Genomic DNA, 57,671 nt, shown 5'->3' with positions numbered 1-57,671 from the left:
GGAAATATTTTCGGTATTAAACCGGATGCTTTCGAGCTTATTGTGACCCAATGTATGCCGCAGGCTTACGGGGGTATACGCGCCAAGGATATATGCAAGGAAACTCAGATGCGCGTGCTTGCGGAGGTAAACCGTATGCCGGAGCTGTTTTCGGCGGTGAATCGCGGACAGCTTGCAAGCGTTTTGGAGCAATCGGAGGAGCTTCAAGCTAATTTAGAGCCAATCGTACAAAGTGTCGTCTTGCTTCATAGACTTCAGAAGAAACATTCGGCCAGCGGCAGGAAGCATTGGCTCCGTAAACTACTGCCCAGGGTGGCGGCTGTGTCTTGATGAATCAAAAGAAATTTTCCGCAGCGGCCTATGCCAGTGCTCGAAAGGAAGCGAATCTTGGTAAGGAGCAGGAGCCTGCACGGGAACCGGCCTCGGAAGAAGCGCTCCAATTCGCAGCCAGCGTAGCGGATATAAGAACCGAGCTTGTAACCGGGCAAGGTAAAGGTGAGGAAGACAGGCAGCGATTCAGTGAAACATTGCATCGTGCGATACTTGGCTATGATCTGGAGCGTAAGCAGCTGCTCGCGGTCATCCAGGATTTGATCGCCAGAAAACGATTGACCGGACTGCCCCCGGCCGCTTACGGTACGACGACGCTAGCGGAAGCGATCTTTGCCGAGCTGATCGGGATGGGACCCCTCGAGAATGTGCTGAAAAATAAGGAAGGGCTCGAGGAAATCCAAGTCGTAGGCTGTGATGTGTTTGAGGTGAGGCAAGGTCAGCCGGTTCGATCCTCAGTAAAGTTCGCTTCGGTTAAGGAGCTGGAGCGAATTCAACAAAATTTAGTTTTGTTTAATAATGACACTTTAAATCCCCGCAAGCGTTGGGCCGAGGTGCGGCTGAGGGACGGGTCGCGCGTGACGATGACGGGCTTTGGCTTTACGGCTCAGCCGACGCTTACGATCCGTTTTTATACAATGCAGCATTTTCGCCTTGCCGCTTTGGCGGAGCCTGGTATCGATACGATCGATCAAGCGGGACTGCATGTTTTGCTTGCGCTGCTGCGGGCACAGTTCAATTTGGTTATTATCGGACCTACCAACTCGGGGAAGACGAATCTCATGAAGGCGCTGATCGGCGAGATCGATGATCATGAACGGATCGTCACGATTGAATCCCGGTTCGAGCTGATGTTAAAACGGGATTTTCCGAATAAAAACCTGATTGAATACGAAATCGACGAGGATGACGTCAAGCATGCCGGCGACCAAGCCTTTAAGCTGGCGCTGCGTCAGTCGCCGAAACGTATCGTTCACGCAGAAATAAGGGACGAGGATGCGAATTTGTACGTTCGGGCATGCACCAGAGGCCACGAAGGCAGTATGACCACCGTCCACGTCAACGAGCTGGAGGATGCTCCTGACGCGATAACCGATATGTGCATGTTGGATGGGAGGGGGATGGATTCGAAGCGGTTGACGAAGCGGATTACACAGTACGTAACGCAAATCGGTATTGAGATGGCCATTGTAAATTCCAAAAGGAGAGTGGTGCGAATCGGGGAGTACGCTTATGAAGCTGGAGAAGTGATTGTCAGGGATATCATTCGCTACGAGCAGGATACGGGCGTGTGGCTGCGATTCAACTCATTGTCGGCGGAGGCGGCCAAACGAATTCAAAAACGCGATAAGCAAGGATATTACAAGTTAAAAGAGCTGGGAGTCCTATCCGAATGAATGCGTTAGCCCTGATCAGCTTGCTCATGCTGTTGTTTCTTCTGTTTTTCATGATGCTCTTTGCCGGATTGCAAGCTTTGGTAAGTCGTCATACCGCACGTGCGCGGCTGCAATATGTGCAAGATCAAAGGCTGGACCGCAAGCTGTCCGGGTGGCTATCGCGGCTTCGTCCCATCCATGGACATCTTCACCACTTGATTGAAGCATCGCAAACCCGGCTCAGTTTAGGGCTGTTTGTCATGATCGTCGTGTTGCTGATGCTGCTCGGAATGACGGCGGGCGGTTTATTTTTCCGTAATGCCAAAGGGGCGCTCCTTCTCTCGTTTATGCTTGGTGCCATGCCATATATCGTGCTCAGGCTTAGGCTTATCGGATTGCGATTGCGTAACCGGCTGGAGTTTTTGCCGGCTGTAGAGGTGTTTTATCAATATTATCGGGTAAGCGGATCAACCAACGTGAAGACGGCACTGCAAGTATGCATGGAGGAAAATCGAATCCTGTACCCGATCAAGCCCGTATTCGACCAGCTGCACCGCAATTTGCTTACGGGACGGGAGCCTGAAGATTGCTTGCGTGTGTTTGTCATGTCGCTGGGGCATGTATGGGCGGAGTATTTTGCGGGAATGCTTCGTGTCGCCATATCGGAAGGGAATGACATTTCAGATAATATGAAGGAGCTCATAACGGATATGCGCCGGGCGCAGCGCTCCGACCAAGCCGAGCGGAACCGCCTGCTGGAAATTCGCGTGGCCAATTTCACCCCGATTTTGTTTCTGGCTCTGTTTCTGGCAATTAACGTGAAAATTAATCCGGACAATTCGTACTTGTACTACGTGCTGGACCCGGAAGGGCGCAATATGATTTTGGATGCGCTGCTGCTCATTTTCGCCTCGTTCTTGATGGGGATTTATTTGTCAATGAGAAGGATGTGATGCTTTGGCGATTTCGTACACGTGGTGGAACGTCATCATTCACGGCAGCTGGAGCTTGATCGGCATTACAGGGTATGTTGCCATCTACTGGCTGCTGCGAGGAGCCGCCGAGCGTCCGGTACGCTGGAAGCCTTGGAACCGTGCGAGCGCTAACGCTTTGGCCGGGCGATTGCTGGAAGTCGGCTCGAGGCTGCTGCTCGTTTCGAAGAGCGATGGGAAGCTTACGGCAAAGCAGCTGCTGCTGCACGGAGCGGGCATTCAGACGGAGGCCGTTGTTTACGAGACTGTTCGAAGGGGCCTGTTGATCTGTAGCATTGCAGTTGTCGGGCTTGGGGCTGCCGGGCTGCAGAACCCGTCACTGCTGCCTGTCGAAGCGATGTACGTTGCCTTATCCGGCGCGATATGCACAGTGCTGCTAGCTGCTGACGGGAAGCTGCTTGAGCAGTGGAAAGTTCAGCGAAGCCATCGGATCGTCAAGGAGATCTATATCGTAAGCAGTCAGCTGTTGTATTTCACCGGCTCGAAAATGAATCTGCACCTCAAGCTGATGCGATGCGTCGGTCCGACTCGCATGATTCGGCCTGCTATGCAGAGGCTGCTTGCGGAATGGTATCAGGAACCGGGACAAGCGATAGCCGATTTCGGACGCCGGCTCGGGACGGATGAAGCGAGAAGCTTCGCCGAGACACTGCAGGCGCTGCGCCTTCATGAGCATGACAGCTATTATTCGCTGCTCCGCGAACGAGTTCAGGACTATAAGGAAAAGCTGGAGCTAGCCAAGGAAGGGCGCAAGGAGACGGTATCGTACGTACTGTTCGTTATCGCAGGGCTGCCGATTTTGAATACGTTTCGCGTGTTTATGTACCCTTGGATTATGGAAGGCCAGAAGCTGTTTCAGAGCTTAAATTAAACAATTATTTGATGAGGAGATGTGATAGAAATGAGAAATATTTTGATTACCGTAATGATGATGATCGTTATGGCGCTGCTATTCACTTCAATTATTAATAACGGCGGAACCGGTATGCGGGCCAATATTCAGACACATGGAACGACGGCGAATACGAATATTACGAACTTGCAGCCATAGGGAAGGAGCTTGGCCCCGGATGAAATCGATCCTGATTACGACGATGCTCGTTATGGTGGTACTGGCGATTTACTCAGCAGTTGTCGCCGGACCGACAGGAACGAAGATGCTCATTACGAACGGTGGAGGACGAATTAACGATACGATTGAGCGCATGGACCCATGAAGCAGATTCTCGTATTTGTGCTATTCGCTGCGCTTCTTTGCTGGTTTATGTTCGCGCCGATGTATAAGCATGTCGTGCTGGTTCGTCAGGCGGTGCTGCAGCAGGAGGTCGATTATATGCTTGAGGTAGGGGCTAGCGGGAGGCGAGGTTTTATCGATGACACGGCTATCGGCGAGTCGCGCCTGCGGCTGGCTGAGCGAGGCTTGAATCCCGGTCTGGTTCAATACACCGTTACGACGACAAGCGGAGTGAATGGAATGAACTCGAGCTCCCCGGTGTTGAGGGGCACCGGGATCAAGCTGACGATCCGGTATCCTTATGAGAGATTGTTTTTCATTGACCGATTAATTGGAATTACGGTACCTTCCGAAACCGATACGATGAGCGCGACGGGCATGAAGATGAGCGAGTACGTGCCGTGACGAAGGTGAGTGGTGCCGGATGTACAAGCTGCTTCTATTTTTCCTGATGTCGGTCGTCCTGTTTATGATGTATGCGCTGCAGACGGATGAAGAACTAGCGATGTTTACTTTGTTTCAGGGCAAGCGTGGACTCAACCATGCGGTTCATGCTGCGGCGCAGCAAAGTGACGCTGCGAAGCTGGCCAGAGGAATCCACTCCATCGATGAGGCTGCGGCCAGAAGCGTAGCTCTTGAATATTTGCAGCAAAATTTGCAGTTGGACAGTAATATGACGCCTCTCCCGGGAACGTTCCTCCGTTCGCAAGTCGAATTGGTCGATTGGACCGTTATTAATGAAAATGAAACGTTTCCTTTTACGTATATGAATACGGCGTACGGGTATACCGTCACTTTGCAGCGGCCTGGGGTCGTGGCCATCGTCCGGCTTTCTTTCCCTCGCACCTATAATGTACTAGGTCCGATTACTTGGACGATTAAATCTTCCGCAGAGATGGTTTACTAATATCGAGCCCCCTTTGCAAAATTCTCATCGTCATTGTACTGTTAGGCTAAAGTACATCACGGGCTGCTGATGGCTCGTGTATGATGAGTGAGGGAGCCGCGTATGCATTCGTATTCCAGAGAAACTTTCGTTCGGCGCTGGGAGCGGCTGCAGCAAAAGCTGCAGAGCAAAGGAATCGGAGGCTTCCTTGCCACCCAGAATGTCGATATCTATTACTTAACCGGCTCTATGCAGACGGGATTTGTGTTTGTGCCGGCCGACGGAGAGCCTCTTTATTTCGTTCGACGCAGCGTTGTTCGGGCTAAGGAGGAGTCAGCCGCCGAGGTAATACCGCTAGGCTCGCTGCGCACCTTGGCCTCTCAGCTGGTCGATCGTTATCCCGGAGTATTTGCCGCGAGTTCCATATTGGTTGCGACGGAGTTTGACGTGTTGCCGGTTCAACAGTATTTACGGCTGCAGAGTGCGATGCCGAATGTTAGCTGGGTGGACGGTTCGCTGTTGATCCGCGAGATACGGATGATCAAATCGGCGGAGGAGATCGCTTGGATCCGGGAAGCCGCCCGGGTTATTGATGTGGCTTTGCAGGAGGCGCTGTCGTCGCTTCGCGAAGGCATGGAAGAAGTGGAGCTGATGGCGGTCATCGAGCAAACGATACGACGGCACGGCCACCTAGGGCTTATGCGGATGCGCGGCTATAACCAAGAGCTACTGACCGGGATGGTCGGAGCGGGAGCGGCGGCCGCAATGCCGACTTATTTTGACGGACCGGCCGGCGGCCAAGGGCTCAGCGCCGCTGCCCCGCAGAGCTCGGGACGTCGGGCCATTCGCCGTAACGAACCAATCTTAATTGACATCGGCTGCTGCATCGAGGGCTATGTCATTGACCAAACTCGAACCGCGGTGCTGGGCGACCTTGAAGAAGAATTGGCGCGAGCTTACGAGCTGTCGGAGGAAGTGCTTCGCCTTACGGAAAAGTCGCTCCGTCCCGGTTCGGTCTGCGAATCGTTGTATCTGGATGCGTTGCGGTTCGTGGAGGCTGCCGGGCTGAGCGGCCATTTCATGGGCTTCGGCGCCGATCAAGTGAAGTTTCTCGGACACGGCATCGGGCTCGAGATCGACGAGCTGCCCGTTCTGGCGAAAGGCTTCACGTACGAGCTCGAGCCCGGAATGGTTGTTGCCGTTGAGCCGAAGTTCACATTCCCCGGCCGCGGCGTCGTTGGTATTGAAAACAGCTATTTCATTACCGAACAAGGCTTCGAGACGCTGACTCGTTCCCGCGAAGGCCTTATTCGCCTGCCTTGATCACTTTGTCGATGAGGCCGTATGCCCGGGCCTCGTCGGCAGTCATATAGTTGTCCCGATCGGAATCTTTCTCCACTTTCTCATAAGGCTGCCCCGTCGTTTTTGCAATAATATCGTACAGCTGCTTCTGCGTTCGCAGTATCCAATCCGCCCGGATTTTTATATCCGACGCTTGACCTTGCGCGCCGCCCCACGGCTGATGAATCATAACCTCGGAGTTCGGCAGCGCGTAGCGCTTGCCCGGTGCCCCGGAGGTAAGAATGACCGCGCCCATCGAGGCCGCCATCCCAACGCAGATCGTAGATACGTCAGGCTTGATAAAGTTCATCGTATCAACAATGGCAAGTCCCGCTACGGTCGAACCGCCCGGCGAATTGATGTATAACGAGATGTCCTTATCCGGGTCGTCCGCCGCGAGGAATAGCAGCTGGGCTACGATCGCATTGGCCGAGTGATCGTTGACCTCGGTACCTAAGAAAATGATCCGATCCTTCAGCAGCCGGGAATAGATATCGTACGAACGCTCGCCGCGTCCGGACTGCTCTACAACCATAGGAATGTAACTCATCTGCTTAACCTCCTTGAATTCATCGTGTTATGCAGCCATACATCGGGATGTTTCTTTCCGCGCCAGGCCAGGTATTTGCAGTCTGCCGAACCCGGACGACACTTTCACGATGCGAACGCTATGCTCCCCGTTGAGCTCAGAACCGGGAAGCAGCGGCTGCGAGGTCCGTTCCCAAACATGCTCCGTTTCGCCGACGCTTCGCTCTTGCTCCGTGCGCTCCTGACGGTAACGCTCCAGTTCTACTACCTTTTGGTCATCTTGCTTTGTCTCGCTCATTCTCAAATCATCCTCCTTATTCTGGCGTCGGGTAAACCGCTACAACCATTTGATACGGTACCTTCGACTCGCCGCGATCTGCTGCTGCGGAGTCTGTGTACTTCTGAACCAGCGCTTGCACTGCGGCAACGTACTCCGCCAAAAACCGCTCGCGTTCTCGTTCATCGCCCAAAGGAACCATCAACTGTAGCGTTGCGCTGGGCACCGGCTGGGCTGCATCCGAGCGCTCCATAAGGAGCAAAGCATCCTGCCTGACGCGATCCGCCGTTTGGATCAGATGGGCCAACGCCCCTTGATCCTGCAGCTTGCGCGCGGTTTCCGGCTTCATGCCCAGTGACTCCGACAGAACGAACGTCTTGGCGATCGCCCGATACAGCACCTCCACCAAATTGCGCACCTGCCGTGTGCCGGCGCGGCGCACGAGTCCGACTTTTTCTAATGTTTTGAGATGGTAATTTACGCGCTGCGGCGTTTCCCCGATCATTCGCGCCACTTCCGCAGCGGAAGCCGGTTCCACGAGCCGCGACAAAATTTCGCCGCGAAGCGGATTCAGCATCGCCAGCGCTTGCTCCGGGGCTTCGATGCGATACGATTCTTCAATCTCCGGGATCACGAGAGCACCTGCTTTCTTACCGACGATACAATTGTATGTTACGTAAAAACATTTTATTACGTGTGGGTGCTGTTGTCAAATTGGTGAACCAACACAACGAGAGGAGAGCCGAATACAAGGGGGGATATTTATTGCCACGTTAAAGATAAAAAAAACCTATCCGCCCCCGTGGAGCAGGCGAACAGGCCTTCCATGTATTGTTATTGCCTCATATTGCCGTTTTGTGTGGACTCACTGGAGAGAGGGCAATAATTTTTTCTCAACGAAATCCATAGGCACATAAGTTTTGTTGTCAATGATCTGAGCCGGTTCAACTATTGGTATTGCGGCTCCATTGAATAATACTTCTGTTGAACCGATCGTAATCACTGCTTGTTGTTCCCCCTTGGTCAATTTCACCTGTGCCGTATTCTCCGCCCAGGTTACTCGATAACCCGCCGCTTCGGCAGCTTTCCGAATAGCGATCAAGTTGTTCCCAAGCTGTGATAGCTTAGTATCCAGAACAGGATCAGTCGGTGCCGTGCCAACATTCGAAGTTAACGGGAGAACGACATGCGACGGATATTCCGCCGTATGATAAACAACATTATGAGCTACTTGAAAATCCTCTTCATCATCTACGCCGAAAGCGTTACCTGTGTTTGGATTTCGATCGTATTTCGGGAAGTTGCTCCCGGTTATGGCCACACGGATCCGATGCCCTGCTTGGAACATGTGGCTCATATTTCCCATGTCGATATCGAGTCGGTAAACCTGACCTTTCTCCATAAACACTTCTTTGTTCTGTCCTTCGCGATATCTGGCGCGCTGTACGCGATCCATGATGAGTGTGGAGGTTCCATCCGGCGCTACATCCGTTATTTTAATTACAAAGTCAGTATCTTTAACGTCGGACGAAACGTACAATTCGGCTTTTACCGGTCCGGTCATCTCCATGTTGTCTTTTAACGGTTCCGTCGTGTACGTTAAGGCTCCCGATTCGTTGGAACGTTCATCCGAAGGTCCGGCGATAGAAGTGAAATTTTGACCGCCAATCGTCATCGTCGGTTTCGCCGGATCATACGAGAATTCATCCGTCCCCTCCGCAGTCAGCATCGTGTGCAGGGTCCCGTCATGTAAAGATTGAGCGCTGCCGCTGATGCCACCGTCCAGATAGAAAGCGGAATCTGTCGCAGCTGCCGGCCAGGTTTTTGATGTCGTCCATCCGTTCTTACCCATGACATAGTAACGGACAGGATCTTCCGCCATAATACCGGTATCGATCCCTTTCATCCAATAATCGAACCAGCGCTTCATTTCACTGCCGAAAATATCTACCTGATCGTCAGGGAATAATGGGCTGTCGCCGATCGTGCCATGCGTCCAAGGCCCCATCAGCAGCTTTTGGTTGCCTTTTGCTTGAGGTCCTCCATTATTTTGTACGCCTAAGAAGTTAGTAATCGGACCGTCCGCATAGATGTCATACCAGCCTCCAAAATAATAAGCAGGTACATTGATGTCGGCATATTGCTTTTCAATGTTGGCGAAATCCCATGCCCCATCGTCCAAGGGGTGCTCGATAATCTTATTGTAATAAGGGAGTAAATCCAGGTGGGGAAACTTTGCTAAAGGTAAAAAGGTTTGATATTTCGCGAATTCTTTCGATACTTTCACGACTTCATCATAAGTTTCCTTGGCGATTTCCCCATTATCCAGCATCTTTTTGGCATTACTGACGTTGACGGAAGCGATCCACACTTGAAATTCATAGCGAAACGCTCCGTTCTGAAACAGACTTTGTTCAAAATAATTGGAAGGGGCAACCCCTACATACATGGCGGTTAAGCCCGGCGGCTGGAGGGGGGCCAACAGCATCTGAGTGAAGCCCATCGCTGAATGTCCGAAGGTCCCTACTTTCCCGCTGCTCCAAGGCTGCTTTCCGGCCCACACGACCGTATCGTAGCCATCCTGCGCATCGTTTTCATATACCAAATACTCGCCTTCCGAGCCGTTTACGCCTCTTACATCCTGCACGACCACTACGTATCCGTCCCGTGCAAACTGTTGACCTTGTGCGCTGTACTGGCCTTTTCCCTGCTCCTGAAGGAAAGCTCCGCTCCCGTAAGGCGTTCTGCTTAACAGGACGGGGTACTTCCCTTCGTCATTCGGACGATATACCCTGGCGGAAAGGCGGATGCCGTCACTCATCGTAACGGAGACATCCTCAATGACGATTTCCGATTTCTGTTCGGCTTCGGCAGCATATGATGGAGCGGCACACAACAAAATCATAATTGACACAAACCAGCTGAGCATAAACCTATTCCATGGTTTCCTGTACATTCCAGCCACTCCCTCTCTCTGATCTTCTGCAATAAGACTGTCTAGTACATTAAGAACTATTGAGAAACTGCGGGCCGCTACCCTCCTTTTTCACCCCTCATCATTCCATAATGCGGAATTCGTTCCGCAATAGCGGTAAAATTCCACCTTATGGAATGGTTTTTCAAGAGATTTTCGAAATGATAGCAAAGGTAACACCAACCGTCAATCAAAAAGTTGTTTTTATCCCCGATGGCTAGATATCGAATGTTTAAAAGGGGATGGATATTAAAAAGTGCGATAACTTGTGTTATATAATCTAACATTAACCATGAGAAACTGCATACTTTCAGTTGACAGGGGGAGGGTGCGGTGCTAGAATGGGAAAAATTCAAGCGGAAATCGTTCCGCGATATGGAATGAAACATTACATTGAAGGTGTGGGGGTTGTAAATGCCTCACCAAAATGTGGAATTCGTTCCGTATCGTAGAATGGTTTGCCATAAAGGAGGTGTTGTTCTTGAAGCAGAAAGATAGCGATCTCGTCCAATCCGTGGAGAGGGCTCTGGATATATTAAGTTGCTTTACGGTTGAAAAGCAGGAGCAGTCCATCGCTGATTTAGCCAACGAAATCCATTTGCCGAAGAGCACGATTTCCCGGCTTCTCAACACGTTAAAAAGTAAAAATTATATCGAGCAGGATATGCACACGCAGAAATACCGGCTGGGCTTCAGGCTCTTTGATCTGGGCAATGTGTATTCCACAGGAATGGATTTGCGCCGGCTGGCTTATCCGCTGATGAAGTCGTTGAATCAAACTACTTCTGAGACGGTGAATCTGAATATCGTAGATCGCGGGGAACGGGTCTGTATCGAGAAGATCGAGAGCCCCCATCATATCCGGAACTTTATTAAGGTAGGCGAACGCAATTCCTTGTGCTTTGGGGCGGCGGGCAAGACGCTTCTTGCATTCTTGCCGAAAGTAGAAGCGGAATACCTGATAGGCCGGGAAAATTTCGATGTAGAGAAGAAAACGGAATTAATGAAGGAATTGGAGAAGATTCGTTTACACGGATACTGCATCAGCTCCGGTAATCGGATTGAAGGGGCGCTGGCGATTTCAGCTCCCATCTTCGACTCAACCGGGCAGTTGGTTGCCGGTGTGTCCTTATCGGGGCCGATAGAACGACTCAGCTCCAAGACGGACATTCTAACCCGGGAGCTTTGCGAAACGGCAAAGAAGATCTCCTTGAGATTGGGTTATAATCACCGGCGCTTCAAGGATTACTATACATAAGTATGCATTCAAGAGGTTCTAACAAGTGGAAGGAGCGGAGAGCAGTATGCATATTTGGGAGCAGGCTTTAAGTCCGGTCGACAGGCTGGTCATTGAAAAAGGCGGCTACGGACAGCGCCGGGGTTTCGGCAAGAAGCCGGCGTTAGTCATTATCGATATCCAATATAACTACGTCGGAGATAACGTTCCTATCGAGGAGCAGCTGGACCGCTGGCCAAGCGGAGGCGGAGAGAAGGCATATGCGGCTATCAAACAAGTCGGGAAGCTGAAACATGCTGCCGACGAAAACGGTATACCGGTCATTTTTACCCGCAATGTCCAAAAGAAATCGATCAAGTTCGATTCCTTCGCGACGAAGGCGAAACGGGACAATTCCAAGTATATTGACGGCCGGCCTGAAACACAGATCGTCAAGGAGCTGGAGCCGGGAGAGAATGACTTGGTCGTGGATAAGAGCTATGCGAGCATTTTCTTCGGAACTCCGTTCATCAGTTACCTGATCAAGATGGGTGTGGACACACTGATTTTTGTTGGAGGTTCGACAAGCGGCTGCGTTCGTGCCAGTGCGGTGGATGCCGTTACCCACAATTACAATGTCGGTGTGGTGGCGGATGCGGTATATGACCGTATTGAGCTGTCCCATCAGGCCGGTTTGCTTGACCTTTGGATGAAATATTGCGACGTTCCGGATACGGATGAAGTAATCGATTACTTCAATACTTTACAACGTTAGGGGTGGCGGTATGGTGCTGGATCTGTTGATAAAGAACGGTGACGTGGTTTTTCCGGGAAACGGGGTTAGGAAGGCGAATATCGGAATACGTGACGGAAAGATCGCGGGAATCTACAGTCCGGAGCAGCTGCCGGAGGCGGCAAAGGTTTTAGATGCGGAGGGACTGCATATATTACCCGGCGTTATCGACGCCCATCAGCACTTAGGGATATACAATTCGGTCGAGGATGATTTTCGGGGCACCAAGGAGCACGCGGTCGGCGGTATTACGACACTAGTCAACTATGACCGGGCTCCCGAAAGCTATCATTCGTTATTCCCGAAATGGAAAGAAGCCGGAGAGAGCAACAGCTATATCGACTTTGCCTACAGCCTGGGAATCTTGACCGAGCAGCATATTGAGGAGCTGGAGGAATATGTTGACAGGCTCGGCGTAACTTCCTTCAAGTTTTTCCGCAATTACGAGCGCCAGTTAAACGACAAATTCAAGATCGGCAACGGAATCCATCTTTCTTCGTACGACCTGATGCGTCTGCTGACTAAGTTCAGGGAAATATCTCCGAAGCTGCTGCTTGCGATTCATTGCGAGAACATGGATATAAACCGCGCTTTGACGAGCAAGCTGAAAAAGGAGGATGTGGAAGACAGCCTCCGCACATGGTCGAAGACCAGCCCGGGGTATGCCGAAGCGGAATCGCTGCTCAGCACGGTGTATTTAAATCATATCGCGGGCGGCAACGTGTTCTTGGTACATCTTAGCTCCGGGGCCAGCGTGGATGTGTTGGAAAATATCCAATGGCTGACAAGCAAAGGCGTCAAGGTGGAGACCTGTCCCCATTATTTAACGTTGACGGAAGAGGAACCGACATTGCATGCCAAGGTGGGGCCTCCCGTACACACGCAATGGGATCAGGACCGATTGTGGGAAGGGATTGCCGGCGGTTGGATCAACGCTATCGGAACGGATCATGTGCCGAATTCCAAGCATGTCAAGTACAAATCCGGGCCGGGCGTTTGGGATGCCCAATACGGATTTGCAGGCGCAGGCGCGCTTCTTCCGCTCATGCTCACCGAAGGTTACCTGAAGCGCGGCATTCCGCTTGAGCGGATTGCCGACATCACCTCCAGGCAGGTTGCCGATTCGTTTAACTTACCCGGCAAAGGGCGGATCGAGGTTCATGCGGATGCGGACTTGGCTATTGTCGATTTGCAGGAATGGAAGACGATCACTCCGGAGCTTCTGCATTCGGACAGCGATTATTCCGTTTATGAAGGCAAACGAGCCGCAGGCTGGCCTGTATACACACTCAGTCGAGGAGAAATCATTGTCGATCACGGGGTACCCGTGGCCTCCAACGGTCGCGGTAAATATATTCACCGTACTCTATAAATAAAGAGCCCGATAGGGGCAAAGGAGAGAAACCGTATGAAAGTTAAAAAGTTTACCGTGATCGCAACAGTAGTTACCCTTGCAGCAGCGCTAGCCGGCTGCGGCAGCAATCCCGGTTCGGGTGCTTCCCCTGCTGCGGGCGCTGATTCCACCGGAGCTAAAGTGGCGGAAGTAAAAATCGGCTCCATTCACCCTATTAGCGGGTCTTCCGCGGTGGAAGGGCAGCAAATGCAGGATGCCATACAAATGGCTGTAGACGAAGTGAATGCGGGCGGCGGCATTAAGTCTCTAGGCGGTGCCAAGGTAACTTTGGTTACAGGCGACAACGAGATGAAGGCGGAGAAAGGTGTTTCCGAAGTTCAACGGATGGTCCGCGAAGGCGTGGTCGGTATTCTGGGGACTTATTCCAGCGGCGTCACATTAACGGCTACGCAGGAAGCGGAGAAGCAAAAGGTGCCTTTCGTCGTCACAATCAGCTCAGTGGACAGCATTACGGAGCGCGGCTTCAAGTACACGTTCCGTCTGCAGCCTCCGGCATCTATGATGGCGCAAGATTTTATCTCCCAGTTTAAGGATCTGAACGCAAAGGCGGGAGGAAACTTAAAGACGGCGGTAATTTCCCACGAGGATTCCATCTTCGGATCCAGTATCGCCGATTATATTCAGAAGCACGCAAGCGAAGCCGGGCTGGAGATTTTGGCCAAAATGCCTCACCCCTCCTCTGCGGCCGACTTGACTGCCGATGTGAACAAGATGAAATCTTTGAATCCGGACGTGGTCATTCCCATCACTTATTTGGGGGACGGCAAGCTGCTGTTCCAATCGATGAAGAACGCCGGCTTCGCTCCTAAGGTCACGATCGGTGTAGCCAATGGCGCGATTAGCAATTCCAAGTTTATTACAGAGGATACCGGGTTGAACCAATATTTGCTAGACGTGAACTATTCCATTAATCCAAAGAGCGAGAAGGCAAAGACCGTTACCGCTGCCTATGCCGCCAAATACAACAAGGGCATGGGACCAAACGCCGCATACTCCTACGAAGCGACCAAGGTGCTGATCGACGCCATTGAACGCGCGGGCTCCACGGACAAGACGAAAATTCGCGATGCTTTGTCTACAACCGATTATAAAGATCATATCCTGCCGCAAGACAGTATCGTGTTCGATGAGAAAGGCCAGAACAAAAACGCCAGATCCGTTATGAACCAAATCGTCGACGGCAAGTCCGTAGTCGTATTCCCAGCCGAGTATAAGCAAGTGGAAGTAACGTTGAAGTAGCGGATGAAGCGGCGGGTGGAAGCGCACCTTCCGCCCGTTCTTTTAAAATGGGAGGCGAAATCATGGATATGAAGCTGATCCTTCAATCGGCCGTTGACGGGATACTCATGGGTGGGATTTACGGCCTTGTGGCCATCGGGCTTACCCTGATTTTCGGCGTCATGAAAATTATCAACTTTGCACAGGGCTCGCTCATGATGATCGGGATGTACGTCACCTTCTGGTCGTTTGAGAAGCTGGGGTTGAACCCGTATCTGTCGATTCCGCTAAGTGCAATCTGTTTATTCGTAATCGGCGTTGGCATACAGAAATTTATTTTGGAAAGAACGATAGGAGCTCCAGAGCATAACCAGCTGCTGGTCACGATGGGCATCATGATGGTTGTGGAAAATGCAGCTATGGCGCTGTGGAGCCCCGATCCGCGGACGATATCCATACCGTCGCTGCAGGAATCGCTGCATCTTGGCGAACTGTTGATCAATAAGCCGAGAGGTATTGCGTTCCTCGTTACTATCGTATTGACCGTCCTGTTATATTGGTTTCTCCACAAGACGATTTTGGGGAAAGCGATCCGTGCCACTTCCATAAGCCGAGACGGATCCTCCATCGTAGGTATTCAGGTGAAGCGGATCAACTACATCACCTTCGGCATCGGTGCGGCGCTTGCAGCCGTAGCGGGAACATTGATTACTCCATTCTTCTATACGTCGCCTGTGGCGGGCAGCAGCTTTGTCTTGAAGGCCTTTATCGTGGTCGTGCTGGGCGGTTTGGGCAACTTCGTAGGAGCGTTGATCGGCGGGCTGCTGATCGGAGTATCCGAAGCGCTCGGCGGCGTATTCCTGGAGGGAAGCTGGAAAGAGCTGGTCACCTTTGCTTTGTTTATACTAGTCCTGCTGTTTAGGCCGACTGGATTGTTTGGGAGGGGCGGCAAATGAAGAAACCGATTCTCGTATCGTTGGTATGGCTATTTTTTGCGGCGGCTCCGGCCTTGTTCGGCGATTATATGATGCATACCCTCATCTTGATCCTTTACTTCGCCTTCGTAAGCCAGGCCTGGAACATTATGAGCGGCTTTTCCGGCCAGTTTTCTTTCGGCCATGCGGCATTTTATGGCGTCGGCGCCTATACCTCTTCGATATTGTTAACCAAATTCGGCTTAAGTCCTTGGCTTGGCATGCTGGCCGGTGCGGTGCTGGCGATCCTGATCGGCTTGATGATCGGCTTTCTGAGCTTCCGGTATAACCTGAAAGGCTCGTATTTTGCACTCGCTACCCTGGCCTTTTCGGAAATACTCCGCATCATCGTACAGAACACGGAGTATCTGAACAAGACACTGGGCATCCTGATCCCGCTTGAGCCCAAGCCGTCGATGTTCCAATTCGAGTCCAGCTCCGGCTATTATTATGTGATTTTCGCATTCGTTACCTTGATTACCCTGTTTGTTTATAAGATGAGCCGTTCCCGGCTTGGGTTCAACCTGATCGCGATACGGGAAAATGAGAATGCCGCCCAATCCCTAGGGGTGAACACGTACCGCAACAAGATGCTCGCGATTGCATTAAGTGCCGGTTTAACCGCAATCGGTGGTACCTTTTACGCCCAATATCTTCTTTTTATCGAGCCGCCAACGGCTTTCGGAAACAGCACCTCCATCAATATATTGCTGCCGGCGATTATCGGAGGGGCAGGAACGGTGCTCGGTCCGATCGTGGGCTCCTTCCTGACGGTTCCGTTGAGTGAAATTACGAGCGCGTATTTAGGACATTTCCCTGGGGTGCACCTGATTGTTTACGGGATCATTGTCATTTTGGTTATGCTTTTCCTGCCGGAAGGCTTGGTGGGGTGGGTGGAAAACCGCATCCAGCGTCATAAGGCCAAGAAGCTGCGCGACGGAGTTACGGCTGCAGCCACAACCGAGATGGAGGTGCGTAACCATGTCATTCTTGAAAATAACCGGAGTTACGAAAAGGTTTAAAGGACTTGTAGCTGTTAACAATGTGAGCCTAGAAGTGCCGGAGAGCTCCATCATCGGGCTGGTAGGTCCCAACGGAGCGGGAAAAAGTACTTTCTTTAACTCCATCTGCGGCTATTATGATCCGGAGGAGGGGCACATCGAGTTTAACGGCAAGAGCATTAAGGGTTGGAAGCCGGAATTTGTTTGTAAAGCTGGCATCGCCCGCACCTTTCAGATCGTACAGCCGTTCGGTAACTTGACCCTTCTGGAGAATGTCATGGTCGGGGCCTTCAATCGTGTCTCTCATACCAAGGAGGCCAAGGAGATCGCACTCGAAAAGCTGGATTTTGTCGGGCTATCCCGGAAGCGGGAAATCCGCATGAAGGACCTGACTTTCGTCGAACAGAAGAAGGTGGAAACCGCACGAGCGCTTGCAACACAGCCGAAGCTTTTATTCCTGGACGAGGTCATGTCGGGGCTTAATCCCGTTGAAGTGGACGATATGATCGATCTCATCGAAAAGGTTCGAAAAAGCGGTGTAACGATTTGCTTTATCGAGCACTTGATGAAGGCGGTCATGAAGCTATCGGACAGGGTGGTTGTGCTCCATCACGGGGAGAAGATCGCGGAAGGCCTTCCGGGTGAAGTCATGGAGGACCCTACGGTTGTCGAAGCTTACTTGGGAGGTGCGTTGTAATGCTGGCTGTTTCCGGATTGCAAGCGGGCTATGGGAATTTGCAGGTGCTGCGCGGGGTGGAGTTCACCGTGAAGAAGGGGGAGTTTGTATCTTTGATCGGCTCCAACGGCGCCGGGAAAACAACACTGCTTCGCACCATATCTGCATTGATCAAACGGTCTGCAGGCGTCGTTGAGTTCGATGGGGAGCGGATCGAAGGCTTGGCCCAGGATGCCATCGTCAAACGCGGACTGATCCATGTACCCGAGGGGCGTAAGCTTTTCAGCGACATGAGTGTGCTGGAAAATCTCGAGCTGGGTGCTTATACCAAAGAGGCGCGGAAGAAGAAAAAGGAAAATTTGGAGCTCTGCTATGAACTGTTTCCCATATTAAAGGAAAGGGTTCATCAGATCGCCGGTACGATGAGTGGGGGACAGCAGCAGATGGTGGCTATCGCACGGGGCTTGATGTCCTGTCCGAAGCTGCTCATTCTGGATGAGCCGTCTATCGGGCTGTCCCCGTTGCTGACCAAACAGGTGTTTGAAATTATTGAACAGATCAAGGGAAAGGGTGTCACGGTGCTGTTGGTCGAGCAAAATGCCAAGCAGGCCGTGGCGCTGGCCGACCGGAGCTATGTACTGGAGAATGGTCGGATCGTGCTGGAAGGCACCCGGGAGGAGCTGCTGCATAACGATCAATTGAAAGCCGCCTATTTGGGGCATTGAGGTGGCAGGCGATGGAGGAATTGGGCACCAGGATACGGAAGCAGGCGGATTTTATCAGTGAATTAACCTTCGGGCAATTAAGATCGGAAAGTGTGCGCGCGGCAAAGCGCATTGTGCTGGATACGCTGGGTTGTATGGCGGCGGGAAGCTGCATGCAGAAGCCGAAGACAAATGGAGACGCACTTCCGGCGGGATCTCATACGATAGTCGGCTTGAATCGAAGCTATGGCAAGGAGTGGGCAGTGTTCGTCAATGGCTTCAATGTAGTGGCGACGGAGATGGACGAAGGCAACGGCTTCGCCAAGGGCCACCCGGCTGCGCACTTCATGCCTGCGCTGCTCGCGGAGAGCGAGACGGGAGTCTTCAGCGGGCAAACATTCTTGACGGCAGTAACGGCCGCTTACGAAGTTACTGTCCGTTGGGGAAGTGCCGTTACGCTGCGCAGCTCCATTCATCCTCACGGCAACTGGGGGATCGTTGGCGCCGCCGCTGCCGCGGCCAAGCTGAGAGGGGCCCCAGCCGATCGGATCAAGGAAGCGATGCTCTTGTCCTTATCCCTTCCGATTCCGTCGGCATGGGCATCCGCCTTCACCGGATCGAATGTCCGCCATGCCTATGTCGGGGTTAGTAATTTGTTAGGGATGATGGGGCTGGATATGGCCGGCTGGGGAGCCGAAAGCAACGAAGCGGTGCTGGCGTCGGTTTATCGGGATATCCTGGGAACCGGCCTGGCGGCTGAGTTTCTGGATCAAGAACTTGGCCGGCGGTATTATATCGAGCAGAACTATATGAAAATTTATGCCTGCTGCCGTTATGTTCACGGAGCGGTAGACGGTTTGTTGAAGCTGGTGCAGAAGGGCTTACATCCGGAACAGATCGATTCGGTTACCGTGGAGACGTACAAGGCGGCTTCTCTCTTGGCGGAACCGAACCCCGCCAATGAGCTGGCGGCTAAGTTCTCGATACCGTTCTCGCTTGCCATGCTTCTTTGCAGGGGGAGCGTTGGGCCGGAGCTTTACCGTCCGGGTGTAACGGAGGAGGAAGACCTGCTCCTGATGGCTTCCCGCATCGAAATACGGGAGGATGCGGCTTTAACCGCGCAGCTGCCTCACCGCCGTCCGACAAGAATCACAGTGGCTTTGAAGAATGGCGAAGTTCTTGTTGAAGAAGTCGGTTCCGCAACTGGGGAATTCGACAGTCCTTTAAGCGAAGGACAGCTGGAGGATAAATTTCATGCTCTTACGGAGACGGTATGGGGTGCGGAAAGACGCCGCAGCATCATCCAAACGGTTTGGGGGTTGGAGCGCTTGGATGACATGAGCAAACTGACGGGCTTGTTGCCTGGGGGGATACGGGGTGGTAATGCATGAAGGAGCTGGTGAAACGGTTGGTCGGCTTGCGCTGGGATGATTTGAAGCCGAATACCGTGTTGGGTCGGAACGGCAGCAGGAAGATATCCTGCAGTTCATCTGGAATTTGGAGAAACAACCGGATGTCCGAACCTTGATCGACCTCTGTTGTATAGAAGGTGAAGCGCAATAAGCTTTGGGGATTAGAAGGCGGCAAGATCGGAGCTAATTACTATGAATAACAAGTCTTATCCTTGGCACCTGCTGCTTGTCACCAGCTTGGGTGTACTGCTTGTCACTTTGAACTTAAGCACGTTGAATGTCGCTTTACCGGAGTTGTCTGCCTATTTCAATGCCGGTCCCATTGCATCGAACTGGATACTTCTATCGTACATGTTGTTCAACTCCATTCTTATTCTGGTGTTTGGCAAATGGGCGGATATATACGGCAGGCGAAGGCTGTATTTGATAGGACTCGCCGGATTTACCGCCGTCAGCTTCTTATGCGGCTTCGCGCCTAATGTCTGGGTGCTGATTGTACTTCGTATTTTACAGGCTGCAGGCGGTGCGATAATTATTACGAACACAACGCCAATGATCACCGATGCGTTCCCGGAGCGCAGTCTGGGTACGGCGCTGGGCATCAATGTGCTCGTTTCGTCGGCGGCCCAGCTGCTGGGGCCGGTCATCGGCGGATACTTCGTCTATATCCTCGATTGGCGTTGGGTATTCTGGTTCAACGTCCCGATCGGCATCATCGGCCTCGTCTGGGCCTCCATTGTGCTGCGGCCTGTTCCCGGCAAAGCCCGGGGCGAGAAGATGGATATGTACGGGAACCTGTTTATTTTTCTAAGTGTCGGAGGATTGATCTTCTCGTTCTCCCAGGGAAGCATCATCGGGTGGGGAAGCTTACCGGTTGTGGCCGGCTTGGTCATGTTCGTTGTATTCCTCGTCTGCTTCATTTGGTGGGAGCGCAGAGTCAGCTATCCGACTGTTGATTTCGGGATGTTCCGGGACAGAGCTTACGCTATGGCCAACTTAGCCACCTTCCTGAATGCTCTTGCCCGATCTTCCGTCGTTCTTCTCGTTGCCTTGTATTTTCAGGTGGTTCATAAAGAGAACACGTTCGTTGCCGGGCTTCATGTGCTTCCCGTTACGGCCGGCATGATTCTTGCATCGCCGATCGTAGGGGCACTTAGCAGCAGATACAGCACCTTGGCTTTATCCACCTCGGGGTTATTGATGGCCTCCATCGGGATGCTGCTGCTGTCCGTGCATACCGGAGTCGAAGCGTCGTATTGGTGGATCGCGGCTGGCCAGTTCCTGGTTGGATTCGGCTCCGGCATGTTTATGACACCCAATACCAAGTCCATCATGCTTACCGTTCCACCTGAAAAGAGAGGTGTGGCGAACGGGCTCCGCTCCATGCTTCAAAATATCGGGGTCGTCATCAGCACGGCCATGTCCTTAATGCTTGTGACCAGCGTACTGCCGGCCGATTTGAAGGATAGCATATATGCCGGCGCAAACGCAGAGGTATCCGGAGACGATATTCAGCTTATATCGGGCGGCTTCAGGCTGGCGTTTCTAACATTAATGGTACTGACATTCATCTCCATAGCGGTGTCCTATATGCGAAACAACAAGAGTACCGGGAAGGAAAAGAATGTGACTGCTTCCACAACTGTATAGGAAACTCAAACTATAATTCAGGAGGAATCTGAGATGAGGCTTGAATCGATTTGGGAAGACCTGCTGCTGGGAGATGATCAGAAGGTCATCGAAAAGGGCGGCTTCGGTAAGCCGAGGGGGCTCGGTTCGCGGCCGGCACTGCTTGTTATTGATCCGCAGCCCAATTATATGGGAACCCGGGAGCCGATTCTGAAGCAGTTGGATGAGTTTCCGACCGGCGTCGGGGAGAAGGCGTGGGAGGCGCTGGAAAAATCGCTGCCCGTACTGAACCTGTTCCGGGAAAGGGGATTGCCGGTCATCTTCTCCCGGCAAATCGCCAAGTACATGCAGTTCGACAGCTTTGCCAATAAATCCGGCCGGGACCGTTCCAATTATGTGGAGGGCCATCCTTATACGGAGCTGGTGGCTGAGGTGAATAGGCAGCCGACCGACATCGTCATCGATAAAGGATATGCCAGTGTGTTCGTCGGCACTCCGCTTGTGAATTACCTGAACAGGCTTCAGGTTGACACGCTCATCGTTTGCGGGGGAGTGACCTCGGGATGCGTACGGGCTGCGGTAGTCGATGCCGCTTCGTTAAATTACCGTGTGGGAGTATTGTACGAGTGTTTATTTGATCGGATTGAGCTTTCTCACCGCGTAAGTCTATTGGACATGTGGATGAAATACGCGGATATGCTGTCCGTGGATGATGCGCTGGAGTATATCAATACAACGAAGTAATCATGGAGGGATGATAACATGGATATGATCGTTCGAGGCGGAGAAGTTGTTATTCCATACGTTGGTGTGAAAAAGGTGGATATCGGCATTAAAGACGGCAAAATATGCGCCATCGGCGAACAGCTCGATGCCCCGGGTGCAAAGATTATCGATGCCAAAGGTTTGACCGTGTTCCCGGGAGCTATCGACGGACATAGTCATTACTCGTACGGAGGCGACGAAGCGCTTGCCCGGGATTACCGGATCACATCGAGATCTTCCGCGATCGGCGGAGTCACCACGGTCATTAACTTCATGCGCAGCGGCCGATCCTACTTGGAGCAGCTGCCACATGAAATTGCTATCGGTGAAAGAGAGAGTGTGATTGATTTCTGTTTCCATCTCGGGGTGATGACGGATCAGCACCTTGCCGAAATGAGGGATTACGTTGAACAGTTCAGCAGTACTTCATTCAAACTATACCTGGGGTACAAAGGGCTGGAGAAAACCCGTTACGGCACGGACCGCACGCTTGACGATCAGCTGCTGCTTGATATTTTCGACGCAATGAAAGCTGTTTCTCCGGATCTCATTCTGTGTATTCACTGCGAGAATGTGGAGATGGGCCGAAATTTCTATCAAAAATATGTGGACGACCCGAATCGCAATCAGCTTGTGTACTTCGACAAATTTAACCCGGATATTGTGGAGACGGAATCCGTTATCCGAGTCAGCTATCTCGCCAAACAGTACAACGCAAAAATCAGCATCGTACATTGCAGTGCAGGCACAAGTATCGAGGCTCTACGCGCGATGCCATGGTTTGATCGGGAACTGATTCATGTGGAGACATGTCCGCATTATTTGTTGGAGACGGTTGATAATGCCAAGGGGCTTGGGGCCGTGGTCAAACCTCCGCTGCGGTATAAGCATGATAATGACGCCCTCTGGCAGGCCATTAAGGATGATATCGTCACTTTCATTGGAACCGATCATGTGTCCCTTACTTGGGCTGAAAAATTCAAGAAAGGCCACGCAATCGATGACGTGACGCTTGGCTTCGGCGGAGCGGAGTTTATGTTTCCGCAAATGCTCAGCGAGGGGATCAAGCGCGGGTTGTCGCTGCAGAAAATCGCGGAGATTACATCGGCGAATACGGCGAAAACCTATGGTCTGTATCCTGCAAAAGGCGGGATTGAAGTCGGCAGCGATGCGGATTTGATCTTGGTCGATCTGGAGAAAGTACAGACGATTACGCCTGACACGATTCCAATCAACTCCGACTATACCATCTATGAAGGCCGTGAAGTGAAAGGGTGGCCGGTGATGACCATCCGCCGGGGTGAGGTGATTGCGGCGGGCGGCAAAGCGGTGGAGCCGGAGGGGACGGGCAAGTATGTGAGAAGAGCAGCGCAAGGTGCGCAGCTCGCCCCAGCGGTGCTTTCGAATTAACCTATCCTCTATTCAGTAATAGTAAGGCGGCCTATTCCCGAAGCTGAGGCGGGAGGGGCCGCCATTAACATTTTATACACCTTAACTCGGCGGGGAGGAAGAACTTTCGCGTAGTCGCCGAAACTTCGTTCTGACGGAGAACTATCCTCCGGTACTCGAATTCACTTTTCGTGGAGGGCATTCAGTTCCTGTGCGAATGCGTCCGATAGCGCCGTGTGTAAATGAGTTTCAAATGGAGGGAGTAACCGCGGCGGGCTAAGCTAACGCAGGATTACGAACATGCTACCTAGTACTTTTTGGAGTCCACAATCGTCTATATGTTACGGCAGCGAAAGGAGGGGGGATGCTTACTTAGGCCACCTGGCAGGATAAGATTGGAACAAGCGAAAAGAGATCCTTTATAAGGAGAGTGAAGATGACACTGATGTGGCGTTTGTGTTGGACCAATTCGAGTTCATCCAATCGGGGCAGATTCCAAGTCATCTCAAAGGGAGGATGGATCTCGGCCATGTCGGGGTGTTCGGTCATTCCATCGGCGGAGCGACGGCCTACATCTTATTTTTCATGATTGTTCATACATTATGTATAGAAAAATAAATCTTGATGAATCGGAATAAAACATTGATAATATTTACTGATATATAAGAAAAGGAGGTGGCATTGGAATGGACGATGACCCAGGGGAACCGAGCAATAGTAGCCTGTGGGTACTTGTTGTATCCCAAAAAGGCAGTAAGGCAAGTTTTCATCAATTGGAATAAATTTCATCAGAAACTGTCGGTGTTTAAACTTATTCTGATGGAGGATGATGAAAACGTTGCTAACTGAAATTTTGATCTTACTTGTACTCATTGTGCTGAATGCTTTTTTTGCCGCTTCGGAAATCGCCCTTATTTCATTAAACGATAATAAAATTAAAGCGATGGCTGAAGAAGGGCATAAGAAGGCAAAATTATTGCAAAATCTTCTGAGTGAACCGAGCCGTTTCCTAGCCACAATTCAAATTGGTATAACCTTGGCTGGATTCTTGGCAAGTGCGTTTGCGGCGGAAAGTTTCGCTGGCAGGATGGCCAGTTTCTTGCATTCCACTAACATTCCGTTGCCCCTTGAAACGTTAGAACTAGTTTCCGTCATACTTATAACGCTATTACTGTCTTATTTTACGCTTGTATTGGGCGAGCTTGTGCCAAAACGGCTTGCATTGCAAAAAGCTGAACCCATCGCAATGTTTGCAGTTATGCCTCTAACACTGTTGTCTAAAGTTACTTCTCCATTCGTTAGACTTTTAACGCTTTCTACGAACTCCCTTGTTCGTTTAGCAGGCGTTGATCCGAACGACAAGATGGATGAAGTTACAGAAGAAGAGATTAGAATGATGGTGGACGCAGGTAATGAGAAAGGCACTATTCAAGAAACAGAACGATTGATGATTAATAATATTTTTGAATTTGATAATAAAACCGTAAGCGATATAATGACTCATCGAAGCCATGTTGTAGGCGTTCCAGTGGATACGCCGTTTCATGAAGTTATAAAGCTGGTTAATCTTGAAAAATATACAAGACTTCCTGTTTTCGAGGGTAGCATAGATAATATTGTGGGAATTCTACATGTTAAAGACTTACTGGACTTTATTGAGCATAGCGGAGATTCGGAATTAGAGATTAGAAAAATTTCGCGTCCTCCTTATTTTGTCCCAACTTCTAAGAAGATCGATCTGTTGTTCAAGGAATTGCAGAAGAATAAAGTTCATATTGCTATCGCGATTGACGAATACGGAGGAACCGCCGGTATTTTAACAATTGAGGACTTGCTTGAGGAAATTGTCGGCAACATCTTTGATGAACATGACGAAGATGATAGGGAAATTGAACAAATCGACCCTAGCACTTATATTGTCAAAGGAATAGTAAATCTACGTTATCTTCGAGAGAAAATCAATATAAATTTCCCGCATGAAGATTACGACACTCTTGGTGGATTTTTGGTTGATCAACTCGGAAGAATTCCGGCGGACGGCGAAAAACCAATAGTCGAATATGAAGGTGCGATTTTCAGGATTGAAGAGGTTAAAGAACGAAGAATTAACAAAGTGAAGATTATTGAAAAAAACATGGAGGTTGAAGTCGAATCCTAGGTATTAGTAAGGTGCATATCGTTTTAAGTGCGAGGTGCACTGTAGTCTTGTCGAGGAATGTTGTTTATTATGATTATGCTAGAGGATACGAGAGCGCAGCGATGGAACCAACCCATCGCTTTTTGCAATATAGAGTGCGGTTGCGCGTGGTGTGACAAAACTTTACTTTTTCAGCCCTATGTATTATCCTACATCTAGGAATATCAGGAAAATATATATTAATTATCCTCCCTCCAAAAGCATCCAACTGAGCTATTTGATCGACCTCATCCTGATGGACAATCCATAGATCCACTCCCGCCGAGCTTGCTGCATGAAATCAGAATATTCCGGGTAACTGGGCCATCTAAGAAGAATAACGTGGTTACAATTACTTCATATAACATTCTGTAGGAGGATCGGTATGAGCTCGATTGTTGGCCTCGAAAGCATTCTATCATTGATTGATGTACAGCCTCCCTATTACGCGCTGCAAAACTTGTTTATCGACGATCACCATGCAGCCTATGCGTCAATTGAAGTCGAGCAGTCCTTGGGCAAAGAAGCAGGTCCCATCTCCTCTGGAGAAATCGGGCGGCATTTAGCCATACTCGGCTCATGTTCCGTTGCCAGTCTAAATCCTGTCAAATCCAAACATTATTACCTTGCATCGAAGGCTGTGTTGAGACGAAACCCTGCCGTCAGACAGGGCGGCACCGCCACCCGCCACAAGCTGTACGGTGTGGCTGCAGGCAAAATGATCAGCGGCAAATCGGCCGCTGCAAGCTGCTACATCCAGGATCATACCGGTCACATCCTCTACTACTTGGAAGTGATGTACCATGTCGTCAAAGAGGAAACGTTTAAGCGTGCGAATCGTAAATTTCAAATGCAAAACATTTTCCATGATGCCTCGCCAAACCCCTACAAGCACCTACTCCCTCTTCGTAACATCGAGAAGTCCATTCCACTTGTTAAAGCAGAATTAGGTATGATTGAACCGGCCTGGTGTTACGGTCACTTCGCAGAACTGCCCGTATTGCCGATCGCAAGGCTGATGAGCCAGCTGATACAAACCGCAGGGATACATGCCGCTCACTTGCACGGAGACGATGAGATTACATTTCAGGTTCTTTCCGGGAATGCCCAAGCCGACCAGCTGGCTTTTGCCGGCGATCATATTCAAGTCCAAAGTGAATTAACGTATGCTAGAGACGAAATCTACTGGTTCGATTGCAAAGCCGTCTCGAACGGTTCGAAAGTTGTCGGTCAGGTTTATGTGGAATTGAAAGTTATGCCGGCTGCCGCCCTCACATCTTCTGCTTACGAACAGGACAAGCTTCTTTTACATAGTTGAAGCCCGGTTCAGCTTGCGAGAAGTGGCTCTATTTCAGTAACATAGTGGCGTTCATTCATTAGCCGTGCGGCTCTGTGCACTGAAAAGGGTAGACATAGACGGGATTCTAAATCATAAAGATATCTAGTTTTGACTTTTATGGCATGTTACGCTGAGGAACGGGACGATCGTTATAAAAATATGTAGTTCATTCCAGTAATGGAGGGCTAACGTGAACGAGCAAATCATTCCAAAAGAACAATCAATCTTTTCACGAGTTGGATATATACATTATCCAACCAAGGATTTCGATAGATCCGTAGCTTGGTACACTGATATCCTTGGGTTTCGTCTAAGGACTATTCTTGACCAAGGAGTTAGCCGCAGTCCGGAGGAAAGAGAAGCAATATTTAACTTTGGCGATCCCGCAAGCCCACATAATGTTGCTTTCTTGCTTATTGAACGAGGAGTAGAGGTGGGCGATATTATTGGAAACCATGAAGCAAAATCCTTCTTGTTCAAAGATCCTGATGGCAACGTTCTTGAAGCGGCATGGTCGATTTGGGATTAAATCTAATCGAACGTTACCCTAGGGGGAGCGCAAGCTGAAAATGTGTAATGGATAAATAATCCAAGCCATTCGAACGAAAAGCCTGCAGACCGATTCTCCGGGACGGAAAAGGCCTGCGGGCTTATTTTTCATTTTCCCGTAACGGATGAAGTCTTGTGCAGTAAGTGGTACTATTAGGCGTAGGGTCCTCAATCACCAAGCGAACGGACCGCATGCAGGACATCTTGTGGAGGACGGACATGCTTAGAATCATTTGGTTTTACATCCCGATGGGCGCTTCGGCGATGCTTGCAGCGCTCACTCATGTCATCATCAACGGGGTATTGGCCCGTTCCGCGAATCCCGATGTAACTATCAGCAGCTACGCGGTGGCGCTCAGCTTATCCTTTCTGATCGATCTGCCCAACAATGCGATCCGGCAGGCGTCGAGCAAATTTTCTCGCGACCGGATTTCGTTTCGCTCCGTGAGCCGGCTGACGATTTACGTGATGTGCGTGCTTCTCGCCGTGAGTATAGGCATCGGATGGACACCTTTCGGCGGCTGGCTGTTTCAACGCGTGTTTGGTGTCAGTACGGTGCTTTTACAGCCGACTATTCAGGTTTATCAGGTGCTGGCTTTCATGTATGTCCTCACCGCGGCACGCAGTTTGTTCCAAGGGGTTATCATCAACCAGCTGCGAACGGGATGGATGACGATCGGGATGGCGGTCCGCGTCGCAGCCATGTTCGGCATGTCGTGGTGGTTCATTCAAGCGGGCTGGACGAACAGCGGCGCGCTCGGCGCTCTGATCTTCATGGTCGGCATTCTGATTGAATCGGCCGTGGCGTCAGCGGAAGGATACTCGTTGCAGAAGTCGCTGCCGGAACATCGGGAATCGCAAACCGTACGTCAAGTTGGTCAGCTAATGCCCTTCTATATGCCGCTCATCTATTCCAATCTTTTGCTTGCCGCGTTGAACCCGGCGGTCCAGGCAGCGCTCAACTACAGCGCAGATCCGACGCTGGCGGTCGCTTCCTTTGCCGTGGCGCTTCAGCTGTCCAATATGGTGGCATGGTTTTGCGCGTCCGTGCATCAGATTGTGATCCAATTCTATGAGCAGCAGCGTCGCAATGTACTGATTGTCGTTGCGGGACTGTCCGTATTGTCGCCGTTATTTTTGCTGACCGTATCGACGGAGGCCGGAGGAAGTTGGCTTCTGGAAGGGGTATTGAGCCTGAAGGGAGCGCTTCTTGACGCCGTCCGCATGCTGCTTCGTCTGCTGGCGGTTCAAAGCTGTCTGGCGCCGTGGATCGATTTCTTTGCGGGGAAAGCGATGCTGTCCGGCAAAACGAAGGCGATTGTGGCGGGCAAGTTTTCTTCCGCTATTGTAAATGTAGGCTTGCTGGCCGGTTTTGTGTTCTCGGTTCCCGGATTGAACGGACAAATGGCCGGGCTGGTTGCCGCGATTTCCGCACCTGTGGAGCTGCTGGTCGTAGCATTTTACTTGCGCCGTCTGATGGGCCGTGAGCCCGCTACGTTGTCAGGGCAATGAGGGGGGACTAAAAAGAAACGCAGCGGAGAACCGAAAAATCCCGTCTAAAGGTAATGTGTTTGAAGTGAACGGCTGCTCTTCTATGCCGGCAAATCCTAACCGTAAACCGTCCCCCTCCCGGCATCAGCCGGGAGGCGTTTGTTTTCACACCCTCTCCACTATTCCCGGATTGTTCAAGTTCGGCGCTCCCTTTGTTCCCTGTGGACGAGCTGCAGGATTTTGATGAGCAGCTTGAAACTCCCCGCCATGTCCTTCGTATTTCCGACGTTCAGCACATACGACGCCCCGGATACCGGATCGTACCATGCATGAGCACCCGTGACGCCGAGGTGTCCTTGCAGCCTTGGTAAATGTTTAAGCAAGAAGAAAAATTGTTCGAACCGCAGCTGCATCATACCGACCCCATAGACCATGCCCTGGCGGTAACGATGGGTAAACTGCGCCATCTTGGTCAGGGATCCGCTGCTAATCAACTGCCCGTTCTGCAGCTGGCGCAGAAACCGAAGCAAATCTGCCGTCGTCGTGGATAAACCGCCGCCTGAAAAATCGCAGCTAAGGCTTGGAAAAAGATGTATGTCCGTCCCATTAATGTACATCGGCGCCAACTGTTTGGGATCGAAAGCCTCGCTATGGAAGCAAAGGCACGTATCCGTCATTCCGGCAGGCTCGAATAGATGCTTCTGCAAGGCCAGACCGATCGGCATTCCGTAGATCGACTCCAACACGAGACCAAGTAGCACGTAGCCAGTGTCCGAATAATAAAACTGCTGACCCGGCGTGCCGACCCCCCGTTGCTTGGTCCGCGTATAATCGAGAAGATCCATCGGCATCCATATCGTATCCGAGCGCTTGATGACTTCATCGATAAACGATGCTCCATCAAACGTAGTGCTCTCAAAATAGTCGTTCACTCCGGATGTATGGCTCAAGAGGTGCTCTACGGTAACTTCTCTTTGATAATCCTGGCCTTCATACATAAACAGCCGGTCGAGAACACCTTGTTCCAATACGCGGTGAAGGGGAGTATTCAGGGCAATCGAACCTTGCTCGATGGCTTTAAATGTCAATACCGCCGTGATGAGTTTGCCGACACTGGCGCTATGGAACTTTTGAACCGGCGTCGTACTCGAAAAGGAGTAGTCGATGCTCATCGCCGGCAAGCTCATCGCAAACTGCAGCGTTTTCGATTTCTTGGCGGATTTCGTCAACAGTTTCTCAATCTTATCGGTCAACATAACAGACACCCCGCAATTGATGTTGTCGAAATCATATGTTACTATTAGTTATATAACGAATGGTAATATAATGAAGGTGAATCGTCAAGGAGGAACTTGCTTGGAATATGCCGTACTGGGCCTGTTGATGCTCCGGAACTTGACGCTGTATGAACTGAACAAGTCCTTTCAGCAAGGCATTTCGTTGTTCTACAGCGCCAGTTACGGAAGTCTCCAGTTTGCCGTGAAGAAGCTGCTGAGCAGCGGCTATATCGAGGTGGAGGAAAAACTCGAAAACGGCCGAAACAAAAAAATCTATTCGATTACAAACAGCGGACGGGAGCTATTCCTGGATTGGATGCGAAATGGAGAAATTCCGGCTACCAAGCTTGAAGCGGTTGCGCTTACGAAGCTCTTCTTTCTCGGTGTTATGGACCGCATCGAAGATAAGCGTTATATCCTGAACCGGATTCTGGAAACCATCCGACAGATGGAAGAAGAGCTGAAGCAATTGGACAAGCATTTAAGTCAGCTCGAGGTTCCGGAATCCGAGAATGGGATCTTTCATTATCAATTAAAGAGTCTCGACTATGGAATGAAGGCTCATCAGTTCGCCATAGCCTGGTTCGAAGAGGTGCTGAACTCGCTGGAAGCATCGTCTTAACTGATAGCGCCATACATTCATCACGAGGTTGCCGCGGGAATGAACGGCAGCCTCATTAAGTTATCGGGCAGATCTCTTTAATAAGAAATATTTTTTTTGTGGAATGGGAACTTAGGTTCTGGCATCATATCAGTTATAATAAAGTTGAAAGGAAGTTTTTATGAACGTAATTGAAGCCATAGTGTGGAATTTTGAAGAAGTTAGACTTAGAAGCATAATGATATGGGAAAGTATACCAAGTGAATATCTTGACTGGAAGCCGGATGCAGAGGCTATGAGCATGAAAGAGATGATTCGTCATGTACTGGATAGTGAATACTACTACCACCTTGCATTGTTGAAGGAAGGAAGTCTGGACACTTATGACTCTCCTTACGAGAAGCGTCCTTTTACAACGCTGAAAGAAGAGATTGAGTTCTCTCAAACCTATCGTAATGCCTTTATAGAAACCGTAAAATCTTATGGACACGAGGATTTATCCCAAATCAAGATCGATCGAAGCGACGTTGGGTATACGAGGACATTAGGTGATATGCTTATGAGAATTGCATACCATGAGGCTGTCCATACAGGCCAGCTATTAGATTATTTGAGAACAGCCGGATTAAATCGACCGAAGGTATGGGACTAGAAATAATACAGCCTTTTCTTAAGCTATCGAGGAACTATAGCACAGAAAACACAACATGGGACCGCCGCGGAATTGATCGGGTGGCCTCTTTGAGAGGAAGGAAACGGATGCAGGCAGAAGAGAACATCAAAGTGGACGAAAGACTGGAGGACATTACGGGTATAACTTGTATTTACGTACCAGTAAATGATGTTTACGAGTCTATGAAATGGTACGAAAAGAATTTAGGGTACCAGCCTGCCAACAACAAACGTGTCGAGCCAGGGATGGCGATGGCTATTTTGAATATACCCGATCGTAATGGAAACCTGCCTTCACCTGGCTTAAGACAAGTTGTACCCGCTCTGTTCCTTTACAAATCGGACGAAGAAGGCGGGCGACTACGCTTTTCACGGTCATTAGACAACGGCAAGCCCCATGCCTTGGCATGTTTTATTACTCCGCGGATTGAGGAGCTATTCGAACGTTTCAAGGAAAACGGAGTGAATATTTTAGGGAGAATGATGACTGACGGACCAAACATCACGTTCGCTGATCCTGACGGTAACATATGGGAGGTTTGGCAACCCATAATCCGAAAATTTGTTTATAGTTGACTTTTACCTAATAAATGTACGGCGTTATAAGGTATGCTTAGAAGACAATCCCGTGAACTTGGCTGCAGGCTGTTTTTCTAGGAGGTAAATGGATATGGCAACCATCGAGGACTTTACGAAACTCGACATTCGTGTGGGGACAATTGTTAAAGCTGAACTTTTTTCAAAAGCCAGAGTTCCCGCCATTAAGCTAGGAATCGATTTTGGTGAGTTAGGCATAAAAACCTCCAGCGCGCAGATAACCAGACGCTATGTGCCGGAGGACCTAATAGGAAGGCAAATAATTGGAATCGTCAATTTCCCGCCCAGACGTATCGCCGGGTTTGATTCAGAGGTGCTTGTCCTTGGCGGAACGCCGGAGGAGGGGGATGTCGTTCTTCTAAAGCCTGACGGCAAAGTGCCGGATGGTACGCAGGTCAGGTAACGATAACCGTTCATATTCGACGTCACACCAGCCATGGACTAGCGTTGAGCGCGAGCAGGGCAGAATGGACCGTCAAATGAGTGCTTCCCCCCATAGAATCATACCATACGCAATGCTATAATCCGTGTAATCATCTCCTTTTTCCCAATGAAGCGCATAACACCTATTAAACCGAGGCAGCTTCCGGATCTTGTTCGGAAATCGTTAAAGGGAAAATTGGAAACGCTTTTATTAAAGGGGGGCGACAATGATCAAAGGTGAGTGATACATAATGAGATTGCGGGGGAAAGTTCTTATTTGAAGGAGGAAAGTATGATGATGAGAAAAATCTTGAGCAGTTTGGTAATGGGAAGTCTTATGGTGACTTCATCTTATATGGCTGCAGGCAGTAACGTAGAGGCGGCAGTGATTACGTCAATCCCGAATACGAATAAGGTTGAAAAGAGATTCGATACCAGCTTTTTATCCGTTCCGGGCTATGCTTCTTTAGGGGTAAACGATAGAAGCCAATATGTGGGAACTCCTTATTATCGAACGGTTAGCAATGGAAGAGAGTTTTTACAGGCGATTCTGGATGCGAGCAAGGGAACTGTAAAAGTAATAGAAGTTACAGGTGATATTAACTTAGGATGGACTGAATTGGCTCTGGATTCAACGGAAAGGTCCAAGTACAGCTTTGTCTCCAATTATCCGAAACCATCGAACGGATTCACGAATCCGCTGTTGATCGCTTCCGGAGTATCGAAATTAAACATATCGAATGTAGATGGACTGACCATTTTCTCTACATCAGGCCAAACGATCCGCCATGCTGAAATCAAACTGCAGGCTTCAGCGAACGATATTGTGATAAGAAATCTCAAATTTGATGAAATGTGGCAGTGGGATGATTCCGGACAGCATAAAGAGGTTGGATGGTCATTTATTAAGGTAAATGGCGCGAACAATGTTTGGATCGACCATTGCAAGTTTACTATTGCTGCCGATGGAATGATTGACATGGAAAACGGCGCATCCAATGTAACATTTTCTTGGAATGAATTTGGATTAGAGGCGGATCAAAACCCGGATGTAACCAGTTCCGTATATCAGTCAATCCATTATATGGAGCAAAAGTATGCAGCAGGTACATTGAACCCGTCAACCAGCGTTTATTATAAAATGCGCAACGAAGGCGCCACGCCGAATGAGATTATGGCTTATGCGGCGTATCACTCGAAGGTTCATTTGGTAGGCTCCGGCGATAAGGATTATACGAACTATGTGAGTCCTGCCGGGGTCGAGGTCAAGGATGGAAATCAAAGGCTTCGCTTGACTATGGCGTACAATCGATATACGAATGTTGGACAACGTTTGCCGATGATTCGTCAAGGAACCGGGCATGTATTTAATAACTTTTTTGATAATTCGTCGCATCAGAGTGTATTGGATAGTGTATACGCGATCTCCAAGTATGGCGGAGATAAATTGGCGCGTGCAGTAAATGCAAGAAATGGCGCTTCGATTGCGGCAGACACAAATGTTTATAATGCTTTTAACGAACCTCTGATCGGTGCGGAACGTCAAGGTGACGATACAGGCAATATGAGCGCGCCATTTAATGAGTTGTTTAAAGATGCGATCAACCACAGCTTAATTGTCAATTCAAAAATTACGAACAGCAGCGGCTCTTACATCGGAAGCAGCTGGGACAATAATGGCGATAATTTGTTTACCAAGGGCTTCAAATGGTACGACAAATCGACAATTGGGAATTGGGCTTGGTCCTCCCATATCGTCGGGGTAGAAAATATGAGTAAAACGAATCCGCCAAGCACACCGTTTACCTTCACCTATGATTACAACGAGCAGCTGCCTTATGCCTATAAAACCGTTCCTCTAAACAGTGTTGTCCCCACTGTGGCACAATACGCCGGAATATCGAAAAAGGTTCGTTTCAGTGCTGCCGACTGGTTAAAAACAAACTATAATTGATGGCTATTGAGTTTCGAAGCAGAAAGCACAAAAGTTTGAACCGTTAGGCTCCGATACAAGTGAAGCATTGCATGACGAAGCATGCCCCACATCATCCCTTTGCGGATGGTGTCGGGGCATTTTTCTTAAATTAATCCTGTGCTCCTCTTCTTGATGTCGAGGTCCGGACCTTCAGCTCGGCGGGGAGAACGATCTTTCGCGTAGCCGCCGGCGCTTCGTTCTGAATCCGTTCGATCAAGAGCTGCATGCCGATATACCCCATGTCGTAGGCAGGCTGTTTCGCTACCGTCAAGAACGGGTTATAGTCCGGAATGATATCCGGGTCGTCGAAGCAGGTGACGGAAATATCTTCCGGTACTCGAATGCCGAGGGAACGTAAGGCGCGTAACGTATTCACTCCGATGAAATTATTGGCTGCGACTATAGCCGTGGGCCGCTCATTTTCCCGAAGCGATAAGAATTTGGAGATGATTTCGTCCAAGTTGTCCTGCTTGAAATGGGTTTCGATCATGTATCGCGGATTCGGCTGAATCCCCGACAAAATCAACGTGTCCCGGAAAGCCTGAGCCCGCTCGCGTGCATTCGACAAATAGGCGGGGCCATTAATCAAGCCAATGCGTTCGTGACCAAGCTCTATAAGGTGTTGAACCAGCTCGCGGGTTGTGTTCAAGTTATCCCCGGTAATCGAATCGGCGGGTACCGAATCGACCGTTCGGTCTACATAGACAAAGGGGATTCTTCGTTTCACTAGCCTCTTCATATTCGCGGCGGAATCGTCGCTGGACGGTACAATCAATGCGCCGTCTACACCGCTGGACATGAGCATGTTGATGTACATGGCCTCTTTGTCCTTATTCTCGTCCGTGTTCCCTAATATTACCTGGTATCCAAGCTGCAGCGCCTTATCTTCCGCTCCCCGTGCAATATTCGTGAAGAATGGGTTGGATATATCCGGAATGACAAGCGACACGAGCTTGGTCTCCTTTGAGGTAAGACTGCGTGCCTGCTTGTTCGGTACATATTCAAGTTCTCGGATGGCTTCTTCCACTTTCAACCTCGTCGATTCTTTGATGGAAGGCGAATTATTGATCACGCGGGACACTGTCATCGGCGAGACGTTGGCCTTCTTGGCTATATCGTAGATGGTTACCATCACCAAGCATCCTTTCAAGCTCTATTCATTCATAATGGTACAACGGCGATAGTATTTCAAGTCCGGAACCGTTGACCTTTAAGAATGAGCTGTGATACTATTTTGTTACCGATAACAAAATAATACCAAGGAAAGGGGTGTGATGTCCATGTCCATAACGATCAAATCCATGATCGACTTATCCCAGGAGGTTTATCACAACTGTCCGGTGCTGCCGGAATTTGATCCGCCCAAGATCGATTATTTGCGGGTAGGGCCAAGGGACGGTTGGACGGTGGAGCAAATCACCATGAACTTGCATACGGCAACGCATATGGATGCGCCGGCCCACATGGCTGATTTCCGAAAGACGTTGGACGAGTTTCCCGTAGAGCGCTTTCAAGGACGGTTGGTCTTGATTACGCTAACGGATAAAGCGCCTAATGAGCCGGTTACCGTAGACGATCTGCTGCCTTATGCGGAGCTGTTTACGGAAGAATCCGTCGTTTTTTTACATACAGGCTGGGGGGGAAAACGGGCCTGGACCAAGGAATTTATTTTCCAGTCTCCTTATTTATCCAACGAAGCGGCGCAGTTCCTGGCGGACCGTAATATCCGCGGCATCGGCATCGATCATTTCAGTATTGGCGGCACGGGCCCGGAGAACGAAGAAACACACAGGATTTTGCTTCGTGCCGGCATGTGGATTGCCGAGGGCCTCGATCTGGCGCATCCCGGGCTAGCGGAGGGCGATTGGCATGTCATGGCGCTTCCGGTAAAAATCCGGGAGAGCAGCGGCGCTCCGGCAAGAATTGTAGCCTTCCAATGGGACCATCCATAAGAATCGAGGGGAACTAATGAAATATCGTAAGCTCGGCAAAACCGGACTCGATGTGTCGGTACTAAGCTTCGGCGCCTCATCGCTCGGTTCCGTATTCCATCCGACCGATGACAAGGAAGGGATACGCACGGTCCATGAAGCCGTGAATCGGGGGATCAATTATATCGATGTGTCTCCTTATTACGGCTTATTGAAGGCCGAGACGGTACTCGGTCAGGCGCTGCTGGACATTCCTAGAGATAACTACATTCTTAGCACGAAAGCCGGCCGATATGGTGCCGATCAGTTTGATTTCTCTTATGACCGGATCATTCGAAGCGTGGAAGAAAGTATGGCCCGCCTGCATACGGATTATATCGATATTCTTTTCTTGCACGATATTGAGTTTGGAGACATGAACCAGATTTTTGAAGAAGCGATCCCGGCCCTGGAACAATTGAAGAAGCAAGGCAAGATCCGATTTACGGGAATATCCGGTCTGCCGCTTAGCATTTTCCAATCGGTGCTTTCCCAACAGCCGGTCGACGTGATTTTATCGTATTGCCATTATTCTCTGAATGATGATTCTCTGCTCGAGCTCCTTCCGCTGCTCCATGAAAAGGGCACCGGACTGGTCAATGCTTCCCCTCTGTCGATGGGGCTGTTATCCGGTAACGAGCTGCCAGCTTGGCATCCGGCAACGCCGCTCATTCGCCAAGCTTGCAAGGAAGCGTTCGATTACTGCTCCTCCATCGGGGTGTCACTGCCCAAGCTCGCCATCCAATTTGCAGTAGGCAACGAGAGCATCCCGACGACGCTGGTGAGCACCTCTAAGCCGGAAACCATATTGTCGAACATCGCTTATGCGCTCGAAGAGCCGGATATCGATGTCATTCGACAAGTTCGCCGTATACTTGAACCCATTCAGCGGTTATCTTGGCCCAGCGGAAAGCCGGAATACAACACGGGGGTGCGCGTAGAATGAGATGCATCGTTTGTGAAGAACCGAATCGGTTGGTGATGAAGGAGGTCGGCGTTCCCGTTCCAGGTCCGGGGGAGGCGCTCATTCGCATCGTGCGGGTCGGAATTTGCGGTACGGATCTGCACGCATACAAAGGAAATCAGCCTTATTTCGTCTATCCCCGGGTGCTTGGACATGAGCTGTCGGCCGTTGTCGCGGAGATCGCCGATAACGATCTTGGTATCTCCGTTGGGGACCTTGTCAGTGTCATTCCGTACATCCACTGCGGGTCGTGTATCGCATGCCGGAACGGCAAGACGAATTGCTGCACGAAAATGAGCGTGATTGGCGTTCATCAAGACGGGGGCATGCGTGAATATATGTCGGTTCCGATCGGGCATCTGATTCGCGCCGAAGGACTGACCCCCGACCAGGCTGCCATCGTCGAATGCTTGAGCATCGGGGCTCACTCGGTTCGGGTTGCCGGCATTCGTCCGGGAGACTTCGTGCTCGTAATTGGCGCGGGCCCCATCGGTCTCGGAACCATGAAGTTCGCCAAGCTGGCCGGCGCGAAGGTGATCGCTATGGATATGAACGAAGTGCGGCTGAAATTTTGCCAAACATGGGCGCCTGCCGACTATATCGTAAATGTGAAGAACGACCCGCTCAAGGAAGTGGAGGCTATCACCGGGGGGGACTTCCCTACGGCCGTTCTCGATGCAACCGGTAACGTCAAATCGATGGAGAACGCGCTCAATTATGTGTCCCATGGCGGCAGACTCGTATATGTAGGGCTGGTCAAATCCGATATCACGTTCCACGATCCGGATTTCCACAAGCGCGAGATGGCGATTATGGGCAGCCGGAATGCGCTTCGTGAAGATTTTGTCCAAGTGATCGAGAGTATTCGTCAAGGAGCAATAGACACAGGGGCATTCATAACTCACCGTGCGGATTTCAACGAAATGATCGGGCAGTACGACACCTGGCTTCGTCCTGAGACCGGCGTGATTAAAGCGGTTGTGAAGCTGTAGATCATTTAGTGAACTAAAGGTTGTAGGAGAGTGAGTACTGGTGAGTAATGACCATGTTATACAGTTTCATACCCCTGCCGTTTATTGGACGGAAGCGCTGCCTGTCGGCAACGGCAGACTCGGCGCGATGATCTTCGGCGGTGTTGAGCGAGAACGCATCGCCTTAAACGAAGATACGCTTTGGTCGGGATACCCGACGAATTGGAATAACCCGGGAGCAAGGGAAGCACTGCCGAAAGTAAGGCAGCTCATCGCAGAACAAAGATACAAAGAAGCGGATCAGCTCTGCAAAACCATGATGGGACCCTATACGCAATCGTACTTGCCGCTCGGCGATCTGCATATCGTCATGGAGCACGGACAAAGCCGTCGCGGTTATGAAAGAAAGCTTGAGCTTTCTACCGGCATCGCGACCGTTGCTTATGACGTTGGCGGTGTTCGGTACACCCGGGAAATATTCGCGTCGCATCCGGATCAAGCCATTGTCGTCCGTTTCACGGCAAGCCAAGAGGGGGTTCTCAGTTTCCGTGCCAAGCTGGATAGTCCGCTCCGATTCTCCTCGAAGCTCGAATCGGATCACTATACGATATCAGGCACAGCGCCGGAGCATGTCGCACCGAATTACTGCCATGTGGACAATCCTATACGTTACGGCAACCCGGAGACGTCCAAAAGCTTGAAATTCCACGGACGTCTTGCTGCGGTGCATGAAGGCGGAAGCATGAAGGTCGATGCGGATGGCGTGCAAATCGTCGGAGCAACGAGCGCGACACTGTATTTCTGCGCAGCGACATCGTTCGATTCCAGTGTTGGGGCGAGCAGCTCCAACCGCGTGCCGGCACATGTAACCGCTGAAGCGATTCAGACTATTCTCAAGAAGAAGTATGAGGAGATTCGGAAGCAACATATTGAGGATCATCGAAGCCTATATGACAGGGTTGAGCTTCGTTTGGGGGGAAGCAGGGCTCCGCAGGATTTGCCTACGGACCGGCGAATTGCCGAATACGGAAGCAGCGATCCGGGACTCGTCGAGCTCTTATTCCACTACGGACGTTACCTGATGATCGCCAGCTCGCGCCCGGGCTCGCAGCCTGCCAATCTGCAAGGAATCTGGAATGAGGAAACCCGGGCACCCTGGAGCAGCAATTACACGCTTAATATTAATGCAGAGATGAATTACTGGCCGGCGGAGACTTGCAACATGGCTGAGCTGCATGAGCCGCTGCTTGATTTTATCGGCAGGTTAGCCGTTAACGGCAAGAAGACCGCAGAAGTGAATTACGGAGCAAGTGGGTGGGTAGCGCACCACAATTCCGATTTATGGGCTCAGACGGCGCCTGTCGGCGATTTTGGTCACGGGGACCCGGTATGGGCGCTTTGGCCGCTCGGCGGCGCGTGGCTGTCCCAGCATTTATGGGAGCATTATGCCTTTAGCGGGAACGAAGCATTTTTGCGGGATACGGCATACCCGATCATGAAGGAAGCCGCACGATTTTGTTTGGATTGGCTCATTCCGAATCAAGACGGTTATTGGATAACGTCGCCTTCCACCTCTCCGGAGCATAAATTCAAAATCGGAGATCAACACTATGCGGTAAGCTCCGCAACGACGATGGATTTAGCATTGATCGGAGAATTGTTCGATATCTGCATCCAATCGGCGCAAACGCTTCAGACGGATGAATCATTTGCGGAAACCTTGCTTGAAACGAAGGAAAGGCTGCTTCCGCTGCAAATCGGCAAGAGCGGTCGACTGCAGGAGTGGTCCGAGGACTTCGAGGACGAAGATGTGCATCATCGCCACGTTTCCCATCTGGTAGGCGTCTATCCGGGGCGGCTTATTACGGAGCGTTCTGCTCCCGAGCTCTTCCAGGCAGCCAAGACATCGCTTGAGATCCGGGGAGACGGGGGGACAGGGTGGAGTCTGGGCTGGAAAATTGGTTTATGGGCCAGATTCAAGGACGGCAATCGTGCCGAGCGGCTGATCTCCAATTTGTTGACACTCGTGAAGGCGGACGAACCGCTGAACGCTCACAAAGGCGGCGTATATGCCAACTTGTTTGATGCGCATCCTCCCTTCCAGATCGACGGCAACTTTGCGGCGACGGCGGGCATTGCCGAGCTGCTGCTGCAATCTCATCAAGGATATCTGGAGCTTCTGCCGGCATTGCCGGATGCTTGGAAGGACGGTTATGTCAAAGGGCTGCGCGGAAGAGGCGGATACGAGGTTGATTTGGAGTGGACGAACGGTGTATTGTCAGCCGCGGTAATCACGGCTTCAATCACACGGACCTGCGAAGTATCTGCAAAGCATAAGATCAAGATCGCTCAAGGGGATCAAGAAGTGGAGTGGTCCAGTACGGAGAACGGGCGAATCCGATTCCGCGCTGAAAGCGGCAAAACGTACGTCATAGCGACGGTAAATGCTTAACTTAGGATGAGGTCAATCGGATTTTTCCGGTTGGCCTATTCTGAATTCGCTACAAGAAGTCAGTTCTCTTGGCTGGTTTGGTCAGTCCGATATAAGAAATAATGGCCAACAAGCTGGCTGTGAACAAAATGATTCCGAAGGGGACGGCAGAATGCTCTCCGGCGATTCCCACAAGCGGGGAGGTTACGGCGCCGAAAATAAAGGGAATGACACCCAGCAGTGCGGCGGCGCTGCCTGCTATGTGCCCTTGCGACTCCATGGCCAGCGGAAAAGCAGCTGCTCCCGAGACGCCGAACGATGAGATAAACAAGAGGAGCGGTATGACTAGAGCAAGTAAGGATCCATGAGATAGAACTACAATGAGGACCGCAGTGCTTGTGATGAAAGCCGATGTCAGACCGATCTGATGAATTCGACGTCCTGCCACTCGTCCAGCCAGTCGCTTCACTAACTGGGCTCCTAAAAATAAAGCAATCCCATTCATAGCAAACAGCAGAGAGAATACTCCAGGCGACACCCCGTAAATGTTCTGATAGATAAAGGATGTCCCGGAAATGTAGGCAAAGATGCCCGTGAACAAAAATCCTTGAGTAAGGGCATACCCCATAAACATTCGGTCCTGCAGCAAGGCTTTGAAGTTTCTCAAAATGACCATAAAGTTACCGGAAACACGCCGTTCTGCAGGCAAGGTTTCCTTGAGTCCCCACTTTGCTACGATGAATAAAAAAATACCCTGAAGCGCCAGCAGGAGAAACAACCCCTTCCAAGGGGCGAAAGAGATGACGACGCTCCCTGCAATCGGTGCAAGCAAGGGAGCGACATTGCCAATCATCGCAAGGAGAGAATAAAACTTCGTCAATTCAACCCCGCTGAACGAATCGCGGACGATGGCGTTCGAAACCGTCCCGGCTGCTACGGCAAATCCTTGGATAAACCGGAAAGCAATGAAGATCAACATATTCGGTGCAAAAGCACAGCCGATCGAGGCTAAGATATAGAGCGTCATAGCAATCATCAATGGCCTGCGTCTTCCGTAAACATCGCTTAATGACCCCATTACAATCTGTCCCAAGGCTAACCCTATCAGGCACGAAGTTAAGCTCGCCTGAATCGTGGAAGCGTCTGTATGAAAGAACCTCATCATTTCTGGAAAAGCCGGAAGATACATGTCAAAGCTTAGGGGCCATAATGTTGAGAAAGCCGCTAACATTAGGGCAAACCGAACCGGGATTTTTGTCGTATTGGTATTCATCTATTTAAACCTCCTATGCTGCAAATGGGCATAATAAAGATAGTATCATGCAAAACTCGGTTACGGAATGGAAAAAACCGCGAAGCTTTTGTCAAAATCGAATCCGTTAAATTCGAAATAATTCGACAAATTGCTTCATGATTGACAAAAAATTGAATATCATATATCCTAAGTCCTGTGCTTGAATACCTACACAACTAAAATAAGCAAATTCCTAATGATAATGGCAAACTCATCGAAAGATAAGGACGCAAAGCTACGGGTCTAAGGCGCAAGCTATGACAGCCGGGCTACCAAAAGGGGTTCAAAGACCCTTTTTCCAAGGGTCTTTTTTTGTGTCTATTTTTAACAGATGAGGAAGGAAACGAATGATTTTTAAACACGGAGGTTTACATGAATAACGTAGTCATTGGGCCTAAACGCACAAGCAAACATGGTGAAACAAGGCGTTTCGGCATATCGCAGAAGTTTTTCCTGCTCTTTCTCACTTTGGGTTTAGTTCCAAGCGCACTGGTCGGTACAGTGACCTATCAGTCTTCAGCCAAAGCGTTAAAGGACGAGTTGACGGTACAATCCCACAAAGAGGTCGCCACCGCAAACAGTATTGTTGATAGGGTAGTCATCCCTGTCGAGAAAGATGTCGAAATATTGTCGAAGACCTTCGAGGCCAGTACATATGTCAAAATGACCAAGGATCCCGCAACCAACTTATCTACCAACGACCAAATAACCAAGATCTTGAAGACTTTCAAGGCGTCCCATGGGGATGACACGGAGGTTATCGGGTTCGCTAGAGTGGATGGGGCCTTCGCTATGGAGCCTCCGAGCCCGTTAGCCAATGACTTCGATGCCAGGACTAGAGTGTGGTATAAAGCGGCAATGGAAAATAAGGGTAAAGTCATTATTTCGGACCCTTACGTATCGGCAGCCAGCAAGAATACGGTTGTATCGATCGCCCGCACTACAGAGAATGGCGACGCAATGGCTGTTGTGAATTTATCGTTGAAGAAGTATTTAACCGATACGGTAAATACACAGAAGATTGGAACCGAGGGGTATGTCTTTATCGTTGACAAAACCAATAAGGTTCTTACTCATCCGGGCATAGCTGCAGGCACAGATCTCTCGGACTCTGTATTCAAGGATTCCTTTTCCCAACCGTCCGGAAGCATACATGTCAAGCTTGATGCCGGTCCTGCAAATGTACGGTGGACAACCAACCAGGAGACGGGTTGGAAGATCTATGGGGTTCTGTATGATGCGGAGCTGGATAAGCTAACGAGAACCGTTTTTTGGACTACGATAGGAATGGTTATTGTAACGGCTATTGTAGCATTCTTGTTAATGTATTGGATAAATAGAGTGTTCATTAGCCCGATTATGAAGGTGACAAAGTCAGCAGGCGTTCTGGCATCCGGAGATTTGACCGTTAGCGATGTGAACGTGAAGAACGAAGATGAAATCGGTGATTTGGCGAAAGCCTTTAATAATCTTGCCAACCATTTACGTGTGATCGTTGGCAGCCTCGCTTCCGGCGTTAAAGAGATGAATACTGTTTCCGAGACGTTAAATCAGTCCTCGGCAGACGTTCAAATGTCGGCGACCAAGATTTCAGAGGTGAGCCATCGTGTTTCTTCCGGAGCACGCACACAAACCGAAGCGACCGGCGAAATTGCCAGGGCGCTCCAAGAAAATACGATCTCGATTAGCACCGTAGCGGCAAGCGCTTCTGAAATCGGAATGATTTCCGAGCAAACCAACAAAAAAGCCTTATCCGGGACCGAGACCGTAGCCCAAACCGTGGGACAGATGTCGGCCATTGATTCCGCCGTTTTGAAATCGTCCGAAGTCGTGGACGTGCTGTCCAGGAAGTCCGCTGAGATCAACAAGTTCGCAATTTTAATTGCAGAAATCGCACAGCAAACCAATCTCCTGGCTCTGAACGCCAGTATCGAAGCTGCCAGGGCAGGAGAACATGGGGCTGGGTTTTCAGTAGTAGCGAATGAGGTTAAGAAGCTGGCTGTACAATCCTCCGAATCGGCCAAAGAAATCAGTCGTGTTATCGGTGAAGTGAATGCGGATATTACGGGAGTAGTCGGTTCCTTGCAGAAAGCGAAAGAGGAGGCGGCTTTGGGAGTGAGCTTAAGCTCCGGAGTCGAGAGTCTGTTTAACTCCATTCAACAGGACATGGCCCTTATGAATGATGAGATACAAAATTTGAGTGCAGTTTCACAACAAATGGCGGCATCCGCAGAGGAGATCAGCGCTTCGGTTGAAGAACTGTCAAGCATCTCTAAAGATTCAGCCGTTGACTCTAATGTAGTATTGGAAACTACAGAACGACAGAAAGATGTGATCGCTGCTTTAAGCACTGTCGTAGACTCCGTTGCCAAAACGGCAAAAACTTTGGAAGACACGGTTAAACAATTCAAGATCGATGAAGCTGAATAACCCGCATCGGTAGTTGGGCCAACGCCTTTCTATAAATTAGACATCTCGGTAGGAGGTTCATGGAGTATGAACAAAAAATTTCTCGTTTCTTCCGTAGCTGTGCTTGCTGTAGCATCGGTTACAACCATTTCAGCATTTGCAGCGGAGAAAGACGCAACAGCAGCTAAACCCGCTAAGGCGGTTGAGCAGAGCCAAGACAAGGGAGCAAACAAAAAGGATAACACCCTTTTTCAATACTCCACGATCAACGCGCTGATGCAAGGTCAGTTTGACGGAGAACTCTCCCTTGGAGAGGTTGCCAAACACGGAGATACCGGTCTTGGAACATTCAACGGCGTAAACGGTGAGCTGACCCAGATTGACGGCAAATTTTACCGCTTCGACAACGACGGACATTTTGAAGAAGTAGGAAAGGACGAGCTGACTCCTTTCGTTTCTTCTGTAAAGTTCCAGTCTGAAAAGACGATCGAAGTAGGCACCATCAATGATATCACGGAGCTTACAGCAATCCTTGCAAATAACATTGATAAGAAGAACAACTTCTATGCCTTCAAAGTTCACGGAACCTTCAATTACCTGAAAGCTCGTTCCGAACCGAAACAGGAGAAGCCTTTCAAGACGCTTCCGGAAGTATTAGCGAATCAATCGATTTGGGAATATGAGAATGTAACCGGTACGTTGGTTGTATTCTATACGCCTAACTATGCTGCAATGTTCAACGTTCCTGGCTACCACTACCACTTTGTGAGCGATGACCGTGCAATTGGCGGACATATCCTCAACCTGAAGATGCAAAGCGGTACGGCGGAGATCGATTCCATCGGAAATCTTGAAGTCCAGCTGCCTCAAACTCCGGAATTCAATTCCACCGACTTGACGCAAGTTGACCCGCAAGATGTTCACGATGTAGAAACTGATCCGCAATAATAACAACATTTTAAAGAAGAGGCTGTCCTAGTCGAAGGTGACTAGGGCAGCCTCTTTGCAATTGCCAAGGTTTATTTTCTCGTAGAATTGGTCGATCCTACTCGGCAAAGCGGAGTCCACCGCCTCAAAACTTCTGCATGTCCTCTTTCAATTGTTTGACTTCTTCTCTATAATCCGATACCCATTTTTGATATTCAGGGAGCTTTCTCGCAAACTGCAACAGAGTGAGAAGTCCGTCCCTGCCATTTTGCATGCCTTCTTTATACTTAGTTGCGTGATGTACGCAAAATTTTGCGTATATGCGGCTAATTTATGCGCGAAACGAAAGCTTTTGAAAGGATATGATGGATTCAGAAACGAAACATGCAGAGGAGAGGGAGCAAATGTTAAAAGGACTGTTAAGAGCAATTGTTTTTGTACTAACGGTAGTCATCGTTTTTCTTTCAATCAGTATTTCGGGCTTGGCCCATTCACAAAATCAATTTTGGAACTCATTACGCAAGGACCCGGTTCCTTCATTGGACGGACTACAAAAACCTGCACATCATTCCAATAAACCAACCATTGCGGTGTTGCTGGGAAATGAAATTACAGAAGGATTGGATTTTACCATTCCGTATCAGATTTTCTCCATGACCGGGGCTTATAATGTATACGCTGTCGCAGAGGATACCAATGTCCGGTCATTATCCGGCGGCGTTGATGTCATCCCTCACTATTCGTTTAAGGAATTGGATGATTTGCTCGGCGGACATCCGGAATTGATCGTCATTCCTTATATGAGTATGAAAGATACGCAAACATTTCAACCTATCCGGGATTGGATCCTGAAGCATAAAGATACCAGCATACTCAGCATTTGCGCCGGTTCGGATGCCTTGGCTTCTACGGGGTTATTGGACGGCAAAACGGGTGCGACGCATTGGCAAACGATGTCGCTGCTGACCCGGAAGTACCCGCAAGTGAATTGGGTGGAAGATCAACGGTATGTCATCAATGATGGCGGGAAAATGGTTTCGTCCGCAGGCATCTCTTCAGGAATCGATGCTTCGCTGTACGTCATCTCGCAAAAGCTTGGTGAACCAACGGCACGGAAGATTGCGGATGAGCTGAAGTATCCTTCGTATCATTTTGTCCAAAACCCCAAGGTAGATCCGTTTAAAATGGACATGAAATATACGACGTATGTGTTGAACAATGCCTTTCAGTGGAATGAAAAGAAGATCGGTGTTTACCTGTATAACGGTGTAGAGGAAATGGCTATTGCGTCTGTCTTCGATATTTATTCCGATACGGGCACCACACGGGCTTTCGCCATATCCCAACACAAGCAGCCTGTCATCTCGAAAAATGGTCTGATCCTGCTATCCCGATATTCGATGGAGAATCCTCCCTCTGTTGATAAAATGATTGTTCCAGGAAAACAGGCGGAAGCACTCGCAGCTGAAGATATGAGAAAGTGGAAAGAAAACGGGGGCGGGGCACCTGTTCAGTTTATTCACAGCGGCTCTATGGAACGATTCCTGTTTGAAATCCAGCTGGAGGACTTAGCCAAGGAAGAGGATATACTTACGGCCAAGCATGCAGTAAAACGACTTGAATTTAGGGCTGCCGACTTCCAGCTGGAGGGAAAGCCATTCCCGGTTGAAACCTATGTATGCCTCATCATAACCGTAGCCATCTCTCTAGGAACAGCTCTGTTGATTGATCGAAGATTCATGGTCAGAAGGAAGACAACCAGGACGAGCGGATGACACCCGTCGGATCGTGTCAAAGTAGTAATCGTAAAATGAAATCATACCTTGGATATGTAGTGGGGGGCTGCGGCCCTCCTCTTTCTTTTAATGTTCAACAAATGGACAGGAAAGCAAGTTAACCTGTGGTATATAATTGAGAAGAGCCGACCGCGTTGAAGCAGTGATGCTGAGCGGGAGGAGGGGAACCAATTTAGACAACGAGGAGAACGAAATGTTATGCCAGATCGTACGATACTTGTTAAACTATGGGTTGTTTCCCTGCTTTGGGGAGGTAACTATGTAGCGAGCGCGTATATGCTGCGCGATTTCTCTCCGATTTTTCTTTCTTTTGCGCGCTTGGTTGTCATGTCGCTCTTCCTTATTTCGGTAGCGATCATTAATGGATCGATCCGGAAGCCGACGATACGCGAGTGGGGATTACTATTGATGGCCGGCATTACCGGCACGCTGATCAACCAGCTGTTTTATTTTACCGGCCTGCAGGGATCGACGGCGGGGAATGCCGCGCTGATCATTGCGCTGTCCCCAATCGCCACGACGCTGCTGTCGCGTCTTTTCCTTAAGGAGATCATCACCGGGCAGAAGCTGGCCGGGGCCATCGTTGCGCTCATCGGCGTCGTATGCATTGTCGTGTTCGGCGGCAAGCAGCTGGGCATTTCCCATTGCGACGTCTATTTGCTCGCAGCAATGCTGGGTATGTCGGTCAGCCTGCTGTTCATCCGCAAACTGACGGCGGCGATGACGTCGTACGAGGTGACGATCTACTCCACAGTGATTGGCACCATCCTCATGTCGCCGGCCGTCGCGGTAGAAGCGCTGAACGGCAACCTGCACGCAAGCCATCAAGTGCTCACATGGTTGCTGCTCGTCTGCGTCGCCGTTATCGGCCAAGGACTGGCGGGATTCTGGTGGAATCAAGGCATCGCGGCAGCCGGGGCGTCCATGAGTGCCATGTTCATGAACATCCCGCCGTTCATCGCGATCATCGTCGGCCATTTCGTGCTGGGTGACCCGATCCTGCTTGCACAGCTAGGCGGCGGCGCGCTGATTCTGTTTGGCGTTGCGATCACAAACATGAGGCGGCGGCCACGCGGGCCTGAGGCAGGCTTGGGCGTCAAGGGCGCTTAATAACAGAGTCGCCGGAATTGATCGGAATCACAGCGGCAGAGAAACAGTCCTTGGCTACCAAGGGCTGTTTCGTTTTTGAAGCATAAGTTTGCCACAGAGGAAAATATCGAAAGAAGTCGAATATAGGTACATAGATAGGTAGAAGCGACCCATCGGAGGGGTACCCATGTTCATCCAGACCCAAATTGACATTCCTCAAGTTCGCAAATCCCTGGTATCCAGGCCGAGCCTAATCGGCAAGTTGAGCGAGGGCTTGGGGTCCAAGCTGACGCTTGTTTCCGCTCAAGCCGGTTACGGCAAAACGACGGCGCTCGCCACATGGGCGAAACAGTGCGGCGCTCCGGTGGCGTGGGTCTCCTTGGATAAGCTGGACAGCGATTGGTCTCCGTTCTGGGACTGCGTATTGTCTTCCATTCGAGGGAGAGTTCCAGGTTTCGGCGTAAAGCTGGGATTTCTGCTGGATATGGAGTCCCCGGCGTCATTCGAGCCGGGGATATCGGCGCTTCTGAACGAGCTGAATCAACTGGAGCACCTCCTTGTCCTCGTTCTGGATGATTACCATGTCATCGATGTTCCCGCCAATATCTCCAAATTATGGGGAGACGGAGATTGGAACAAAGCTTTGCGCCGAGCCGAGCAAGCGGAGCAACGCTTCGAAGCTCTCAAAGATGTCATTCCGGAGCAGGAATGGAAGCAGTTAATGGGCAATCTGTATTATTTCTGCGGCATCATCTGCTATTTGCAGCGGAATTTGACCCGAGCGTCCCATAATTTCGAGCTGCTCGATCATGATTTGCCGGAAGGAAGCAGCTTTCAGAACTTTGGCAGCAATCGGTACCAGGACTATGATCATTTCACGGATCTTCTTTCTCTAAACCATGATCTTCAGCATGAACGGTTTGTTCAAGACGACCTATACTTTGACGGTGACGCGAGCCGGCAAGTACGAGCTGAGCGGGCTTGCGCTGTCAAGCGGCAGCATGAGCCCTGCATTTAGCCCGAGCCGAGATGGCTATCAAGCTCTGGTAGACGGCAACGTGGACCAAATCACGGTTACACCGACGGTACCCGACAGCAGTGCCAAGGTGACCGTAAACGATATGGAGGTATCAAACGGATCGCCGTCGAGCCCGATCGCATTGAAGCCAGGCAGCAACTCCATCAACGTGCTGGTGAAGGCGCCGGATCGTACAGAGAAGCGGTACGTTGTGAATCTGGTCCGTGATATCAAACCCGATTTGAGCGGACTTACGCTGTCGAACGGCACATTGACTCCGCCATTTGGCACGGTAGGGATCCGACCGTCTTTGAGTAATATTATTATAGGAACCTCTTCCAGTTGGAGCGGCGCTCCGGTTACTGTGACCATAACGGACTATACGGCAAGCGTAGACAACAGAGTGACCAGCATCACGGTTACGCCGACGGCTGCATATAGGTGATCCGGCCCGGTCCCATGAAGCTTTACATCAACGGCATGCTGCAGGACCAAGTCAACGTGGTCAACGGCAGTATCATGGTACCGGTACGAAATCAAGCTTTTGATCTCGGCGGCTATGAGGGCTTCGCAGGTAAAATCATGAATTTGCCGGAGAAACCGTACTTGGATGAGAGTGGAACTGTACGAGTGCCGTTCCTGATCTTGTTCGAGACATTAGGCGCGAAAGTATACTATGACGCCGAAACGAATACGTACTCCGTCTTGACGAATAGCTCGGGCAGCAGTTCAAGCGGTGCAGCGGCAGGCCAGACGAAGCTTTACATGAACGGCGTCATGAGAGAATGGCCTGCGATGGTCAACGGCAACGCCATGGTGTCGCTGCGCATGATTTCCGAGGGACTTGGCGCGGAGGCGTTGCATGCAAAAGTGGAGTTTAACGCAGATACGAACACGATTAGGGTTACCAAATAAAATAATGGAAAGCAAGCCCGCCGGTCACTAGCCGGCGGGCTTTGCTCTGTGTAAAACGCACGGTGCACGAAACATGTATTTCGTAAAATAGTGAAAGAAATCGGAGATCTCTCTGCTTCAACGCCTTCGCAGCAGCAATTATACTGAATAACATATCCCACTATACCAAAGCGAAGGTGATGCTTATGACAACGCCGACAAGTACTGCTAAGCATTCTGCTGCACCGCTGCAGCCGCAGGCGGTCTCGGGCAGCGGCCCGAAGCGGAAAACCGCGCTAAGCCGCGCGCTATCCCGGTACAATGCGCCGTTTGCCGGACTGCTTTTTATTTCACCATGGCTGGTCGGCTTCCTTCTGCTGCAGCTGTGGCCAATTTTGCAATCGCTTTATTTATCGTTCACCGAGTACAATCTGCTCGATCCGGCGCGCTGGACCGGCTGGAAAAACTTCCGTCAAATCAGCCAGGACCGGCTGTTTTACAACTCGCTGAAGGTGACCTTCACTTATGTGCTTACGTCAGTGCCGCTGAAGCTGGCGGCCGCTCTGTTCATTGCGATGCTGCTGAACCGCGCCGTACGCGGAATAGCCGTCTACCGCACCATTATCTATTTGCCGTCGCTGATCGGCGGAAGTCTTGCCGTCGCCGTGCTGTGGCGCAACATATTCGGGCTGGACGGGTTCGTCAATCAGATTACGCCTTTGTTCGGCATTGCCCCGAAGAATTGGATCGGAGTGCCGGAGACGGCGCTTGGCACGCTAGTGATTTTGACGGTATGGCAGTTCGGATCGGCCATGATCATTTTCCTGGCGGGACTGAAGCAAATTCCCGGCGAATTGTACGAGGCTACAGCCGTCGACGGGGCTTCCAAGGTGCGGCAGTTTTTCGCGATCACGCTGCCGATGCTGTCGCCGGTTATTTTGTTTAACCTCATCATGGGTGTCATCAGCTCGTTCCAAATGTTTACGTCCGCCTTCATCATTACAAACGGCGGCCCAATGAATTCCACGGATGTCTATGCGCTGTTTCTGTACAAGAAAGCATTCGGTACGTTCGAGATGGGCTACGCTTCGGCGCTCGCCTGGATTTTGCTGGCACTTGTCGCTGCCGTCACGTCGTTGAACTTTGTCTTGTCCAAGTACTGGGTGTTTTACGAATCGGAAGGGGGGGCGGCGAAATGAGAACGCAGCGCTTCAACACTTCGCCCATCGTCACGCATGCCATACTGATCGTGTTCAGCCTGCTCATGTTTTACCCGGTGCTGTGGTGGATATTCGCCACGTTCAAATCGACGCCGGAGCTGGCGCTGCCGACGCTATGGCCGAGAGAGTGGCTGTGGCGCAACTATCCGGACGGCTGGAACGCCTTGCCGAAGTATACGTTTACGTACTTTTATTTGAACAGCCTGAAGCTGAATATCGCCACGACCGTGCTTCACGTCATCTCGGCCAGCCTGGTGGCGTTCGGATTCGCCCGCCTCACTTTTCCGTTCAAAAACATGCTGTTCTCGCTGATGCTGCTGACACTAATGCTGCCGTCGCAAGTGACGCTGATCCCGCAGTATTCGATGTTTCACTCGTTCAACTGGATCAACACGTACTTGCCGCTCGTTGTTCCGGCGGCGATGGGCGGAGCGTTCTTCATTTTCCTGCTCGTTCAGTTTATCCGCGGGATTCCGCGAGAGCTGGACGAATCGGCGAAGATCGACGGCTGCTCGTGGTTCGGCATTTACTGGCGGATCGTGCTGCCTCTCACCAGACCGGCACTTGTTACGGTGATGATTTTCTCTTTCATTTGGGGCTGGGAGGATTATTTCGGACCACTGATCTACTTGAATTCCGTTGACAAATATACGGTGCCGATGGCTCTGCGCATGTTTATCGATACGCAGTCGGCAGTAGCCTGGGGACAGCTGCTTGCGATGTCTCTTGTGTCGGTGTTACCGCCGGTCGCCATCTTCTTTTTTGCTCAGAAACATTTTGTCGAAGGTATTGCGACGACGGGGCTCAAAGGATAAACTGAAGGAAAAATTGCGGGCAGGCGATTCAGACGATGAGCAGATGGTACAACCCGTTTCACCGGTTTCGCATCGATAACGTGCTCTTTCTCGTGTTTGCCGGCTTCCTTACGCTGCTCATCACGCTCATTATGTGGATCAGCTACACGTTGTCCGCGCGGACGCAGACCAGCAGTACATTCCATTACCAGCAGGGAATGCTGAACAGGCTTGGCAACGAATTGAATGTACAGCTGAGATCCGTCGAACAGACTTCGCTCGCGCTATCGCTTAACACACCGTTTCTCCATTACTTGACGATGTCGGGAGATTATTACGACCGCAACCGGGCAAGGCTCGAGGTGAGCCAAAACTACTTGCAGCCGCTCGTGAACAGCTCGATGCTGCTGCAATCGGTTCAGGTGTACATGAATAATCCGACGGTTACGGACCTCAATTCGGATGTGCAGTTTTTGCCGCGAAGCATGCTGGAAGATGAGCCCTGGTATCCTTCCGCCGAGAAGAGCGATTCGCTATGGGTTGGCGAGCATAACGTCGGTTCGCCGCAAGGCACGGTGCCGGTCGTCAGCTTTGTCCGCCACCTCGCAAGGGACGGCGGTCCGCAGCTTGGCACACTTGTGCTCAATGTTAAGTTGAAAGCGCTTCAAGATACGCTGAACGAAGATCTGCAAGGAGCCGGCAGACTGCTGCTCGATTCCGGCGGCAGATTGCTGCTGCGCACCGAGAGCGCTCCTCATATGGTCGCAGTCTCCGGTCTTTTGGCCGATATCGTGAAAGATTCCGGCTATCGGCGTGTACGTTTGAGCGGGGCGGATTCATCCGGCGAAAGCGATATGCTGATGGTCTGGACTCGCGATTATCGCGAGGGCTGGCTGCTCGTCGAGCTGACTCCATACCGTGACATTATGCGCAGCAGCGTCAGGCTGGCCGGCACGCTCGCTATTGTCGGCGCATTGGCTCTCGGCGTCGCGGCAATTGTCACTCTATATGTGTCCCGGCTCTTCACGGCGCCGGTGCGGGAGCTGCTGGCGCTGATGAAAGCCTACTCGCTCAACCGAACGATTCGGCATGCCCAAACCAACTACGGCAACGAATTCGGAAGTCTATTCGCCGGTTACCGGCGGCTGATCGAACGGGTCGAAGAGCTGTACGCGTCGCTCGAACGCCAGTATAAGGCGCAGCGGGAGGCCGAAATCCGCGCCTTGCAAGCGATGATCAATCCGCATTTCCTGTATAACACGCTCGACCAGGTTAACTGGATGGCGATCGAAGCCGGGCAGGAGCGGATCAGCGAAGTGCTGGAGCTGATGGGCCAAATGTTTCGCATCGGTCTCTCCAATGGCAGCAGCTTCATCACGCTGCGGGATGAGCTGCAGCACACGGAATGCTATCTCCGCATTCAGCAGCTGAAATGGGGGGAAGGCCTAAGCTATGTTATTGAAGGCGGCGATCAGTTCCCGGAATGCTATATCCCGAAGCTGACGATCCAGCCGTTCGTCGAAAATGCTATACGGCACGGCCTGCATGGCCGAAGCGCCGGCCTCATCACGGTTAGAGTGGAGACGGAACAAAGCGGTCTGCTCATCCGGGTAACGGACGACGGCATAGGACTGGCCCCTGACTGGGACGCCAAGAGGTACCGCAAGACGGGAGGCTACGGGATCCGAAACGTGAAAGAGAGGATCGAAGCGTATTTCGGCGCGCCCTACGGCATTGGATTGACCACGCTGCCGGACCAAGCAGGCACCGAGGTGCGTATCCGCATTCCGCTGCTTGCGGACATGCCCGAATCCGAAACCGGCGTGGAGGAAAGGAGTGAGCCCGATGTGGAAAATCGCAGTCGTCGATGACGAACCGCAGGTTCTGAAGGGGATGCGCAGCATCATCCCGTGGCGGGAGCTGAACGCCGAGCTCGCGGGTGAAGCGGCGGACGGGGAGGCGGGGCTGTCTCTCATTCTGAAGGAGCGGCCCGACATCGTGATCACCGATATTTATATGCCGGTCAAGAACGGCCTCGATATGATCGAAGAGCTGCGCAAACATGAATATGATGGGAAAATTATTATATTCAGCGGGTACGCCGATTTCGAATATGCCCGCAAGGCGATGCGCCTAAGCGTAGACGATTATCTCAGCAAGCCGGTCACCGTTCAGACGCTGAAGGACGTGCTCGGCAAGGCGATCGGCAAGCTGGAGCTGGAGCGCAAAAAGGAGCTGCAAGTAGACGAACATATGCGCAAGCTAAGGCTGTATGAACCGATCGCCATGCAAGAGACGATCAAAGCGATCGTCACCGGCGCTACAGCATTCGATGCTGTGACGTGGCCGGACGTGGCTGCGGCTATCGGCAGCGGGCAATACCGCGTTGCGGCGGTCGAAATCGTGCGGAGCGAACGGCTGAACGGGTTGAAATCTGCGGATTGGCATCTGTTCCGGTTCGCTGTCGCCAACATCGCCGGCGAGCTGGGCACTGAGCTGCGGCTCGGTGTGCATACGGTGGAATTGTACGGCGGACAAACGGTTATGCTTCTCCGGTTTCCGGGGAATACGGCTAAAGACGACTGCCGCCGTCTGGCGCTGCAGTTCGCCCGGGGGCTAATCCGCGCTGCAGAGCAATACTTGCGCATCCGGATACAGATCGGGCTCGGCGACATGAAGGAAGATATGAAACAGATCTGCGATTCGACGGAAGAGGCGTTTCAGGCGCTTCACGCCAAGCCGTGCATGCCGGATCAAGAGGTCCCGGTCTTCATGTACAAGCGCAAAGAGGATAACGAAGACCGCATCATGGCTGAGCTTCGGTTGGTGCGCCATTACCACGAAATCGCGCAAGCGCTTGCCGGCATGCAGCAGGAGCTGGCAGCCGAGGCGGTGGAGCGGCTGGCCGCTCTGCTGGCTGCTCAGCCGGAGCTCACTGCCGCCATGCTGCAGCGGATAGCAAGTGAAGTATGGACGATATGTAAATATACGCTATACGGCACCGGTCACGGCTTGGACGAAGCGTTCCCGGCCGACGCCGTCGAGCAGGAGCTGGCGGCGATCGTGCTGCCGCTGCAATTCCGCGATTGGGCGCTGGCGAAAATTGCCGCCGTCTGCACCCGCTTCGGCCGGGGCGACAATCTGCGGCACAAGCAGGCGGTCGATTATATGGTACGGTTTGTACACGAGCATTACGCCGAGGATTTGCGTCTAGCCGATCTGGCGGAGAAAGTATTTATATCGCGCAACTACTTGAGCAATATTTTCCGAGATGCGACGGGCGAGACCTTCAACGATTACGTGACGAAAGTGCGTATGGAAAAAGCAAAAAGTCTTCTCGCCGAAGGCAGGCTGATGGTATACGAGGTCTCGGAAAAGGTCGGCTACAAGAACGTTCCGTATTTCACGACCTTGTTTAAAAAGCATACCGGCCGCAGCCCGAGCGACTTCGTAAAAATTTGAAACAAATTGTGCATTCGTCTTCTAGGCGCTCCAAACCGAAACGGGTACGATGTAGGTGTCAACGACACAATCGAAAGGGGATTGGATGCATATGAACAACAGGAAAATGATCTCTACATTGCTTGCGGGGCTGCTGCTGACGGGAGGGCTGGCCGCATGCGGCGTCAAGGAAGAGGAGCAAGCGGCTTCTGCGCCGGCGCCCGCTGCCAAGGACGCTCCGGCAGGAGCGGGTCAAACGCCGGTCAAGCTGCGCATCCTGTGGTGGGGCTCGCAGGCCCGTCACGATGTTACCCTGAAAGCGCTCGATCTGTACACGAAGAAGCATCCGAACGTCACGTTCGAGCCGGAATATCAAGGCTTCGAAGGGTATCTCGACAAGCTGTCTACGCAGGCGGCCGCCAAGAACGCTCCCGACGTGTTCCAAATGGATGCGGCCTGGTTCAACGACTGGGCGAGCTCGAACCGGCTGGCGGATCTGTCTTCCGTGAACGTCAAGGACGTCGATAAAGCGCTGCTCGACACCGGTACGTATAAAGACAAGGTGTATGCCGTTCCGCTGGGCAACAACGCGCTAGGTATTGTTTATAATAAAGTGGTGTTCGACAAGCTCGGCGTGCAGCCGCCGAAAACGTGGGACGAACTGTTTCAGCTGGCGAAAGATATCAAGCCGAAGCTGGCCAAGGACCAATATTTGATTAAGGACTTGACTCGCTTCTCCAATATGTATACGTCCTATCAGCTTAGCAAGGGCAAAGGCTATCCGCTCACGAAGGACGGAAAATTCAATTTCGACAAGGACACCTGGATTGATTTCATGACCAAGATGCAGGAGCTTCGCAAAGGCGGCTTCGTGGCGCCGGCGGATGTTACGATGTCGGACAAAAACTGGGATGCCAAGATGGATTTGCTCGGTCAAGAGAAAGTGTTGATTAAAGAGGCGCATGCGGCGGAGTTCGGCGGCTTCGATTCGCTGAAGCCGGGCAGCTTTGCACTGGCTGCGCTGCCGAAAGGCGCGGAAGCGGGCGGCTGGCTGAAGGCGTCGATGTACTGGAGCGTCAATCCGGACAGCAAGGCGAAGGAAGAAGCAATGAAATTCGTCGACTGGTTCATTAACGACAAGGAGGCGGCCGACATCCTCGGCACGTCGCGCGGCGTACCGGTATCGAAGTCGATCGTCGAGTACATGCAGCCTAAGTTCAATGCCATCGACAAAGCCGGCATCAGCCTGATCGAACAGGTCGCGGCTGGCGGCGGCAAAGCGTTCGACCCGGGGCCAGGGCTCAAAGGCGGTTGGGCGAAGTTCGCGTTAGACAAGGAATACGACAATATTACGCAGCAAGTCATGTTCGACAAGATGACACCGCAGCAGGGCTGGGAAGAAGTAGTGAAGCTGAGCAAGGATTTGTAATCGAGCGGCGAGCGAACAAACAAATGATGCAGAGAGGAATCATGACCCATGGAAACGATGAACCGGCTTACGCCGCTGCTCAAGAGCTTTGTCGAGAAAGGACCGGCAGGCTGCGCCTGCAAGGTCGTCCGCCGCGGCGAAACGCTGTACGAGGGCTGCTTCGGCTCGGCGGATCTGGAGCTGAACCAACCGATCGCAGCGGATACGATTTACCGTATTTATTCCTTGACGAAAGTCGTTACATGCACGGCCGCTTTAATGCTGTATGAGCGCGGACACTTTTTGCTGAACGATCCGCTCGAGGAATATCTCCCTGAATTTAAGGATCCGCGTGTCTACAAGCGCAATGCGAACGGCGAATGGACCGTGTCTGCCGCATCGTCCTCGATCCGCATCAAGCACCTGTTTTCCATGACTTCCGGATTGACGTATGGCCTCATGCCCGGCATCAAGATTCAGGAAGACTTCCTGGAGACGGCGCGTGAAACCGGTAAATTAATGGACGATGTGGCCCGCAGGGCTGCAGGCGGAGAGAAAATCGGCATGCGAGAATTTTCCAAAGCTCTTGCCTCGATTCCGCTGGCTTTCGAGCCAGGCGCACATAGGCAGTACGGACTCAGCCACGATATTTTAGGGGTACTGATCGAGGTCATCACAGGCAAAACACTCGGGCGGTTTTTACATGATGAAATTTTTGATCCGCTCGGCATGAAGGACACGTTCTTCCGCATTCCGGATGACAAAAAGGACCGGCTGTGCAGCTTGTATAACCGCTCCGATGACGGATCGCTGACG

The 57,671-nt window shown here is 51.1% G+C and carries 54 protein-coding genes and 1 riboswitch (2 of these 55 cut by a window edge); of the genes, 47 read left to right on the top strand and 7 right to left on the bottom strand.

Features of this window, described 5'->3' with window-relative positions; all coding sequences use genetic code 11:
* The 9 genes from ACFFK0_RS07460 to ACFFK0_RS07420 all read left to right on the top strand — a co-directional run.
* A protein-coding gene (locus ACFFK0_RS07460; RefSeq protein WP_377469435.1) for a CpaE/TadZ family protein crosses the window boundary here: on the top strand, positions 1-330 show its final stretch. 903 nt of this gene lie to the left of the window's left edge; 330 of the gene's 1,233 nt are visible here — the last part of the coding sequence; the start codon falls outside the window, past its left edge; its stop codon occupies positions 328-330.
* Positions 330-1,727 (top strand): ATPase, T2SS/T4P/T4SS family, encoded by a 1,398-nt coding sequence (locus ACFFK0_RS07455; RefSeq protein WP_377469481.1) that lies wholly within the window; start codon positions 330-332, stop codon positions 1,725-1,727. Before ACFFK0_RS07460 ends, ACFFK0_RS07455 begins: the two co-directional genes overlap by 1 nt.
* Positions 1,724-2,659: a type II secretion system F family protein gene (locus tag ACFFK0_RS07450; protein ID WP_377469433.1), complete on the top strand. Its 936-nt coding sequence runs from the start codon at positions 1,724-1,726 to the stop codon at positions 2,657-2,659. The genes ACFFK0_RS07455 and ACFFK0_RS07450 overlap by 4 nt, the downstream gene beginning before the upstream one ends.
* A gap of 4 nt (positions 2,660-2,663) precedes the next feature.
* Positions 2,664-3,569: a hypothetical protein gene (locus ACFFK0_RS07445; protein WP_377469431.1), complete on the top strand. Its 906-nt coding sequence runs from the start codon at positions 2,664-2,666 to the stop codon at positions 3,567-3,569.
* A gap of 30 nt (positions 3,570-3,599) precedes the next feature.
* The gene (locus tag ACFFK0_RS07440; RefSeq protein ID WP_377469430.1) at positions 3,600-3,749 is read left to right on the top strand and encodes a hypothetical protein; all 150 of its coding nucleotides are present in this window, start codon (positions 3,600-3,602) and stop codon (positions 3,747-3,749) included.
* 19 nt (positions 3,750-3,768) lie between these two features.
* Entirely contained in the window at positions 3,769-3,915 is a 147-nt protein-coding gene (locus ACFFK0_RS07435) for a hypothetical protein (protein WP_377469429.1), read from the top strand.
* Positions 3,912-4,337: a hypothetical protein gene (locus tag ACFFK0_RS07430; RefSeq protein ID WP_377469428.1), complete on the top strand. Its 426-nt coding sequence runs from the start codon at positions 3,912-3,914 to the stop codon at positions 4,335-4,337. Before ACFFK0_RS07435 ends, ACFFK0_RS07430 begins: the two co-directional genes overlap by 4 nt.
* A gap of 19 nt (positions 4,338-4,356) precedes the next feature.
* Complete coding sequence (locus tag ACFFK0_RS07425; RefSeq protein WP_377469427.1) at positions 4,357-4,839, top strand: hypothetical protein; 483 nt, start codon at positions 4,357-4,359, stop codon at positions 4,837-4,839.
* A 102-nt stretch (positions 4,840-4,941) separates the two neighbouring features.
* The gene (locus tag ACFFK0_RS07420) at positions 4,942-6,141 is read left to right on the top strand and encodes a M24 family metallopeptidase (RefSeq protein ID WP_377469426.1); all 1,200 of its coding nucleotides are present in this window, start codon (positions 4,942-4,944) and stop codon (positions 6,139-6,141) included.
* Here ACFFK0_RS07420 and clpP read toward each other — a convergent pair.
* From clpP to ACFFK0_RS07400, 4 genes are all read right to left on the bottom strand, one after another.
* The gene (gene clpP / locus ACFFK0_RS07415) at positions 6,125-6,709 is read right to left on the bottom strand and encodes an ATP-dependent Clp endopeptidase proteolytic subunit ClpP (protein ID WP_377469425.1); all 585 of its coding nucleotides are present in this window, start codon (positions 6,707-6,709) and stop codon (positions 6,125-6,127) included. The genes ACFFK0_RS07420 and clpP overlap by 17 nt on opposite strands.
* A 27-nt stretch (positions 6,710-6,736) precedes the next feature.
* Positions 6,737-6,985, bottom strand: coding sequence for a hypothetical protein (locus tag ACFFK0_RS07410; protein ID WP_377469424.1), 249 nt, complete (start codon positions 6,983-6,985; stop codon positions 6,737-6,739).
* A 16-nt stretch (positions 6,986-7,001) separates the two neighbouring features.
* A complete protein-coding gene (locus ACFFK0_RS07405) occupies positions 7,002-7,598 on the bottom strand; it encodes an ArsR/SmtB family transcription factor (RefSeq protein ID WP_377469423.1) in 597 nt (198 codons plus the stop codon).
* 231 nt (positions 7,599-7,829) lie between these two features.
* On the bottom strand, positions 7,830-9,920 hold the full coding sequence (locus ACFFK0_RS07400; protein WP_377469421.1) for a CocE/NonD family hydrolase: 2,091 nt from the start codon (positions 9,918-9,920) through the stop codon (positions 7,830-7,832).
* Between the two features lie 499 nt (positions 9,921-10,419).
* Between ACFFK0_RS07400 and ACFFK0_RS07395 the strand changes: the two genes are divergently transcribed.
* The 16 genes from ACFFK0_RS07395 (at position 10,420) to ACFFK0_RS07315 (ending at position 28,705) form a co-directional block, all read left to right on the top strand.
* Positions 10,420-11,196: an IclR family transcriptional regulator gene (locus ACFFK0_RS07395; RefSeq protein ID WP_377469419.1), complete on the top strand. Its 777-nt coding sequence runs from the start codon at positions 10,420-10,422 to the stop codon at positions 11,194-11,196.
* 46 nt (positions 11,197-11,242) lie between these two features.
* Positions 11,243-11,929, top strand: coding sequence for an isochorismatase family protein (locus ACFFK0_RS07390; protein WP_377469418.1), 687 nt, complete (start codon positions 11,243-11,245; stop codon positions 11,927-11,929).
* A gap of 10 nt (positions 11,930-11,939) precedes the next feature.
* Positions 11,940-13,319, top strand: coding sequence for a dihydroorotase (locus ACFFK0_RS07385; protein WP_377469416.1), 1,380 nt, complete (start codon positions 11,940-11,942; stop codon positions 13,317-13,319).
* Positions 13,320-13,355: 36 nt separating this feature from the next.
* Complete coding sequence (locus tag ACFFK0_RS07380; RefSeq protein ID WP_377469414.1) at positions 13,356-14,600, top strand: ABC transporter substrate-binding protein; 1,245 nt, start codon at positions 13,356-13,358, stop codon at positions 14,598-14,600.
* Positions 14,601-14,662: 62 nt separating this feature from the next.
* Entirely contained in the window at positions 14,663-15,535 is an 873-nt protein-coding gene (locus tag ACFFK0_RS07375) for a branched-chain amino acid ABC transporter permease (RefSeq protein ID WP_377469412.1), read from the top strand.
* Positions 15,532-16,575 carry a branched-chain amino acid ABC transporter permease gene (locus ACFFK0_RS07370; RefSeq protein WP_377469410.1) on the top strand — a complete coding sequence of 348 codons (1,044 nt, stop codon included), beginning with the start codon at positions 15,532-15,534 and terminating at the stop codon, positions 16,573-16,575. The genes ACFFK0_RS07375 and ACFFK0_RS07370 overlap by 4 nt, the downstream gene beginning before the upstream one ends.
* Positions 16,535-17,251 (top strand): ABC transporter ATP-binding protein, encoded by a 717-nt coding sequence (locus ACFFK0_RS07365; RefSeq protein WP_377469408.1) that lies wholly within the window; start codon positions 16,535-16,537, stop codon positions 17,249-17,251. Before ACFFK0_RS07370 ends, ACFFK0_RS07365 begins: the two co-directional genes overlap by 41 nt.
* Positions 17,251-17,955, top strand: coding sequence for an ABC transporter ATP-binding protein (locus ACFFK0_RS07360; RefSeq protein ID WP_377469405.1), 705 nt, complete (start codon positions 17,251-17,253; stop codon positions 17,953-17,955). The genes ACFFK0_RS07365 and ACFFK0_RS07360 overlap by 1 nt, the downstream gene beginning before the upstream one ends.
* Before the next feature lie 11 nt (positions 17,956-17,966).
* The gene (locus ACFFK0_RS07355; RefSeq protein ID WP_377469403.1) at positions 17,967-19,325 is read left to right on the top strand and encodes an MmgE/PrpD family protein; all 1,359 of its coding nucleotides are present in this window, start codon (positions 17,967-17,969) and stop codon (positions 19,323-19,325) included.
* A gap of 213 nt (positions 19,326-19,538) precedes the next feature.
* A complete protein-coding gene (locus tag ACFFK0_RS07350) occupies positions 19,539-20,996 on the top strand; it encodes an MFS transporter (RefSeq protein ID WP_377469401.1) in 1,458 nt (485 codons plus the stop codon).
* Between the two features lie 33 nt (positions 20,997-21,029).
* Positions 21,030-21,719 (top strand): isochorismatase family protein, encoded by a 690-nt coding sequence (locus ACFFK0_RS07345; RefSeq protein WP_377469400.1) that lies wholly within the window; start codon positions 21,030-21,032, stop codon positions 21,717-21,719.
* Positions 21,720-21,737: 18 nt separating this feature from the next.
* Positions 21,738-23,150 (top strand): dihydroorotase, encoded by a 1,413-nt coding sequence (locus tag ACFFK0_RS07340; protein WP_377469399.1) that lies wholly within the window; start codon positions 21,738-21,740, stop codon positions 23,148-23,150.
* Positions 23,151-23,955: 805 nt separating this feature from the next.
* Positions 23,956-25,287, top strand: coding sequence for a hemolysin family protein (locus ACFFK0_RS07330; RefSeq protein WP_377469397.1), 1,332 nt, complete (start codon positions 23,956-23,958; stop codon positions 25,285-25,287).
* Positions 25,288-25,690: 403 nt separating this feature from the next.
* Positions 25,691-26,623, top strand: coding sequence for a hypothetical protein (locus ACFFK0_RS07325; protein WP_377469395.1), 933 nt, complete (start codon positions 25,691-25,693; stop codon positions 26,621-26,623).
* A gap of 211 nt (positions 26,624-26,834) precedes the next feature.
* Positions 26,835-27,173 (top strand): VOC family protein, encoded by a 339-nt coding sequence (locus ACFFK0_RS07320; protein ID WP_377469394.1) that lies wholly within the window; start codon positions 26,835-26,837, stop codon positions 27,171-27,173.
* Between the two features lie 239 nt (positions 27,174-27,412).
* Positions 27,413-28,705: a hypothetical protein gene (locus tag ACFFK0_RS07315; protein ID WP_377469393.1), complete on the top strand. Its 1,293-nt coding sequence runs from the start codon at positions 27,413-27,415 to the stop codon at positions 28,703-28,705.
* Positions 28,706-28,878: 173 nt separating this feature from the next.
* On the opposite strand, the gene ACFFK0_RS07310 is transcribed toward ACFFK0_RS07315, so the two are convergent.
* Positions 28,879-29,940: a serine hydrolase domain-containing protein gene (locus ACFFK0_RS07310; RefSeq protein ID WP_377469392.1), complete on the bottom strand. Its 1,062-nt coding sequence runs from the start codon at positions 29,938-29,940 to the stop codon at positions 28,879-28,881.
* Between the two features lie 100 nt (positions 29,941-30,040).
* Between ACFFK0_RS07310 and ACFFK0_RS07305 the strand changes: the two genes are divergently transcribed.
* The 5 genes from ACFFK0_RS07305 to ACFFK0_RS07285 all read left to right on the top strand — a co-directional run bounded on the left by ACFFK0_RS07305 (position 30,041) and on the right by ACFFK0_RS07285 (position 34,208).
* A complete protein-coding gene (locus ACFFK0_RS07305; RefSeq protein WP_377469391.1) occupies positions 30,041-30,583 on the top strand; it encodes a transcriptional regulator in 543 nt (180 codons plus the stop codon).
* Between the two features lie 160 nt (positions 30,584-30,743).
* Positions 30,744-31,214 (top strand): DinB family protein, encoded by a 471-nt coding sequence (locus tag ACFFK0_RS07300; RefSeq protein WP_377469390.1) that lies wholly within the window; start codon positions 30,744-30,746, stop codon positions 31,212-31,214.
* Positions 31,215-31,321: 107 nt separating this feature from the next.
* Entirely contained in the window at positions 31,322-31,810 is a 489-nt protein-coding gene (locus tag ACFFK0_RS07295) for a VOC family protein (RefSeq protein ID WP_377469389.1), read from the top strand.
* A gap of 94 nt (positions 31,811-31,904) precedes the next feature.
* Positions 31,905-32,234 (top strand): chaperone CsaA, encoded by a 330-nt coding sequence (gene csaA / locus ACFFK0_RS07290; protein WP_377469388.1) that lies wholly within the window; start codon positions 31,905-31,907, stop codon positions 32,232-32,234.
* 312 nt (positions 32,235-32,546) lie between these two features.
* On the top strand, positions 32,547-34,208 hold the full coding sequence (locus ACFFK0_RS07285) for a pectate lyase family protein (RefSeq protein WP_377469387.1): 1,662 nt from the start codon (positions 32,547-32,549) through the stop codon (positions 34,206-34,208).
* Positions 34,209-34,338: 130 nt separating this feature from the next.
* On the opposite strand, the gene ACFFK0_RS07280 is transcribed toward ACFFK0_RS07285, so the two are convergent.
* The gene (locus ACFFK0_RS07280; protein WP_377469386.1) at positions 34,339-35,361 is read right to left on the bottom strand and encodes a LacI family DNA-binding transcriptional regulator; all 1,023 of its coding nucleotides are present in this window, start codon (positions 35,359-35,361) and stop codon (positions 34,339-34,341) included.
* A gap of 148 nt (positions 35,362-35,509) precedes the next feature.
* Between ACFFK0_RS07280 and ACFFK0_RS07275 the strand changes: the two genes are divergently transcribed.
* The 4 genes from ACFFK0_RS07275 to ACFFK0_RS07260 are packed head-to-tail and all read left to right on the top strand — an operon-like array spanning position 35,510 to position 40,586.
* On the top strand, positions 35,510-36,181 hold the full coding sequence (locus ACFFK0_RS07275; RefSeq protein WP_377469385.1) for a cyclase family protein: 672 nt from the start codon (positions 35,510-35,512) through the stop codon (positions 36,179-36,181).
* Positions 36,182-36,197: 16 nt separating this feature from the next.
* On the top strand, positions 36,198-37,145 hold the full coding sequence (locus ACFFK0_RS07270; RefSeq protein WP_377469384.1) for an aldo/keto reductase: 948 nt from the start codon (positions 36,198-36,200) through the stop codon (positions 37,143-37,145).
* Positions 37,142-38,155, top strand: a complete 1,014-nt coding sequence (locus tag ACFFK0_RS07265; RefSeq protein WP_377469383.1) for a zinc-binding alcohol dehydrogenase family protein — start codon at positions 37,142-37,144, stop codon at positions 38,153-38,155. The genes ACFFK0_RS07270 and ACFFK0_RS07265 overlap by 4 nt, the downstream gene beginning before the upstream one ends.
* Before the next feature lie 40 nt (positions 38,156-38,195).
* A complete protein-coding gene (locus ACFFK0_RS07260; protein ID WP_377469381.1) occupies positions 38,196-40,586 on the top strand; it encodes a glycoside hydrolase family 95 protein in 2,391 nt (796 codons plus the stop codon).
* A 49-nt stretch (positions 40,587-40,635) separates the two neighbouring features.
* Here ACFFK0_RS07260 and ACFFK0_RS07255 read toward each other — a convergent pair whose 3' ends face one another.
* Positions 40,636-41,838, bottom strand: a complete 1,203-nt coding sequence (locus ACFFK0_RS07255) for a multidrug effflux MFS transporter (RefSeq protein WP_377469380.1) — start codon at positions 41,836-41,838, stop codon at positions 40,636-40,638.
* Between the two features lie 215 nt (positions 41,839-42,053).
* A riboswitch (cyclic di-GMP riboswitch) is annotated at positions 42,054-42,136 on the top strand.
* Between the two features lie 95 nt (positions 42,137-42,231).
* Between ACFFK0_RS07255 and ACFFK0_RS07250 the strand changes: the two genes are divergently transcribed.
* The 13 genes from ACFFK0_RS07250 to ACFFK0_RS07190 form a co-directional block, all read left to right on the top strand.
* A complete protein-coding gene (locus ACFFK0_RS07250) occupies positions 42,232-44,289 on the top strand; it encodes a methyl-accepting chemotaxis protein (protein WP_377469379.1) in 2,058 nt (685 codons plus the stop codon).
* A 66-nt stretch (positions 44,290-44,355) separates the two neighbouring features.
* Complete coding sequence (gene budA, locus ACFFK0_RS07245) at positions 44,356-45,216, top strand: acetolactate decarboxylase (RefSeq protein WP_377469377.1); 861 nt, start codon at positions 44,356-44,358, stop codon at positions 45,214-45,216.
* A gap of 383 nt (positions 45,217-45,599) precedes the next feature.
* Entirely contained in the window at positions 45,600-46,970 is a 1,371-nt protein-coding gene (locus ACFFK0_RS07240) for a DJ-1/PfpI family protein (RefSeq protein WP_377469376.1), read from the top strand.
* Positions 46,971-47,189: 219 nt separating this feature from the next.
* Entirely contained in the window at positions 47,190-48,101 is a 912-nt protein-coding gene (locus ACFFK0_RS07235) for a DMT family transporter (RefSeq protein ID WP_377469375.1), read from the top strand.
* Positions 48,102-48,267: 166 nt separating this feature from the next.
* On the top strand, positions 48,268-49,098 hold the full coding sequence (locus ACFFK0_RS07230) for a hypothetical protein (RefSeq protein WP_377469374.1): 831 nt from the start codon (positions 48,268-48,270) through the stop codon (positions 49,096-49,098).
* Positions 49,082-49,543 (top strand): cadherin-like beta sandwich domain-containing protein, encoded by a 462-nt coding sequence (locus ACFFK0_RS07225; RefSeq protein ID WP_377469373.1) that lies wholly within the window; start codon positions 49,082-49,084, stop codon positions 49,541-49,543. Before ACFFK0_RS07230 ends, ACFFK0_RS07225 begins: the two co-directional genes overlap by 17 nt.
* Before the next feature lie 14 nt (positions 49,544-49,557).
* Positions 49,558-50,013: a stalk domain-containing protein gene (locus tag ACFFK0_RS07220; protein WP_377469372.1), complete on the top strand. Its 456-nt coding sequence runs from the start codon at positions 49,558-49,560 to the stop codon at positions 50,011-50,013.
* Positions 50,014-50,198: 185 nt separating this feature from the next.
* On the top strand, positions 50,199-51,191 hold the full coding sequence (locus ACFFK0_RS07215; RefSeq protein ID WP_377469371.1) for a carbohydrate ABC transporter permease: 993 nt from the start codon (positions 50,199-50,201) through the stop codon (positions 51,189-51,191).
* Positions 51,188-52,027: a carbohydrate ABC transporter permease gene (locus ACFFK0_RS07210; RefSeq protein WP_377469370.1), complete on the top strand. Its 840-nt coding sequence runs from the start codon at positions 51,188-51,190 to the stop codon at positions 52,025-52,027. Before ACFFK0_RS07215 ends, ACFFK0_RS07210 begins: the two co-directional genes overlap by 4 nt.
* Positions 52,028-52,062: 35 nt before the next feature.
* Positions 52,063-53,877 carry a cache domain-containing sensor histidine kinase gene (locus tag ACFFK0_RS07205; RefSeq protein WP_377469369.1) on the top strand — a complete coding sequence of 605 codons (1,815 nt, stop codon included), beginning with the start codon at positions 52,063-52,065 and terminating at the stop codon, positions 53,875-53,877.
* A complete protein-coding gene (locus tag ACFFK0_RS07200; protein ID WP_377469367.1) occupies positions 53,852-55,468 on the top strand; it encodes a response regulator transcription factor in 1,617 nt (538 codons plus the stop codon). The genes ACFFK0_RS07205 and ACFFK0_RS07200 overlap by 26 nt, the downstream gene beginning before the upstream one ends.
* Before the next feature lie 91 nt (positions 55,469-55,559).
* Positions 55,560-56,876 carry an ABC transporter substrate-binding protein gene (locus tag ACFFK0_RS07195; protein WP_377469366.1) on the top strand — a complete coding sequence of 439 codons (1,317 nt, stop codon included), beginning with the start codon at positions 55,560-55,562 and terminating at the stop codon, positions 56,874-56,876.
* Between the two features lie 48 nt (positions 56,877-56,924).
* A protein-coding gene (locus ACFFK0_RS07190; protein WP_377469364.1) for a serine hydrolase domain-containing protein crosses the window boundary here: on the top strand, positions 56,925-57,671 show its 5' portion. 444 nt of this gene lie beyond the right edge of the window; only the first 747 of its 1,191 coding nucleotides appear in the window; it begins with the start codon at positions 56,925-56,927; its stop codon lies beyond the right edge, outside the window.

It is taken from the genome of Paenibacillus chartarius, from assembly GCF_042432825.1.
Lineage (GTDB): Bacteria > Bacillota > Bacilli > Paenibacillales > NBRC-103111 > Gordoniibacillus > Gordoniibacillus chartarius.
This window is presented reverse-complemented; position numbering and strand designations above follow the sequence as displayed.

Bases quoted from the DNA above. Each gene is read 5' to 3' on its own strand.
- ACFFK0_RS07235 (WP_377469375.1), top strand. From the start codon at position 47,190: ATGCCAGATCGTACGATACTTGTTAAACTATGGGTTGTTTCCCTGCTT.
- ACFFK0_RS07375 (WP_377469412.1), top strand. From the start codon at position 14,663: ATGGATATGAAGCTGATCCTTCAATCGGCCGTTGACGGGATACTCATG.
- ACFFK0_RS07355 (WP_377469403.1), top strand. From the start codon at position 17,967: ATGGAGGAATTGGGCACCAGGATACGGAAGCAGGCGGATTTTATCAGT.
- ACFFK0_RS07280 (WP_377469386.1), bottom strand. From the start codon at position 35,361: ATGGTAACCATCTACGATATAGCCAAGAAGGCCAACGTCTCGCCGATG.
- budA (WP_377469377.1), top strand. From the start codon at position 44,356: ATGAACAAAAAATTTCTCGTTTCTTCCGTAGCTGTGCTTGCTGTAGCA.
- ACFFK0_RS07250 (WP_377469379.1), top strand. From the start codon at position 42,232: ATGAATAACGTAGTCATTGGGCCTAAACGCACAAGCAAACATGGTGAA.
- ACFFK0_RS07300 (WP_377469390.1), top strand. From the start codon at position 30,744: ATGAACGTAATTGAAGCCATAGTGTGGAATTTTGAAGAAGTTAGACTT.
- ACFFK0_RS07210 (WP_377469370.1), top strand. From the start codon at position 51,188: ATGAGAACGCAGCGCTTCAACACTTCGCCCATCGTCACGCATGCCATA.
- ACFFK0_RS07390 (WP_377469418.1), top strand. From the start codon at position 11,243: ATGCATATTTGGGAGCAGGCTTTAAGTCCGGTCGACAGGCTGGTCATT.
- ACFFK0_RS07310 (WP_377469392.1), bottom strand. From the start codon at position 29,940: ATGTTGACCGATAAGATTGAGAAACTGTTGACGAAATCCGCCAAGAAA.
- ACFFK0_RS07435 (WP_377469429.1), top strand. From the start codon at position 3,769: ATGAAATCGATCCTGATTACGACGATGCTCGTTATGGTGGTACTGGCG.
- ACFFK0_RS07275 (WP_377469385.1), top strand. From the start codon at position 35,510: ATGTCCATAACGATCAAATCCATGATCGACTTATCCCAGGAGGTTTAT.
- ACFFK0_RS07285 (WP_377469387.1), top strand. From the start codon at position 32,547: ATGATGATGAGAAAAATCTTGAGCAGTTTGGTAATGGGAAGTCTTATG.
- ACFFK0_RS07400 (WP_377469421.1), bottom strand. From the start codon at position 9,920: ATGTACAGGAAACCATGGAATAGGTTTATGCTCAGCTGGTTTGTGTCA.
- ACFFK0_RS07385 (WP_377469416.1), top strand. From the start codon at position 11,940: ATGGTGCTGGATCTGTTGATAAAGAACGGTGACGTGGTTTTTCCGGGA.
- ACFFK0_RS07270 (WP_377469384.1), top strand. From the start codon at position 36,198: ATGAAATATCGTAAGCTCGGCAAAACCGGACTCGATGTGTCGGTACTA.
- ACFFK0_RS07330 (WP_377469397.1), top strand. From the start codon at position 23,956: ATGATGAAAACGTTGCTAACTGAAATTTTGATCTTACTTGTACTCATT.
- ACFFK0_RS07430 (WP_377469428.1), top strand. From the start codon at position 3,912: ATGAAGCAGATTCTCGTATTTGTGCTATTCGCTGCGCTTCTTTGCTGG.
- ACFFK0_RS07380 (WP_377469414.1), top strand. From the start codon at position 13,356: ATGAAAGTTAAAAAGTTTACCGTGATCGCAACAGTAGTTACCCTTGCA.
- ACFFK0_RS07315 (WP_377469393.1), top strand. From the start codon at position 27,413: ATGCTTAGAATCATTTGGTTTTACATCCCGATGGGCGCTTCGGCGATG.
- ACFFK0_RS07365 (WP_377469408.1), top strand. From the start codon at position 16,535: ATGTCATTCTTGAAAATAACCGGAGTTACGAAAAGGTTTAAAGGACTT.
- ACFFK0_RS07200 (WP_377469367.1), top strand. From the start codon at position 53,852: ATGTGGAAAATCGCAGTCGTCGATGACGAACCGCAGGTTCTGAAGGGG.
- ACFFK0_RS07220 (WP_377469372.1), top strand. From the start codon at position 49,558: ATGAAGCTTTACATCAACGGCATGCTGCAGGACCAAGTCAACGTGGTC.
- ACFFK0_RS07420 (WP_377469426.1), top strand. From the start codon at position 4,942: ATGCATTCGTATTCCAGAGAAACTTTCGTTCGGCGCTGGGAGCGGCTG.
- csaA (WP_377469388.1), top strand. From the start codon at position 31,905: ATGGCAACCATCGAGGACTTTACGAAACTCGACATTCGTGTGGGGACA.
- ACFFK0_RS07450 (WP_377469433.1), top strand. From the start codon at position 1,724: ATGAATGCGTTAGCCCTGATCAGCTTGCTCATGCTGTTGTTTCTTCTG.
- ACFFK0_RS07240 (WP_377469376.1), top strand. From the start codon at position 45,600: ATGTTAAAAGGACTGTTAAGAGCAATTGTTTTTGTACTAACGGTAGTC.
- clpP (WP_377469425.1), bottom strand. From the start codon at position 6,709: ATGAGTTACATTCCTATGGTTGTAGAGCAGTCCGGACGCGGCGAGCGT.
- ACFFK0_RS07455 (WP_377469481.1), top strand. From the start codon at position 330: ATGAATCAAAAGAAATTTTCCGCAGCGGCCTATGCCAGTGCTCGAAAG.
- ACFFK0_RS07360 (WP_377469405.1), top strand. From the start codon at position 17,251: ATGCTGGCTGTTTCCGGATTGCAAGCGGGCTATGGGAATTTGCAGGTG.
- ACFFK0_RS07350 (WP_377469401.1), top strand. From the start codon at position 19,539: ATGAATAACAAGTCTTATCCTTGGCACCTGCTGCTTGTCACCAGCTTG.
- ACFFK0_RS07225 (WP_377469373.1), top strand. From the start codon at position 49,082: ATGAGCCCTGCATTTAGCCCGAGCCGAGATGGCTATCAAGCTCTGGTA.
- ACFFK0_RS07410 (WP_377469424.1), bottom strand. From the start codon at position 6,985: ATGAGCGAGACAAAGCAAGATGACCAAAAGGTAGTAGAACTGGAGCGT.
- ACFFK0_RS07295 (WP_377469389.1), top strand. From the start codon at position 31,322: ATGCAGGCAGAAGAGAACATCAAAGTGGACGAAAGACTGGAGGACATT.
- ACFFK0_RS07230 (WP_377469374.1), top strand. From the start codon at position 48,268: ATGTTCATCCAGACCCAAATTGACATTCCTCAAGTTCGCAAATCCCTG.
- ACFFK0_RS07370 (WP_377469410.1), top strand. From the start codon at position 15,532: ATGAAGAAACCGATTCTCGTATCGTTGGTATGGCTATTTTTTGCGGCG.
- ACFFK0_RS07205 (WP_377469369.1), top strand. From the start codon at position 52,063: ATGAGCAGATGGTACAACCCGTTTCACCGGTTTCGCATCGATAACGTG.
- ACFFK0_RS07440 (WP_377469430.1), top strand. From the start codon at position 3,600: ATGAGAAATATTTTGATTACCGTAATGATGATGATCGTTATGGCGCTG.
- ACFFK0_RS07425 (WP_377469427.1), top strand. From the start codon at position 4,357: ATGTACAAGCTGCTTCTATTTTTCCTGATGTCGGTCGTCCTGTTTATG.
- ACFFK0_RS07195 (WP_377469366.1), top strand. From the start codon at position 55,560: ATGAACAACAGGAAAATGATCTCTACATTGCTTGCGGGGCTGCTGCTG.
- ACFFK0_RS07345 (WP_377469400.1), top strand. From the start codon at position 21,030: ATGAGGCTTGAATCGATTTGGGAAGACCTGCTGCTGGGAGATGATCAG.
- ACFFK0_RS07215 (WP_377469371.1), top strand. From the start codon at position 50,199: ATGACAACGCCGACAAGTACTGCTAAGCATTCTGCTGCACCGCTGCAG.
- ACFFK0_RS07255 (WP_377469380.1), bottom strand. From the start codon at position 41,838: ATGAATACCAATACGACAAAAATCCCGGTTCGGTTTGCCCTAATGTTA.
- ACFFK0_RS07265 (WP_377469383.1), top strand. From the start codon at position 37,142: ATGAGATGCATCGTTTGTGAAGAACCGAATCGGTTGGTGATGAAGGAG.
- ACFFK0_RS07340 (WP_377469399.1), top strand. From the start codon at position 21,738: ATGGATATGATCGTTCGAGGCGGAGAAGTTGTTATTCCATACGTTGGT.
- ACFFK0_RS07325 (WP_377469395.1), top strand. From the start codon at position 25,691: ATGAGCTCGATTGTTGGCCTCGAAAGCATTCTATCATTGATTGATGTA.